This window comes from Priestia sp. TGN 0903 (assembly GCF_050846855.1).
GTDB classification, from domain to species: Bacteria; Bacillota; Bacilli; order Bacillales; family Bacillaceae_H; genus Priestia; species Priestia zanthoxyli.
The window spans coordinates 685,639-741,251 of record NZ_JBOZGL010000002.1; the positions used below are offsets into that span (position 1 = coordinate 685,639).

Consider the following 55,613-nt stretch of genomic DNA (forward strand, 5'->3'; position numbering starts at 1 on the left):
TGCTACTGTAATGTTAGCTTGTACTCATATGATGTATCTAATTGATTTAGGAAAGCGGGGTGCTAACAATGGAGAATAACTCGAAGTTACAGCAAGCGATAAAAATATATAAAGCACTCGGTGAACCAACACGATTAAAAATTGCTCGTTTGCTTGCTAATGAAGCAATTTTATGTTGTTCGGATATTGGGACAAAACTTGAATCAATTGCTGGATCAACTTTATCCCATCACTTAAAACAATTAACTGATTGCGGACTTCTGAGTACTTATAAAGAAGGCACATATATATACTACAGCCTAGACCGTGAGTTAATTGAAAAGTATGCTCCATATGTGATGGAGTAATTTCTCTTATTTCTATACTTAAGGAAATATAGAAATAAGAGGTATGATCTTTCTTGTCTGGATTATGGCTAAATTGCTTAATAGGTATCCTCATCTAAATTATGAGTATATCCATTACTGGTACTTTAGATAAAAAGGCTAAAGCAAATCACTTATCGTTATCATAAGCGCGTTAAATTCATGGTGTGTCACCTTTATAAAACATTTTTTAAGAAACTGTAAAGGTCACTTTGCTATATGCAAAAATCAGCTCTTTACAGTGAACTTTTCAAATACTCGGTTAATTTATGAACTTAAATCTGTATTTCTAGAAATACCGAAATATAAAAACAAAAGGTGTGATTTATTTTGTCAAATATATGGAAAATTTATTTATTAGCTGCCATTAGTTTTCTTAATGGTACATCAGAATATGTTATTGCCGGAATCTTAGATAGAATTGCTGAGGCCAATAACATTTCAGTTTCATCTGCAGGACAGCTAATTACTGTGTTCTCAATAGCTTTTGGAGCAGGGACACCTTTTCTAATTGCTATGACTGCTCGACTGGAACGAAAAAAACTTCTTGTCTATGCTTTAACCGTTTTCTCTGTCATCAATATTCTTATTGCGATTATAACAGGTTATGAAATGCTAATGGCAGCTAGAATCATCTCTGCCCTTAGTGCCGGCGTTATTCAAGTTACGCTTTTAACCCTTGCTGCAGTTTTAGCAGCTCCAGGAAAGCAGGGAGGTGCGATTGCTACAGTTGTTACGGGGCAAAGTACTGCTTTGGTTGTAGGTGTACCTATAGGAAGAGTTGTGGCTTCGCATTATGATTGGAATGTAATATTCATTGGACTTGGTTTAGTAGGATTACTTTTCACCGCCTTAGCGTCGTTTACTATACCAAAAACAGTTGCTGAAGAACCTGTACCTTTGCGTGAGCAGTTTAAATTTCTTATGAAACCACGTATCTCAGCATACTTGCTCATTACGTTTCTATGGTTAGGTTCATATTCCATTGTATTTACGTACATTTCACCGTATTTCTTAAATACATTCGGAATGAGCAATCAAGGGGTAACTACAGCTCTCTTTATATTTGGTATTGCTAGCGCTATTGGATCCAAATTAGGAGGTTTTAGTACAGATAAGTGGGGATCATTTCGTACATTAACTGGAGGAATATTACTCCATGCTATTGCACTACTGCTATTTCCGTTTATCGGTCAATTTGCTTTTCTTTTCTATGTATTGCTTATTTTCTGGGCTCTTTCAGCTTGGTCTTCCGGCGCGCCAATACAATTTCAGCTTATAAGCCTTGCTCCTGCTGCAGCAAGCATTGTGCTTAGTTTACACAGTGCTTTTGGACAACTTGGAATGGCAGCTGGAGCTGGTATCGGCGGTGTTGCTGTCAAAAATGGCTTGTTGAATTATATTCCTTGGATTGGTGCTTTTGCTCTTGCCGTTTCTGTCGTAGTAATTGTTGCCGACAACGTTCTATCTAAACGAAAACAGACCAAACAAACTCAGAGTAATCTTTGTATAGAAAAATAAAAGTCTCATATCTAACGTAGCAAAAGGCCACTTGTTTTATACAAGTGGCTTTTTACGTTGGCTATTTTTTTGTTTTGAATCACTATACAAAGCGAACATCGATTAAACCGCTTAACCTCATTTTGTTCCTTCATAAACCATCCATTGAAATGGATAAGAAGGAAATTAGTAAACTCGCTTCAACAGTAGAGGCTACGTATATGAAAGACGAAGAAGACATTGATTTTGTTCCCAAAGATGTTGAATTTTTAGGTGGAGAAGATTTAAGTACAGTATTAGTCCACGGATATGCTAATGGTAAAGAGAAGAAAAAAGGAGTGTCTGTCACAGTAGATTACGGTGATGATTACTGAGTAACAGGGTACGGTTACAATTAAAGAAAGCCTATGTAGAAAACTCTGTACACCTTAATGGAAGCCTTACATACAAATAAACAAGTATACCTTAGATATTATGTATAACAAAAACGAGATGCAAACGATTATGCATCCCGTCATGTGAAGAAGGAAAAATCAGCTTTTAATGCAGCATATGATCTTTAAGGAACACCTCATTTACGTAATTCCATTGCCTAATGAAACAGTAACTTGAAAAAGTATATTCTCTTTAACAAACACCTCATTTAAGCATTGAACTAAAAAAATATACAATGTGAACGAAATCGTTCTTGGTCTGGGACAAACACCTCATTTGTACAGTGATAAATGAATATTATTGTCTACCCATTATATATATTCTTACTACGTTCATGACTACCATCCCCTTATGAATCAAACATACATCGATTTACAATAAGGTTTTCTGAAATAGGCCTGCTGTAGACACCTCATCCCAAATGTAAGAAGCTTTGTAATGATTAGTTGTAATCAATAACTTGTTTTCCTTCTTCCCTAATTAGAATATCCCAATAGCCTCTTTATAATTCAGTAAAGTTAACAGGTGTTTTTTGGATTACATATATCCTTTATTTATAAGAAAGGTTAAATAGTGAATTATCATGAATAGCTATAATAAATGGAGATATATACATATTCAATATGCTCGAGCATTTATAAGCTATGCTACATATGCCTACCATAAGTCTTGGTAGGGGAAAGATGAATAGGTAGAACTTGTTGAAGGGGATATTTTTCTTGTTTGCTATCAATCCTACTATATGTTATACTATAGATAACTTATTTTTGTTCGGTATATTGAGAAAAGAAAAAACCCTAAGTAGAAGTTTTTATCTTGAAATAGTATGTTTGGGCAAGATTAGTAATACATTTGTGGAGTATTCCACAGCAGGAGGCAACATTATGACACAAGGTACAGTAAAATGGTTTAATGCAGACAAAGGTTTCGGTTTCATTGAAATCGAAGGCGGAGAAGATGTATTCGTTCATTTCAGTGCTATTCAAGGTGAAGGTTTCAAATCATTAGAAGAAGGTCAAAAAGTTACTTTTGATATCGAGCAAGGTCAACGCGGAGCACAAGCTGCTAACGTTCACAAAGCATAATCAAAAGTGATAAAAAAAAGACTCCTATGAAGGGGTCTTTTTTTTATGGTCTCATAATTAGCATACTATTGGTTCAATAGAAAACCCAGGCTTTGAAAAAGCCTGGGTTTTAGACAAGACGATTGATACAAGGTTAACTAGTTATAACATACAATAGAAATAGAAAGCAAAGATGAACCAAGCCTTTTTTATGGATAAATAGTGTTTAATCTTTTAGAAAGCATAGGTTTATATTATCTTCTATGCGGATTACGGGGGATTTTATCAATAAGCCGTTTTTTAGCTTCCATCTGACTTTTACACAAAGGACATTTCTGATGACTATCGTAAGAGAAGTCTTTCCTCATCCAGCCTTTACACTCTTCTACTGTACATTCCCAAATTTCTGTTTCCTCTTGAATCGGAGGTTCTTGATTTCTTTTACTATAATGCATATTAATCACTGCTCCTCTCTTTAGAAGTATACCTTATAAAGAGAGCATAAATACTTTATATCTTTTATTTCGTTCATATTTCATTAGCATCGATCTCATATTTGAAAATAAGAGTGAAGTGAGAAGAAGCAGGGAAAGTTCCCTGCTTCTTTTTTTATATTATGAGTTAAAAATATTCCAATCGTAATATGATGTTGTTAAGAGGGGGAATGAATGTGAGTAATTTAGCACAGGAAGACAGAGAAAAAGAAAAAAAGAAAAGAAAACTGAGGCTTATTGTTTTGACATTTGTGCTCATTATTGCAGCATTTGCTTCGCTTGGTGCTTATCATAATCACCAAGAACGCGTAGCAGCAGAGCAAAAGAAAAAGGCCGAGCAAAAATATAAAGAGAATTTGTCGTCAGTCTATGACCAAATGGTAGCTGCTGGCTCAATGATGGAAGACATCATTAATGGTTATACAGAAGTTTGGCATGCGGCTATATGGAATGATGGAGCTACTGTCGATGGTCAACACTATACAGATTTTAACATGGCCTTAGCTGCTCAAATGGCATCTTATGATACGAATGGAGACTTAGCCACGGTAGAAGCTACCATGACTTCGTTAGGCCAGACAATGGATAAATTAAAGAATCCTCCGGCTAAGTTTAAAGGTGAATACGCTGTCGCTCTTGATGCTTATACGGCTGTCAAAAATATGAATACTTACCTAAATCCTTCTGGTTCTTATCAGACTTATTCCCAGACCACAAATGAAAAAGATAATGAACTGGCAAGCAAGTTAAATAGTTTAGAAGTGCGTATTGATTAAATCAAATAATGGGGGAAAGAGAATGTCGAGACAAGAGGAGTAAAAAGGGTTCTTTAAAACGTTATTTAGTAAGTGGTGGGCATGGGCACTAGTCCCTGTGGCATGTATTGCTCTTATCTTTACTGCTCTAATTATCAGCTTTGGGCTTACGCCAGAATCAGTAAAAGAAGTGACATCACAAAAAGTAGAAGTTCAAGAAAAACTCGATAAAAGCGAAGCAAGACTAGAGAAGGTAGAGTCTTCCCTTGAACACACAAAGTCTATTCTTAAAGACGCTCAAGCTAAGCTAGCGGATAGCAAAACAAAGCTGAAGAAAGCAGAGTCTACATCAAAAGATAAAAAAGAAGCTAGTAAAAAGGATTCGGAAGCACTTGAAAGTAAGTTAACTAAAAGTGAACGCAGCTTAAAAGAAACGAAAGATGACTTAAAAAAAACGGGGGATAAATTAAATAGTGCGAATGCTAAGGTAACTGAGTTAACAAAACAATTGAAGGAAGCTAACAATCAAGTCGCGAAAGCCAAAGATGAAGTGAAAACGGCCAATGCGAAAGCGGAAGAGGCAAAAGCAGAAACTGAAAAGGCACTGGCTAAAGCGAAAGAAACACCTGCACCTGCTAAAGAAGAGCCGGTAAAAGAAGAACCTAAAAAAGAAACTGCATCATCAGGTAGTTTTCATAACCCTGTTCTTGATCTTAATCCAAGCAATGTAGCTAGTACAATTAAATCAAATGCAGAACAAAGGTGGAAAGATGACTATCAAATGCAAGACTATGAGGTGCAGCAGCAAACGTCAGCTTACAATCAGTTGAAGAACGTAGCGGTTGATAGTGAAGTGAAACAAACGCAAATGGAAAACGCATTAAGCAGATGGAGCTATGACTTTGAAATGGTTCAGTATGAGTACAATGAGCAGATGGATGCTTATAATAATTAGAGGGGGAATACAGGGGGGGAATAGCCGAGGCTGCAGTTTCGGTTATGCTATTTTTCTATAAAAATATTAACAATCTATAAAAAAACCTGACTTTATTCCTTTAATATTTGAAATCAGATTGAAAATCAGCATCCGTAAATGTATATTTTTACGGACTTTTCTGTTTTATAAGAAACCTGCTATTTCTATCGTTCGTTTAAGTTTTAAAATAAATTATGAACGTCTCCTTTCATACTTACACCTTTACGAACGTTTTCGGTAGCATGAATAGAGAAAAACTCGTTAAATCAGATGAGAAAAGAGAGCTGTTTTAAAAAGTCAGCTCTCTTTTTTTGTTACTATAAATGACTTATATGGAGAGTATTCCAAATAAAACAGCTACAATCGTCATAACTAATGCTGTTCCAATGGCATACTTGGCAGCAAAACGAATGTGATCACCTATATCGATACCAAGAAGTCCTACTAAGACATAGATAGAACCTTGAAGTGGACTTAGTAGATGCAAGGGTTGTCCTAGTAGAGAAGCTTGACCAATTTCTATTGAAGGGATGCCAAAGTGAGCAGCTGTTTCAGACATAATAGGAATAATCCCGAAATAGAAAGGGGCATTTGCCATAAAAAATGTGAATGGCATACTTATAAGCGCAACTATTACTGTTAATTTGGGGCCAAGAGCGTCAGGAATAACTGCTATTAAAGTATCCGCCATAGCCTTAACAATACCTGTTCCATCTATAATTCCAGTAAATATACCTGCAGCAAATATCATGGAAACCACCGTTAATATATTCCCTGCATGAGCATGCAAGCGTTCCTTTTGATCTTGTAAATTTGGGTAATTAACAATCATCACGATAGCAAATCCGATCATAAACAAAGCTGGTAATGGTAAGAACCCTAGAACTAAAGCAGTAAGAAGTAAAAGTGTTAAAACTAAGTTAAACCAAAATAATTTTGGACGCTTTATTGATGCATCCATTCCTACATCAAGAGCTGCAGCAATTTCATTATTAAATTCTGTATCTATATTGATAACTCCAAGTCTTTTACGCTCGCGTTGTCCAAGGAAATAAGAAACCCCTAAAATCCAGATAGTTCCTGCAATCATAGAAGGAATAAGTGGTAATAGCAAGTCTGTTACATCTGCTTTTACAGCCGCCGTAGCTTGTACAGCAGGACCACCCCAGGGAGTCAAATTCATAACACCCATTGCTAATGCAGGAATACAGGCTAGGATAAGTTTATTCATACCTAATCGATTGTATAGTGGGAGAAATGCAGTTACTACAATTAGATATGTAATGGTACCGTCACCATCTAAAGCAACTATTAAAGAAAGTACTGCAGTACCCATTACAATTTTTAGAGGATCACCGCCAACCATCTTTATAATCTTCGCTACTAATGGGTCAAATAATCCTGTATCAATTAACACCCCAAAATAGAGAATGGCAAATATGATCATAATTGCTGTTGGAGCAATGGTTTCAAGCCCTTTCATCATCATTGGACCTAAATCAGTAAATCCGCCCAATAAAGCAAAAATAATAGGAACCACTGTTAATGCACTAAAAGCAGATAAGCGCTTACTCATGATTAAATACATGAATACTACAATCATAGAAAAACCTAAAAATGTTAACATATTATACCCCCTCTAGAACTTTCTTTCATTTTCCCTCTTGTTTATCTTTAATGTCATACTTTTTTTAATTATCATGAAACTATCTAACTATCATTCTTTATTATAAAGCTTCTTTTCACAATTATTTGTGATTAAAAATAAGTAGGTACCTTTTAGAATTTATTGTAAAACCTGTTCCTACAATAAATGTAAGGGTTTACAAAAAAGCTAACGTGAATTCCCCCTTAAGCCCACTGTATATATAGAATCAGTAATAAATTATCTTCTATTCCCATGTTCCTTTAACCAATCACTCCTTTACTAAAATCGTTTGTTGATGGTTGCTCAGAATCAAGGGTAGTGCTCCCATCATTTGCGTTTTAACAAGCAAAATACAAGTGTTAGAATTAACAAACTTATAGTCACTTTGTAGTATCTAAGTAATGGAGCAGTCAGATATCTCCGGATGATATCTAAAAATGATTTTACGGAACTAACTATATTCATTATTACAACCTATCGTTTGAAGTAATAATTATTACTTTTTATTTAATTGTTGTAATAATTGTGACTATTTAAAAGTATACTATCATGGCTTCTAATGAAAAGTAAATGTTTTTTTATAGAAATGAAAAGTGAAAGGAAAGTATGAGACTTAATTAAAAAAATAAAAAAGTGATAAAAACATAAAATATCGAATTATTTTATACATTCGATATTTTATGCTTTTACCACATTCGTAAATTTAATCAGTGTAATGATAATTAATTTTTGTAAGGACTGAATTGATTTTATCGAGACGATCCTTTGTCTTGTCAGGATAATTTATAGCTATCGCACTTACAAGATAATCGGCCACAAGTAGCGATGCTATAGGTGAATTATGAAAAGCGATACTACTCGAGCTACAAGTGAGTACTAAATCTGAGTACTTAACTAAAGGAGAAGAATAACTGTCGGTAATTGAAATGACCTTGGCATCGTTACTTTTGGCAGCTGTTACAAACTCAACAGTTCTTCTAGCGTACCTTGGAAAGGAGGTTGCAATAACTAAATCTTTAGAAGTTAAAGTAATTCCTTTATCCACCCAATCACTTAAGTCAGAGACAATTAGCTCACAGTTTCCGAGTAGTCGATTAAGCCCAAAAGATAGATGCTGTGCCACGGGTAAACCACTTCTAACGCTTGTACAAAATATTCGATCTGCAGAGACAATCATTTCTAACGCTTTATTTAGGCTCTCTGTAGAAATCATTTCTACTGTTGATTGAATGTTATTGAATTGACTTTCTGCACAGCGCATCCACAAATCACTCTCATCTAAGCCCTTCAAATTTGTTTCTAATCTGATTTGAGGAGCAGCATTGTTACGTAAAAGCTCCTGAAGTCCTTTTTGAAACTCTGCATATCCAGAATAGCCTAGACTAAAAGCTAATCTCATTATCGTGGTCGTACTAGTTTTTACTGTCAAAGCCAATTGATCAACAGTTAAAAAAGCTACATCGACAGGATTTTTAAGGATATAGTCTGCTACTCTACGTTGAGTTTCTGTTAGTTGTGATATGTTATCTTTTAATTTTAATATTGGATTTTCCATATATTCGCTCCAATTAAACAGATTATATTGTAAATTTTATTTTTTTAAGTATACAAAAAGTATTTATCACAATACTTACTTGAATTTTAGCATGTTTGATTTTTTATGTAAAAATGTTTCTTCTAAGTAATAAATCTTAGGATATGGATATGATTTTCTAACGGTTTGTTTTAAAAAATAGATTTACTTTATTAGGCATCGGTGATAATATAACACTTAAATAAAGAGTAATAAATATTACATTTAAATAAAATGTAGTAATATTTATTACAATCACTTTTTTTACGATTTTCTCTATCTTTTTCGAAGTAGGAATACGTCACTAATTCTATTAAACCATTTTAAAATTTGTAAGCGTTATCTTCGTTTGTTAAGTAGAACATTTTGAAAGAGGTACGTTTAGTGCAATTTCTGTATTACAAAAAAAGAATAGGAGTGTATATTAATGAGTCATTTAGCACCAGTATTATCTGAAGATATTATTAAGAGAACCAAGCGTCTTAATACAACCCTTATCTCTGATGCAATGGGATGTACAGGTTCAATGGATTATAAAATTAAGCCTGTATCTCCAGGAATGAAGGTAGTTGGAACTGCCTTAACTGTAAGTTTAAGACCTGGAGATAACTTATTTCTTCACCAGGCGATCTATGATGGGACAGAAGGTTATGTATTAGTTGCTGATGGGAAGGGGCATACCGCAAATGCTTATCTCGGAGAATTAATGGCAGCTGCAGCTAAAGCTATGGGAGTAGAGGGCATTATTATAGACGGGGCAGTTCGTGATAAGGAGACGCTTAGCCAATCAGAGTTCCCTATTTTTTCAAAAGGGTTTATTCCAAATGGCCCTCTAAAAGACGGTCCAGGTGAATTACATAAACCTATTTCTTGTGGAGGTGTAGCCGTTATTCCAGGAGATCTAATTATAGGTGATGATGACGGGGTTGTTGTAGTTCCAAAAGAAAAGGTTGAAGAGGTTCTTTCTAAAGCTGAAAAAAAATTAGAGTATGAGAAAACACGTTTAGAAACGATTGAGGTATTTGAAAAAGCGCGTCTGCAAGGTGAAGTTGGAGGCAACATTCAGCCTTCATGGTTAAGAGAACAAATGAAAGTATATGGATTATAAACAGAAGGGAGAGCTTTAAAATGAGATTGGGTTTTATTGGATTTGGAGAGGCAGCCTTTGAGTTGTCAGTTGGCCTAAAAGGCGAAGGGCTAGAAACCATTTTTGCTCATGATGTTATGATAGACCATCCTACATTTGGTCCACAAATTAAAGAACGGGCTACTCAAGCTCAAGTAGAAATTCTTTCTAAACCTGAAGAGATGTTAAGTCAAGTAGATGTAGTAATGGTGGCAGTACCAGCAGATAAAGCTCTCGAAGTTAGTGAAATGCTGAAACCATTCATAAAGAAAGATTGTATCTATGTAGATGTATCAGCTTCTACTCCAGTAGTGAAACAAAAAATTAATACAAATATACAAGAAAAAAATGCATTTTTTGTGGATGTCGCAATGCTAGGTCCCTTGCCAGTTTACAAACACAAGGTCCCCATTTCAGCAAGTGGAAATGGTGTAGATCGATTAATATCCTTAATGAATCCTTACGGTATGAACATAACTAAAGTAAGTGAAAAACCTGGTGATGCTTCTGCTGTAAAACTAATCCGCAGCATTTATATGAAAGGTGTAGTTGCTCTTTATCTAGAGTTATTAGAAGCTTCTCATGAATTTAATGTAGAACAATTAGTCTTAGATTCTATTAGTGAAACTCTTGATAGCAAGAGCTTTAGAGAAACAATGAACCGATTAGTAACCGGAACGTCTATACATGCATTGAGAAGATCAATTGAGTTAGACGGTTCTATTCAAATGTTAGAGGCTTCTAATTTAGATTCTGTTATGTCGAAAGCAGCAAAAAGTAAGCTAGAAACATTGGCTTCATTTAATTTAAAAGAAAAGTTTAAAGGACAAAAGCCAGACCATTGGTTGGATGTTATCAAGGCATATAAAGAAGATGTTACTGTAAACAATTAAATAAACTCATCTATTATATCAATATTAAGTTAAGGGGTGTATTTACATGGGAGTATGGAATTTTCAAGGCGGTTCTATTTGGTCAGAAAAAGGGTTCATTCCAAATAAGTCTACAAGTATAACAGTTACTCATGAGGATGATAGGGATATTCATTTATCTGAATCTAGTGTAATTATACCGGGACTAGTAGATTTTCATTGTCATTTATGGGCGCCTGGAGCAGAGATTGGTGTTACAGATAAACAATATCTCTCCTCAGGAGTAACTACAGTTGGGGACGCAGGTACTTTTGGTTATGACGGATGGGAAGAAGCAAATCGTTACTGGGAAAACAGCCCGTTAACAGTACGTTCTTGGTTATCAGCCTTACCAGAAGGGCTAACCAATCACCCCAACCCTAACCCGACCAAGCCAGAAAACATTTCGTTGGATCGAATTGTTGAAGTTGCATCTTCAGTTGAAGAGAGTTTATTAGGAATTAAAATTCGCTTAGGCCAGGTGGACGAAACTACTGACCGGTCTTTATTACGCTTAGCAAGAAAAGCAGCCGATCAAACTAATTTACGAATAATGGTTCATTTAACTGGAACGAAACTAGATATTGAAGAGGTAACACAATTTTTTAATAAAGGGGACATTCTAACTCATCCATTTCAAGGAAGGAATGGAAACGTGTTAAATACTGCTGGAAAGGTAAAAAAAGAATTTCTAGCTGCAGTGGAAAGAGGAATATTATTAGATATCGGCCACGGTAGAAAACACTTTAATTGGGATGTTTTTTATAAATGCTTAGCTGAGGGAATTAAACCAGATACTATCAGTACAGATTTAACAAGCGCGTCATGGAGAGAATACCCTGTTTATAACATGAGCTACATAATTTCTAAAATGATTGTAGGTGGACTGTCTCTAGATGAAGCTTTTAGAGCAGTTCTGGTAACAGCTCCTAAATTGTTAGGAATTGATGATTTTACTTCTACTCAAAAAAACCTTGTGGTTCTAGATTCTGCTTCCACTGAGACTGCTTTTCCCGATGTAGATGGAGAAACTGTGTTAGGTAACATTAATTATCAACCAAAACATTTGATATTTAACGGTATACCAAGCATTGAGAGCATTTTTAATTAAAAATAAACGTTTTTGACACCATTAAAAAAAGTTTTATCATCAGATTTGATTTAGTTAATTTTGCTCGTTGTTTTGAGGAGAAAACAGAAGGGTAATTGGAGATACTCTTACACATCTTATAGAACCACAAGAGTATCTCTTTATTTTTCAAAACAAATGTAAGCGCTTTTAAAATTTCTTTTATTATTTTAAAAGGAGGAATTTGAATGGAAAATTCTCAATTGAATTTCGAAAAGAAGACAATTCGAAAGGTAACACGAAGAATTATCCCGTTTCTATTTTTACTCTATATTATTTCTTATCTAGACAGGGCAAATGTAGGATATGCAGCATTGGAAATGAATGAAGCACTAGGACTAACAAGTAAAATGTTTGGTCTCGTTACAGGTATTTTTTTTATTGGTTATTTTATCTTTGAAGTACCAAGTAATATTTTAATGCAAAAATTTGGGGCAAGAGTTTGGATTACTAGAATTCTCATTACTTGGGGAATTATCTCTATGGCAACCGGGTTTGCTCAGAGTGCTAATCAGCTTTATATTATTAGATTCTTTCTTGGAATAGCAGAAGCAGGTTTATTTCCTGGTGTTATTCTATATCTTACTTATTGGTTTCGAGCTAAAGAAAGAGCAAGTACAATTGCGATGTTTATGACAGCAATCGCAGTTTCTTATATTGTTGGAGCTCCCGTTTCTACTCTAATTATGGATCATATTCATTGGATGAATGTACCTGGATGGCGTTGGATGTTTATTATAGAAGGTGCCCCTGCTGTTGTTTTAGGATTTGTAACATATTTCTACTTAACAGACCGACCAGAACAAGCAAAGTGGTTAACAGATGAAGAAAAAAATTGGTTGATTTCAGAATTAAGAAAAGACGAGGAGCTAAGAGAAAAGAAAGGCCAACAAACCTCTAGTCATAAGACAGCTTTGACTGATCCTAAACTGTGGCACCTCTCCTTAATTTACTTTGTATATACTGCAGGCACACTAGGCGTTGGTTATTGGATGCCCCAAATTATTAAAGGATTGTCGAGCTACTTAACAAACACACAGATTGGATTCATTGCTACAATTCCTTACATTATTGCTTCAATAGTAATGAACTACTGGTCAAGGCGTTCAGACCGCACTGGCGAAAGACGTGTACACACAGCTTTACCGTTACTCGTATCTGGTTTAACGCTATTTAGTGTAGGGATGGTGTCTAATCCATTTATTGCGATGATTTTGATAACAACTTCATTGGCAGCAATGTATTGTTTTAAAGGTCCTTTTTGGTCATTGCCAACTATGATATTAAGTCCAGCCACAGCAGCTGTTGGGATTGCAATAATTAATTCAATCGGAAATCTAGGGGGTTTTGTTGGCCCTTATGCAGTTGGATGGTTAAAAGATTCTACAGGAAACATGCAATCTGGTTTAATCTTCTTAAGTATTATTTTAATTATAGCTTTTATATTAGTATTAGCTATGAAGTTTGATAAAAAGATAATTGCTTTAAAAAGTCAGAAGGAAATAGGGAAAATCTAACTTAAAAATTCAAGGAACATGTTTGGAGTATCTACACGTATAAAAGTGGAAATAATCTTTGAACTGGAGTGTTTTTTCATGTGGATAGTTACTATAATAAATGCTTATTCAAGAGAAGATAATATTACCATATTCGAATTCAAAACAGAAAAAGAGGCCGAAGAAACATATAATAACTTGCAAAAAGGGAAAATTTTTTCCGACATCTTCTACTGTCAAAACCATTTTTAATACTTTCAAAAGCCTTACTAGTTAATATCTTGATAATGGAACTAACTTATGCCACTTTACCTAAAGCAATGGGTTACAATAAATTAGTTGTAGTCGGGAAAATATGCTATTGGTCGCTAATTAATAGTTACAAACGCTAAAACTACAACCCATAAAAATTGATCTATTAAATCTTCTTAATATAATCCTTTTTATTTTATATTAATTTGTATTTAATGATAGAGCTTAAAGTCAGTGTGAACCTTAAAATTTAACATTTAAAAAGTTTATTGGCTACCGATAATCAAACTTATGTTAACTCAAAAAGAAAAAGCCTATGTGCTTGCCAGAAGTACATAGGTTTTTAATAATTAAGACCATTAATATATAACTACTATTACCTCAGTAACTGTTCCATCTTCTCTTCTGTATCATTCTCACCACGAGGCTGATAAACAGTTACCTTTAATTCAGGTGCATCATACACCTGGAGCGTAACATGATCCATAATCATTTTTCCTGCCACAGGGTGGATAATGGTCTTTTTTCCACAAGGTGTACCTAAAACTTCATGATTAGACCACCACTCGTAAAACTGAGGGCTTTTCTCGCTAAGTTCATTAATCATGGTTTTAAACCACTCATCTCCGACAAAACGTGTGTAAGCTAGGCGAAATTGGGCAATTAGTCGTTGGGCATGATCTTCCCAATTCTGAAAAAGGTTTTGATATTCTTGGGAAGTGAAGCAGCGCCACACTGCATTGCGGTTTAGCTCGTCCATTTCATGAAAGTTCCCAAATACCTTCACAGCAGCTTTATTCCAGTCTACGATATTAAGTTTTTCATCTGTTACGTAGGCAGGGCAATGACCTAATTGGCTTAATAGTTTTTTTACGACACGATCTATATTTTCTCTTTCATTCTGCACGGTTGCAGATGGAAGTGATTGATTGCCTAGTAAAAATAAATGCTCCATTTCTTCTTTATTTAATTTAAAAATACGGGATATGGCTTCTAATACTTCAGAAGATACTTGTATATCTCGTCCTTGTTCCAGCCACGTATACCAAGTTATTCCGACTCCTGCTAGTTGAGAAACTTCTTCTCTGCGTAATCCTTTGGCTCTTCTCCTTGGTCCAATAGGCAAATTAAAATCTTTTGGAGACAATCGCTCTCGTCTTATCTTTAGAAAATCCCCTAGTTCTTTTCTTCTTTCTTTATCGCTGACCATGATTTTACTCCTTCGTATAGGTAGTACTTTTACTACTAGTATAACTAGACTCCTATTACCATTATAATCCTTATTTTATGATCTAGGTAAGGGAGGTGAAACAGATGATAGTAAAAGGTAGCGAAAAAACGTCTCATATATCAAAAGGCTTAGTACTTTTAATGGCTACAGTTTGCGGGCTTACAGTGGCTAACGTCTACTTGAACCAAACTCTTTTAGTAAGCATGTCCGCCAGTTTTCATGTTTCAGTAGCCAGCATAGGCATTATAGCTACTTTAGCTCAAATTGGATATGCACTAGGAAATCTTTTGATAGTACCGTTGGGAGACATCTTTGAACGAAAAAAAATGATTTTGTTTTTATTATTCGCTATATGTATCGTTCTCGCTTTAAACGCTTTATCTATCAACAAAACGTGGATGATGGTTACAAGTTTAGCTTTAGGAATCGTAACGGTTGTTCCTCAAATTATTGTTCCGCTGGCTGCGAATATAGCTTCAGATCATAATAGAGGAAAAGTTTTAGGAAATGTCGCCATTGGATTAGTTTGTGGTATTTTAGGGGCTCGTCTTGCTAGTGGTTTCATTGATGTTCATTTTGGATGGCGAATGGTGTATTGGACGTCTGCTGTGGCTACACTTTTTATGATTTTGTTAGTTTACGTCTATTTTCCAAGGAGTAAAGGAGAGAATGCAACCAGTTATAAACACTTACTCATGTCGTTAGGTCCGTTATTTATAAAAGAAAGAGCTCTGCAACAAGCATGTGTAAGTCAGGGAATGATGTTTGCTTCTTTTAGCGCATTTTGGACCACGCTTGTCTTTTTATTCCATACAACTCCCTATTCGTATGGAAGTGACATGGTAGGGGTAATAGGGTTAGTCGGGATAGCCGGAGCATTTGCTACGCCCGTTATCGGACGTTTAATCGATACAAAAGGGGCGAGGGTTGCAAGTCTTTTGTGTATGTCCGTATCTTTACTTGCCTTTATAGGTCTTATAAGGGGAGGGTACTGGTTACCTGGATTAATTTTAGGAGCTCTTTTTATAACGGTAGGGACTCAAGCGAACCAAGTTGCCTGTCAGTTTACTATTTTCCAATTAGGAGAAGAGAAAAGAAGTCGATTAAATGGATTATATATGGTTTCCACATTTTTAGGAGGGTCCCTAGGATCTTATGTGGGTTTACTTGCATGGAGTAAATGGCAGTGGTATGGAGTGTGTGCCATATCCATAATGATGATAGCCATTAGCTTTTGTTCTTTAATTCCAATGAACATCCCTAAAAAAACGATAGGGAATTTCATAAATAAGAAAGGAAGTAATATGTAATGGGAACACATACAGATAACTTTCAACGAGGATTAGATATATTAGCTAAGATTGATCCAGAGAACTACAAGGGTATAATGGCAGGCTTTGAACAGTCAGTTCTGCCTGATTTAGGAACGTTAGCTGTAGAGTTTAATTACGGGGGAATTTTCTCGAGACCAGGTTTAGACTTAAAGTCACGCCTTCTTGCTACGGTGGCTGGCCTAACTGCATTAGGTAATACGGAACAGCTGAAATTTTATATAAACGGGGCGTTGAATGTTGGGTGGACACAGGAAGAAATTTTAGAAGCAATGTTACAGATGGTTATTTATGCTGGATTTCCTGTAGCTTTAAATACAATTTTGACAGTTGCCAATGAAGTCTTTTACGAAAGAAATGAAAAGGAGAAACAAAATGATTATTGATAGTCATGCACATGTGGTTTTGCCTATAGAGAAACATATTAAAATGATGGATGAAAGTGGAATAGATAAAACCGTATTGTTTTCTACTCTTGTTCATCCAGAAAAAAGCAGCAATGTTAAAGAATTTACCACGGAAATGAACAGGTTAAATCAAATTCTAAACAACGAGGTGAATCCTCTACAAGCACGCTTAAATGCGCTAGAAGAAGTAAGCGTTGCGATTAAGCAGCACCCGAATCGGTTTGTTGGATTTGGTTCGGTTCCACTCTCTTTTTCTTCTGGTGATTTCACTCTAAACGACTGGGTAGAGAAACTTGTCAAAGAGCAAAAGATGAAAGGTCTCGGAGAATTTACTCTTGGCCCAGGTCAAATTCCATTGTTAGAACCTATATTTAAAGCAGCAAGTGACTATACGTCTTTGCCGATTTGGGTACATACTTTTCATCCTTTGAACTTAAAGGATATTCAAGAGTTATTTGTTCTCACTCAAAAATATGAAAATGTGCCGGTGATATACGGGCATATGGGCGGAATTCATTGGCTACAAACGATAGAGATGATAAAAGACACTAAAAATGCTTACTTAGATATATCTGCATTTTATACAACATACGCCTTGTCGTTGGCTATAAAAGAAATACCTGAAAGAACGTTATTTAGTTCAGATTTTCCATATGGAGATCCATATTTAAATCTACAGGCCGTTAAGCGTCATACATCTAGCGGAGAAGTTGCAGACAGAGTGTTAGGTGGAAATATCTCGAATTTGCTTCATATATAAATTCAGCGTTTTTGTGTGATGTTATGTTGTATGGGATAACTAGCACTGAATTTTAAAATTATTTTCTGCGTTGAAATAAAAAAAGGCAGCCCTCTGTTTGGCTGCCTTTTAAACAAGATTGAACAACTAGAATTACGTTTTATCACTACATATGATGAATTCTATTTGAAATATATCATATTCTGTAGTCCTTCAGTTTCTTAATTCCTCTCTCATAGATAACTTTAAAGACTCACATTATAAAATCTACTTACTTAATTTTGTTTATTGCTAACGAGAGTGACATGCGGAGTTTTACCTTTTGATTTCCTAGATGAAAGATAAACGCCAGCAAAGATAATAAGTAGTCCAACAATGACATTTGGAGTAATTGTCTCTCCCAGTAGTAAATAACCCCAGACCATGGCCGAGGCAGGGATCAGGTAAGTAACCGTCGCTGCTAATTCAGGGCCACCATTTTTATTGATATAAAAATAGATTAACTGACCCAATCCTGAGCCAAAACAGCCAAGACCCACAATTGCCAGAAGCGGAAGTGGATGAATCAACAGATCTGATTTGAATGGTTCAGTAAACAACATTCCAATTAAACCGATGATAGCACCTGTTAGTAAGGTGAAGGTTGTTATAGTTAATACGCTCACCCCAGACAAAAACCGCTTTGTTAATTGCCCAGCAAGTCCATAGCAGATACAAGCAACAAGCATTGTTCCAATTCCGACAAACCCTTTCCCGAAAATCTGACCAAATTGAAAATCCATAAGGACGAGTATCCCGAAAAAACCGATAAGAATACCGATCCACTGACGTCCGGTAAGTCGATAAGAAAAAAGAATAAATCCGATAAGACCTGTCCAGATTGGAGTGGTCGCATTTAGAATGGAGGCAGTTGTACTGTTTATCTCAGTTTCGCTTAAGGAAATTAATCCCCACGCCAAACCACAGTTAAATATACCAACAACAATCAACGCCTTCCAGGGTAGTTTCTCTTTAACTTTTCTACGCTTCCACCATAGAAACGGGAGCAAGATGATAGCACCTGCTAGACAACGAAAAAATACAATTCCCCATATGCCAGCTGAGGGGAGCAGCCACTTCATAAATACAAAAGATAAACCCCAAATGAAACTAAGTCCAATTAAGGCTCCATACAATCGAAACATAATACACCTCCTTACTTCACTTATTATGGCAAATTTTGTTGATTATTTCACTCCGAAATTTTGCTTTGTAGAACATTTTCTCATGTTTTTTTCGCTATCTCGATATCTTTCTCTAGGTATATAAAATATTTCTTTTTTTATAAAATAATAAATTTGACGTTATTCATAGGAATAATTCGGAAAACTTTAGAGTATTTGTTGAAAAGAGAACGTTTGTTCTTGTATAATGTAGAGAACGAATGTTCTTTTTTCATAGTTTCTTTGGATCGATTAAGAATAGCTGCCAAATAGAGTCGTCATATGCACCGACATGAAGGTATTCCATGCTTTATTTTTTTCTGTTAAACGCAAACCTTGAAGAAGAGGAGAAGATGAGCTTGTTGGAGGATATTATAATCAGCGCGAAAGAAGCCTACGCGCTTGCCAAAACGATTAATTAAATTTGGCTTTCTCTTTAAGAACATCCAATTATACTATCATCTTAAAGGGAAAAGATAACCAAGATAAAAATTATATAAAATTAGTTTCTAAGGAGAAATAACATTGAACTCTACACTCAATAATTCAGAAGATATAAAAAGGGAAGAAGGACAAAAGCAGCTGCTTGAAAAAAGTCTTCAAGCTCATAGAAATAAAAAATGGATAATCAACTTTACTTGTACTATATCTTTTCTTTTAGCAGTATTATGTTTTTGCTTTCAAGTGCCAGACGCTATAATTATTACTGTTATCTTACTGTTCATATGTGTAACTTTCCAAATCGCACATAAAATGTTAAATAGAAAAATAGAGCTGCGCTTGAAACGTATAAAGCAGGATCATAGAAAGACCATATTCAAGATAAAATAAATCCTAACTTCCTGCTTATAATTCGCCTTACATTTGATTGGTACATTGCATACTCTGTTAGAAACGAAAGTTTTACTGTAATAGATAAGTATGAAATGTATAAAGGAAGCGCTTTTGCAGTTTATTCAAAATCCAGATATCTAGATTTTATTGAAGTTGGTACCATAGCTGACGATATACATCTTGGCCCGTTTAAACACTATGGAATACATGCTTTAAATCATATAATTGATGTGGTTTCAACTGAACCTCCAAGTATTTCAGTAATACAAAGAGATCGCGAACCAAAGTGAAAAAATGAGGTTAATATGTAGCACATTAACTATATTAAGAGGGGAGTAACGCTTAAGGGATCAAGAGGTGTTACGAGACGAGGATAGCTTTGCTATATCATTTGGAATATTTAAGACGCGATTCGAGGAAAGAAATACAAACCACGTATTATTAATTGAAGAGGGCTATAAACATAAGGGGTAAAAACAATGGAATTTTATGAGGCGTTAACCTATGTAAATGAGAATTTTTATAAACCCAATCACTTCGCTATAAAAGCTATTCGAGAAGAAGCTCAAAATTCAGATTATGGCGCTGGTATCTTTCAGTTAAATTCAAAATCTGTACGATTTAGGGTGGCGAAAACTATCCCTAACAAGGTAGGGCAGTTTGTATCCTTTTGGGAAAAAGATGCGACTCATAAAAACCAAGCCTTTTCGTATGAAAAAGCTACCGATCTATTAGTTATTAATACCTTCACTAGTACAAATAGATTTGGACAATTCATTTTTCCAAAAGAAGTTCTTTTAAAACAAAAAATTCTTAAAACGGCTACCACAAAAGGCAAGATGGCAATTAGAGTGTACCCGATATGGGATACACCAACTAGCAAACAAGCTATGGAAACACAGAAATGGCAATTAGAATATTTTGTTGAGACGAACTATACGAATAATTTGCTCCATCAAAAATTATTAAAGCTATACTTCGAGAGTCGCAATGATTAAAGCCTTACATACAAATAAACAAGTGTACTTTACGTACTATAAGAGAAGTCAATGTATAACAGAGACAGGATTCATTCAGTTTGTTGATGCTCTTAGTAATTTATTTATTTTCATGGATCACATGCAGTTAAGTGAACTAATCGATGTTCGCTTTGTATAATGAGCAAACATACTTAAAATGTTTATAATTTTGATAACTATCAAGTCAATTGAAGAAGGGCATTTCTTGCATTTGAAGAATAGTAACACCATTAAATGAATTGAAGGTTGACTATATCATTGCGAGAGCGACAGATTAAAAAATTGAATAGGAGTGTTCCTTGATGACAAATAGCAAAATGAATCCTAAGGTTGATGAATTTTTAACTAAAGCTAAAAAGTGGAAAGAAGAATATGAGACGTTGAGAAAGATTGTTCTTGATTGTGAGTTGACCGAAGATTTTAAGTGGATGAATCCTTGTTATACGTTTGAGAAAAAAAACATTGTTTTAATACATGGATTTAAAGAATACTGTGCGTTGCTGTTTCCTAAAGGTTCTCTGTTACAAGATTCTCATGGTATTCTAATTCAACAAACGGAGAATGTACAAGGGGCACGACAAATTCGGTTTACCAATGTGCAAGAAATAGCTGAAAAGGAAGCCATCTTAAAAGCTTATATTTATGAGGCCATCGAGGTGGAAAAAGCCGGATTAAAAGTCAAAGCTAAAAAGCCTGAAGAACTCATTATTCCTGAAGAGCTACAGCATAAATTTGATGAAATACCTGCTCTAAAAGATGCTTTTACTACATTGACTCCAGGACGGCAAAGAGCATATATTCTTCATTTTTCTGCGGCCAAACAATCTAAGACTCGAGCATCAAGGGTTGAAAAATGCATTCCGAACATTCTTAATGGAAAAGGATTAAATGATTAGTACATTTTATAAATCGTTAATGTATTTGAGGTAAAAATGAAATAAGGTTAAATGAACGATTGATGTTTGATTTGTATAAAAGTAGAGTAGATTAAAAAAATTTATTTGAGGAGAAGATGCTATGGAAGTTTTTGCAGAATATTTAGCGCGTATAGATAGCCCTGACCACCGTCACCGAACAGAGGAGGTTTTGGCTTGGATTGCTAATACTTTCCCGAATTTGGAACCACAAATTAAATGGAATACTCCAATGTTTACTGATCATGGAACATTTATCATCGGCTTTGCCTCAGCGAAACATCATTTGAGCGTTTCACCTGAAGAAACAGGCATGGCGCACTTTAATCATGACATCACCCAGGCTGGATACAGCGCTACCAAAGGTCTGTTTCGAATTTTATGGACTGAGCCAGTAAACTATGAATTACTTAAGAAAATAATCGAGTTTAATATGTTAGATAAGAAAGACTGTTCAACTTTTTGGCGGAAATAAAGAGTAGATTATGAACGGAGAAGAAGGAGGGTATAGAAAGATGGATTTTGAAATGGTTATGAAAGAACTTGAAGCGCTTGGTACGGAACGAATTAAAAAGACTTACATAAACAATGGTGCACACGATCCACTTTTTGGAGTAGCAACAGGAAAAATGAAGCCGATTGCAAAGAAAATCAAGAAAAATCAGGCTTTGGCCGAGCAGCTTTATGCGTCTGGCAATTATGATGCTATGTATTTTGCTGGTATCATTGCAGACCCAACAGAGATGACTGCGGAGGATTTTGAGCGTTGGATTGATAAAGCGTATTTCTACATGCTATCCGATTATGTAGTTGCAGTAACTTTGTCAGAAACCGATTTTGCGCAAGCTGTTGCTGATAGATGGGTGGCAAGCGGTGAAGAACTTAAAATGTCGGCAGGTTGGAGTTGCTACTGCTGGCTTTTGGGTAATCGTCCTGACGATGAATTTAGCACAAGCAAGATTGCTGATATGCTTAATCAAGTGAAAAATACGATTCACGATTCTCCAGATCGAACGAAATCGGCTATGAATAATTTTATCTATACAGTCGGTGTTTCATATTTGCCACTTCATGAAAAGGCCCTTGAAACTGCAAAGACAGTAGGTCCAGTCGAAGTTAAGAAGGATAAGAAAAAAAGTAGTATTCTTCTTGCTTCCGAAAACATTCAAAAGGATATAGATAGAGGACGGATTGGTTTCAAACGCAAACATGTGAGGTGTTAGCATAATTTGTAATGGAACTGCACTATCTAAAACGAGACTGATAAGTATTTAATGATAATGAGTTTACTATACGTATGATGTTTTGTTCCTTCATAAACCATCCATTGAAGAAGTGGCAGGGGATAAAAGCTAAAAAAATTCTTGAGAAAAGGAGAGGTTAAAAATGAAAACCCAAAAAGGAAACCTAAGAATCTGTCATAAAGGACACAAATATTATAAAAGCAGTAACTGTCCGACCTGCCCAACCTGTGAGCAAGAACGCAAACCTGAAGATGGATTTCTTTCCATGCTATCAGCACCAGCAAGACGAGCACTGGAAAACAACGGGATAACTTCTTTGCAGCAGCTATCAACATTTAGTGAAAAAGAGATATTACAATTTCACGGTATAGGGCCGGCTTCTTTACCTAAACTTAGAGAAGCTTTGCAGAACAATGGGTTAGTCTTTAAAAATTAAACATTAAGGATAGTTAAAGCAAGAAATAGATCTAGATAAAGTGTACAAATACGCTGGATTTCTGGATATGGAAGGATGTTAAGAGATAAATAGTGGGAAAAAGAAGGGCTGGAGATTTAGATAATGAATAACAAACTAGATAAAGCATTAGCGTTACGAAAGAATGGAAATCACAAAGAATCTAACGAATTGCTAAGTGAATTAGTTAAGGAATTTCCAGACAATGCTTTATATAACTATCAATGTGCTTGGAGCTTTGACGTATTAGGAGAAGAAGAAAAGGCAGTGCCCTTTTACGAAAATGCCATAAAGATAGGATTACCTTCTAAGGATATGGAAGGGGCAATAGTGGGATTGGGCAGCACGTATAGAGCCTTGGGGGAGTATGAAAAATCAAAAAAGACATTTTTAAAAGGAATGGAATTATTCCCAGATAATCACGTAATTAAAGTGTTTTATTCCATGACCTTATACAATTTAAAAGAGCATAGCAAAGCGATGGAACTGCTACTGAAATGCTTACTAAATACAACAAATGACAATGAAATACTAAGTTATAAAAAAGCCTTACATTTCTATTCAGATAAACTTGATCAGACTTGGAAGTAGCTTGTAAAATTCACTGCATATAAGTTCTTTTCCTGAAACGAGGAGAGGACTTTTTTGTAACAATATTGGCAGGCTTCCTTTGATAAAATGACTTTTAAAATGATAGACTGTGAAGAAATACATTTAAACTATAGGAGGCTTTGTTGAACAAGAAAGCCCTTACATATTATATATGTCTAATATGTAAGGAGCCCTATACGAATTACGTTTGAAATAGGAGATTCCTGCTTTGGATCTTGCGCTTCTTTTTTTGTTGAAGCACTTATGTTTGTACAACCCTATCCTTACTAAACTCTTCTTCAATTAGCTTATCCATGAGAAAATGATAAAAAACGTGATAATTTGTTTTAGTTAGTTTGTCCAGTTCCTGGTGAGTGATGATATTATGTTGGATTAGTAAACCTATAGCAGCTGATATACAATTTACTTTTAAATCTTCTTCCCCTAACATATAAATCACCTTCCCTTATTTACTAAGTAACCCATTCTATATAATAGGCATACTTAAGACACGGACTAATATAAGCTCTTTTCTCGAATTATGGATCTCGTGCTGATAGAAAATGATCATAACATTTTCTCAACACTTTTTGATGTATACTGTTATCTTTATATACTGAGCTTTCTTTTCCTGCAAAAAAAACAAAATGATTTCGTTTTTCCCTTATTTTGGAATAATTCATTTATTTTTGACAGTTAGGGGAGCTTCTGAACGTTCAGTATGTATTTAAATGCCAACACTAAAAACTTATGAACGCCATCCAAGGAAAGCGAATAATGGAATTTATTTTAATTGGTTGCTATTATTTCTCTTATGTAAATGCGGTTTTCCTGTAGGTGAAAAAGGGGATTTTAACCATGTTATAGACCTCCCTGTAGGTAATTATTAAATTATATAGGGAAATTTACATTTCAATAAAATACTGTTATTACAAGTTAGTGAGGTAGAAGTATGGAAGAAAACAATAGTGAAAATTTAAAATCGGAAATTATAAAAAAGCACGAGGTATTATTTGCAAAGAGATTGAAGCTTGAGAGTGAAGCAAGCCGTTTGATGTTAGAAATCAATTTATTGGATGCACGGAATACTCTTAATAAAGTAAGTCAGTTAAACCAACAGATAGATGATATAACCTCTGAAATGGATTATTTGAAACAAGCTCTTGAAACCATCAATTAAGCTATATATGAGAGTGTAACTAATTCTATAAGTATAAGCACGAGCAAATTTAAAAAAAGTGATCAACATGGCAGAGAAAGAAGGTATTTCGATGAAATCTATATTATTAATTGGACAATCAAATATGGCAGGCAGAGGATTTATTGGGGACGTACCGCCGATTTATAATGAGCATATACATATGTTACGAAACGGCAGGTGGCAAACGATGGCAGAACCACTTAATTTTGATCGTCACATATCTGGTGTTGGGCCGGCAGCCTCTTTTGCTCAAGCTTGGACAGAGGATTATCCGGGCGAGTCCATTGGGTTAATACCATGTGCCGAGGGAGGAAGCTCAATTGATGAGTGGACAATTGACGGACTATTAACCAGACACGCGATTTCTGAAGCGAAATTCGCAATGGAAACAAGTGAGTTAGTGGGAATTCTGTGGCATCAAGGAGAAAGCGACAGTTACGGAGAACGTTATAAGACGTATGAAGATAAACTGCTTTCATTATTTAAACACTTGAGAGAAGAATTGAATGCACCAGATATCCCGATTATTATTGGTGAGTTGGGACATTACCTTGGAGACGTCGGATTTGGAAAAAGCGCCGTAGAATATAAACAAATAAATCAGATATTATCTAAAGTTGCCCATGCTGAAAAAAAATGTTATTTTGTAACATCAAAAGGCTTAACAGCAAATCCAGATGGCATTCATATTGATGCCGTCTCTCAAAGAAAGTTTGGATTAAGATACTATGAGGCTTTTTCAAAACAAAAGCATGTTTTAGATGTTTTGGACGTTGAGCATGAATGGATTGAAAAGGAAGCAAAGCGTGAACTAACTAAAAATGAACGTATATTTGTTGAAAGTATGAAGTTAGCCTTGGGACAGTTAAGCTTTGAGGAGTTTTCTATTAATATCTCTACTATTAATGAAAGTAAGTAAAGCAAAATCAATCCCATTTTATGAGGAGTGGAGTTCGTATAGATTTGTTAATTATTAAAGCTAAAAAAGGAGAATCCTTTAAACAGGAACTCCAAAAAGCCGGTATTCAAGACACGCAAATTTTTCAAGTGCAACTAGTGAAGAAGTTGCAGACAGAGTGTTAGGTGGGAATATTTCAAATCTGCTACATATATAAATTCAGCGTTTTTTGTTTAATGTTATATTAGGTACTATGAGAAAGACCTTGAAAGGTTTGTTTCAAGGTCTTCTTTATAGTTATTAAGATTGTTGGTTTTCCACTGTCTCTAATTTTTTATAGTGCGTAATTTTTTCTTCAATTCTCTGCGAATTGAACTCTAGTTCCTCTATCTTACCTAAGACATCTTTATAATGTTCTTCTAACAATTCCTTTCTTGCCGTAATAGTAGAATCTCCTTTCTGTCGCAAATCAGAAAACTGCTTCATTTTAAGCATAGGCATTCCTGTAACACGTAAACGAATTAAAAACTGAATCCAAGCTAGATCAACGTCTGTATATTGTCGATATCCGGTTTGGTCTCTTTGCACATTTTCTATTAATCCAATTTTTTCGTAATAACGCAAAGTATGTGTAGAAAGACCGGTCATACTTGCTACTTGTTGAATACTGAATAAATTTTCCATATTAATTATTATAACATGAGAAATAAAATGCTTGCTTTAGAGCGCGCTCTAAAGCGTAATATCTAACTTGTAAATAAAATAACTCAGTTGTAAGGAGAGATTCAGTTGATGAATGAACGTTACGAAAATGGTTGGAAAACGTTAATGGAGGTAGATGGAGAGGGAGGAAAACGAGTAATTGAATCATTAAAAGACATTGCTCCTGACATTGGGAAATATGTCATTGAATTTGCCTTTGGAGATATTTATACAAGAGAAGGGCTTAACCTACAGCAAAAACAACTAGTTACAATAAGCTCGCTCACGACACAAGGAGGGTGTGAACCACAATTAAATGTTCATATTAATGCTGCGCTTAATGTAGGTCTCACACCACATGAAATAGTAGAAGCCATTACTCACTGTATTCCATACACTGGCTTTCCTAGAGTGTTAACTGCTATTTTTATTGCTAAACAAGTGTTTACAGAAAGAGAATTAACCTTAACTTTGAAATAAAGGCATATGTATATATGGCAAGGCGATTCAGAGGTACGTCTTGAGTGGGATGAAACACAATAAATCGTAGTGGTACTCTGGGAAACATGATTTGTGATATGAGGTTAAACTTAGAATAAATATATTTTTCAGCAAAAAAACAATCATCCAAAAGATTACGTTGAAAAGGCCTATCATGTGTTAGCAAACGATATATTTAAACATAAAAGTCAAACCCCAAACTTCCATGATGCCGTTTAATTTCATCAGCCATTGGATGCGATTCAGACATTTGCACAGACTGGTGACAAAATAGTGCTTGATAAGTAAGCTGTATCTATAACAATATATATAACATATACAATTAAAGATAAAAGAAAGAAGGACTTAAATGGCAGTTGTTAGTATTTGTTGTATGATTTTAGTAGGGTTCCTCTTTATTTATGGGGGATGGAAGCGTTCGTATGATGAAATTAGTTCCGCTCCGGATATTTGGATAGCAGAAATCTTCTTTGATATCATCGGAAAAATATTTAGGGTTTCAGCAGAGAAACTTTTGCGTATCTCGCTTATGGTTTTCGGAACTGTTTGGTCTTTATTTTTCATTTTTGTATTAGTTACACATGCATATTAAAAGGGTGAAAGAGGCGGAGAAAAGTATTTTTAGCCCAAGTGAAAAACGAACCGTTGATCAATATATTTGATTCGTGGTTCGTTTTTTTGTTATTCAATTATATTTTCATTTGCCCTGTATTTTCCGCCATACCTTCTATGTGCGAAGCACCATCACAAGCATACTTATAATCACATTAATGGCAGCATCAGCATATCTAAATCGCCTATATTTTTGCTGTTTTGATCTCTTATTTCTTTAAGTTTACTGATATTTTTAATATAGATATTTTGATTAGACAGCTCGATCCATTTTTCTTTACTCCATTTTTGAATGATTTTATTCACAGTAATACGGGAAGTCCCAACGTAGCGGGCAAAGGATGTTTGATTAAAGGGAAATTCCTCATTTTCTTTTACGAGCTTTAATAAATAATGAGCCATCTGTTGTTCAATGGGGAGGTTAAGAAACGTAATAATTTCTGCTAGCAGTCTAAACTTATAGAGAAGAGAATTTGTAAAGAGAATGACTGCTTTCGGTTCCTCCTCGTATATTTTTAACATTGCTTCATTAGTAAAATAATATAAAACGGATGGAGCTGTGGTTACAGCAGTTGTTAAATAAGGCTCTTTATTAATACCGTTTTCCCCTAATAACATGCCTTCAGGTACATAGTTAACCGTACGTTCTGCTCCTTTCTCAGTTAAGAGAGTAATCTTTACACTTCCTTTATCTAAATAATAAAATCCTTTACCGACTTCTCCTTGATAATAGATCGTGGTGTTTTCTTCTAATTTTATCATCTGTCCATACTTTAAAAAGGGACGCCATATGTATCGAAGGTTTACCATGTAATCACCTTTCTATAAAAGTGTATTTTAAACGTATAGAAACATTTAATAGATGAAGTTCTCTATTTTGATAACGTGGCCAAAGCGTTTATCACTGAAAGAGATAATTTTTTAACAGATCCGGGTTCTTAATTAGAAATCTTTTATTTTTGCTATCTATTAGTTTTTTTTCTTTCCATTTTTTTAATGTTTTATAAACCGTAATCCTTGTTAAACCGGTACACGTTGCTAAGTCCTTTTGTGTTAAAGGAATTTCATAGTTTTTAAAGTCATGATAGATGTTTAAAAGCACAGTGGCGATTTGCTGTTCGGTAGTTAAGGTATGTAAATTAATTTGTTCAGCTAAGATATGCATTTTTTGAATAATACTCTTTGTAATAAGGTTTAGTATAGGCGGGTGGAGAGTTATAAGTGTTTTGAAATCGTTGTAACTAAAATAATATAGTACGGAATCTTTTACCGTAGTAGCAGTAGTGAAATGAGCTTGTTGGTCCATTGCTTGAACTCCCAACAATTGACCTGGCAATACAATGTTTAATACGCGCTCTTTCCCTAATGGGGTAGAGGTGTGGACTTTAATTAATCCACTTTCCAGGTAATAAAATCCTTCTCCTATGTCTCCTTGTTCATATACCACATTTTTTTGTTTCATATATTGCCTTTTTCCGTACATTAAGTAGTTTTTGAAATTATTTTCATGATTGAAGAGAATAGCCATCATACTCACTCCTTAACCAAAATATAAGATACGCCTAAAAAGTTGAAAAGACAATTGTAAGATCAAGTAACACACTATAGGGTAGGAAATTTTATTTACGTTGCTATAAAAAACAAGATAAGTAAGCGCTTACAATAATGTGCGCTTTATTTGATCTCTTTTTTAATCAGCCAATATTTTTATAAAAGCGTTAAGCTCTCTACAATATCTTAAAGCGAAAAATACGTAAATGCAATCATATAAATTTCTTATTTTAGCTACTCCGTCTATTCAAAAAATAAAAAACTCCAAAAAAATGTTAACGAGACTACACCCCTGAAAAAAATCAAATACTATAATTCAATTAATTACTATTAAACCTTAAGGGGATGAACAAATATGGGGATTCGTACAGGTGCTCAATATATTGATGCATTAAAATCACGCCAGCCAGAAATTTGGTTAGGGGGCAGAAAAATTACAAATGTATTTGAAGAAAAGGTGTTTCAACAGCCTATTTTAGAAATTGCGAAGTTGTACGATATGCAGCATGACCCGGCTTATCGAGAGAAAATTACTCATATTTGCGAAGAAACAGGCGAGAGAATATCAAATGCCTTCTTAATTCCTAAAAGTTACGAAGATTTAGTAGCTCGCCGAGAAGTGTTTGAAGCATTTGCAAAAGCTACCTTCGGACTGATGGGAAGAACACCCGATTTCTTAAATGTTGTAGTCACTTCTTTATTTCATAATGCTAGTTTTCTAGATCATTACAATGAGCAGTGGGGCAAAAATATAAGAGATTATTACCGGTATATTCGTGATAATGACTTGTTTTTAACTCACGCTATTATCAACCCGCAGAATGACCGAAGCAAAGCCTCACATGAACAGCAAGATCTTTTTACTCATTTAGGTACTGTCAAAGAAACACCAGATGGACTTGTTGTAAAAGGAGCTAAAATGCTAGCTACACTGTCACCTATTACCGATGAAGTGATTGTTTATTCGTTCCCAGGATTTAAACCTGGCGATGAACGTTATGCACTTGCTTTTGCGCTGCCGATTGATACACCGGGACTTCGAATTCTTTGTCGAGAAGCTATGCAAGACGGAACAAGATCAATGTTTGATCATCCGCTAGCCTCTCGATTTGAAGAGATGGATGCAGTCTTGATTTTTAACGATGTGCTGATTCCTTGGAATCGAGTGTTTTTATATAACAATATTGAAGCTGCCAATCTTCTTTATCCTAAAACAGGAATCGCTCAGCAACCGGCACATCAATCTGGCGTAAGAGGATTAGTTAAACTTCAATTTGCAACGGAAGTAGCTTGTAAAGTAGCGGATGCAATCGGTGTAGATGGATATCTAAACGTTCAAGAGAGCTTAGGGGAATTGATACAGTCAGTAGAATCCATTAGAGCTTTGCTTCGGACATCAGAGTATGAATATACGATTAATGAAAAAGGAGAAGCTCTTCCAAATGAAACAGCTTTAGAAACAATTCGTGGATTGCTTCCTAAAATGTACCCTCGTGCTATTGAAGTCATGCAAACAATTGGTGCAGGCGGTTTGCTTATGTCTCCTACAGGAGCGGACTTTGAAAACCTTGAATTAAGAGAGGATCTAGATCGTTATTATGGAGGCCGAGAAGGAGTGTCTGCTGTAGACCGTGTTCACTTATTTAAATTAGCGTGGGATCTATGTGGAGAGGCATTTGGGCAAAGGCTGCTTCAATACGAGCGATACTATACAGGGGATCCAATCCGTAAAAGAGCTATTTTCTACAATAGCTATAAGCGCAGCCATTCATTTGCCATGGTAGATGCGGCATTAAATACAGGAGCTAAGAAGGAGGAAGTAACAAATAGCTGATACCGATACTTCTTTTATCTATAAATGTACTTTGTTAATAGATACAGAGTCTAGGTTCATGACGTTCTTAATAAGGGAGGTGTAAAGATGCAAAGGTATGAAGATGGAATATTGTCTTTACAAGCATCCGTAATAGCTATAGGTGCATTTGATGGCGTGCATCAAGGACATCAAGCAGTAATTAAGCAAGCTGTCAATCGAAGCAAAGCGTTAAAGGTACCTAGCGTTGTTTATACATTTGATCCTCCTCCTCGCTTTCATTTTCAACGTGATCAAGTGTTAACGCCTATCGATCAAAAGGTACATCTGATAGCTGAGTTAGGAGTAGACTATGCAGTTATTATCCATTTTGATGAGTTATACGCTAAGCGTCCATCAATTGATTTTATCAGTAACTTAAAAAAGCTTAATCCATCGGAGATTATAGTAGGCAACGATTTTCGTTTCGGCCGAAATAGAGAAGGAGATATCAAGCTTCTAGCAAAGCACTTTCTCGTAGATATCATCCCGCCTGTCTGTTGTGCAGAAGGAACAAGAATCTCTTCTACTAGAATTCGTCAGTTACTCCAACAAGGCGCAATTGACCAATCAAATGATTTATTAGGCTGGTCTTTACAAAAAGAATATGTATAAAAAACTAGTGTTTGAAGCTAAGTGTAAGGCTTCTTTAGGAGGAGGAAAGTGAAAATGAAACTATTAGGCATATCAGGGACGATTATAGGAACTAAAACAGGCGCTGTTGTTCAACAAGTACTGGAAGAAGCTAAATTGCAGCATCCAGACATTGAAATTGAATTTTTAGATTTACGAGATTATACTATCCAATTTTGTGATGGCCGCGATCCCTCTGCTTATTCAGAAGATACTAAAAAAGTCATCGAAATTATTTCTAGCGCTGATTTTTATGTAATTGGTTCACCTATCTTCCAAGGGTCAATTACGGGTGCTCTTAAGAATGTATTTGATTTAATACATCCCCAGGTTTTTCGAAATAAAGTAATGGGTTTCATCGCTACAGGCGGTACGTATCAGCATTATTTAGTGATTGAAAATCAGTTAAAGCCTATTGCGGGTTACTTTCGTGCTTTTGTGGCACCGAGTTATGTATACGCTCATACGACTCACTTTAATCAAAAGAATGAAGTAGGAGATCCGGAAGTGTTAGATCGCATTAAGCATTTAGCAAACGAAGTTGTCTACATGCAGAAAAAACTAAAAGTAAGCGAGCTGGAAATCCTTAATTAATACCATTTTAAGATTTTAGTATTTTTAAGTGCAATCAAACTAACTTTTATTTTTTGAAAATTAAAATTTATTAAAAGGAGCTTATCTCAATGACAAATACTATTCAATCATCTAAACCATTAAATCTTTGGAAGTTTATCGAAGAGCATAAAGACCAGTTAAAACCACCGGTAAACAATAAAGTGGTATGGAAAGACTCAGAATTGATGTTTATGGTTTTGGGAGGACCCAATAAACGCCGTGACTTCCACGTAGATCCTTCTGAAGAGATCTTTTATCAATTAAAAGGTGATTGCTATGTTGAAATCATTAATGAAGAAGGCAAGCGCGAAGTTGTAACGGTGAAAGAAGGAGAAGTGTATTTACTTCCTCCAAACGTTCCGCATTCTCCACATCGTGTAGCAGATACAATCGGCATTGTTATCGAGAGAAACAGAAGTGAAGGAGAGTTAGAAGACTTTGTATGGTTCTGTGATGAATGTGATGCGGAGATGCATCGTGTGAAAGTTCAGCTAACCAATATTGAAGTTCAAGTAAAAGAAGCCATTCAAGAGTTCAACAGCAGCTTAGAATTACGCACATGCAAAAAGTGTAATCATGTTATGGCACCGGAAGCGAGTGAATGGAAATGCGAATAGATTTTCATACACATATCATTCCGGAAAGTTTCCCTGACTTTGCTCAAAAATATGGCGGTGAACGCTGGCCTGTGCTAGAACGTACATGCACATGCGGCGCATCAATTATGGTTGGAGGGAAAAATTTCAGAGACGTAACGGACCAAGTATGGAGCCCTGAAAAACGTATAGCTGACATGGATAAAGAAGGAGTAGATATTCAAGTGTTATCTCCTATCCCTGTTACTTTCTCTTATTGGGCTCAGCCCGAACATGCATTAGAAATGGCTAAAATCCAAAATGATTTTATTGCAGAAACAGTTGCTAAGTACCCTGACCGCTTTGTTGGGTTAGGTACGGTTCCTATGCAAGACGGACCTACGGCTATTAAAGAAATGGAACGATGCATGAATGAATTAAAACTGCATGGAATTGAGATTGGAACAAACATCAATGGTCAAAATTTAGATCATCCGTCTTTCATTGAGTTTTTTCAAATGGCTGAAAAGTGGGAAGTGCCTATTTTTATTCACCCGTGGGAAACGTTGGGCCGCGATCGAATGCCAAATCATAACTTTATGTATACCGTAGGAATGCCAAGTGAAACGGCACTAGCGGCTGCAACTCTTCTATGGAGCGGCATTATGGAGAAATTCCCTAAATTAAAAGTCTGTTTTGCACATGGTGGAGGGTCTTTCCCTTATATTCTTCCTAGATTAGATAAAGGGTGGGAAGTATGGCCGCACCTCAGGCTGACGACACATCCTCCTAGTTACTATGCAAGGCAATTTTATTTTGATTCGTTAAACTACGATCCACTAAACATAAAGTACATGATTGAACGTTTTGGACATGAAAAAATCTTTATGGGATCGGATTATCCATTTTTACTGCGTGAAGTTGTTCCGGGAAAAGTTCTGGATGAAACGCTGGATTTAACGGAACAACAAAGGTTAGATATGCTAGGTGGAAATGCCGCGAAGTTTCTAAACATTGGGCAAGCGAAAAGGAGTGACATTTATGCCAACAGTACAAACACCAGAGAATAGATTACAAGAACTTGGCTTAACGCTGTCAAAGGTTCGTCCTTCAGTAGGAAACTACGTCAGCTGTGTACGAACAGGAAATTTATTGTTTACGGCTGGCCAAGGTGTAGATCAATATCACGGCAAGTTAGGCAAGGATTTAACAATTGAAGAGGGATATAAGGCCGCTCAGCAATCCATGCTGAATGTATTGAGTGCGGTAAGTTACGAATTAGACGGGTTAAGCAAAGTGAAGCGTGTCGTTAAAATTCTTGGTTTTGTAAATAGTACGGAGGACTTTACGGACCAGCCTAAAGTAATGGATGGCGCTTCAGACTTACTCGTAAAAGTATTTGGGGATAAAGGGAAACACGGCCGTTCAGCTGTAGGGATGGCCCAGCTCCCCAATAACACAGCTGTAGAAATTGAAATGATTTTAGAGATTGAGGATGAGGAGGATATCCGATGAGTAAAGAGGCAGTTATTGAAAAAATGACGGTAAAAGACGCAAAGCTTTTTATTAATGGAGAATACGTAGATGCCCTATCCGGTCAAACCTTTGATACCTTTAATCCAGCAACGAATGAGAAATTAGCTTCTGTAGCTAATGGCGGCACAGAAGATGCAAAGCGCGCTATCGACGCAGCTCAACGTGCATTTGAAAGCGGTATTTGGAGCAAGATGCCTGTTGAAGAACGCTCTGCCATCCTTTGTAAAATGGCTGACTTAATTATGGAGAAAGTAGATGAACTAGCTTATTTAGAAACGCTAGATGTAGGCAAACCTATTAAAGAAAGTCGAGAGTTTGATATTCCACGAGCAGCTCAAAATTTCCGCTTTTTTGCCGAGATGGCTAAATATATGGTGCATGAGCATTACGAAAAGCATAATGTCATGTCCTATGCCAAGTATTCACCAGCGGGAGTTACAAGTCTCATTATTCCTTGGAATCTACCTTTTATGCAAATGACATGGAAAGCTTCCGCTGCTTTGGCATCGGGCAATACAGTGGTTATTAAGCCCGCTTCTTATACACCGTTAAGTGCAGTAATGCTTGGAGAAATTGCTAATGAGGCTGGGTTGCCTCCTGGTGTATTAAATATTATTACGGGTCCAGGGAATACGGTAGGAACTACTATGTCTACTCATCCGTCGGTTCGTCGTATTTCATTTGTAGGGGAAAGTAATACAGGAAAAACGGTCATGCGAAATGCAGCAGAAAACCTCATTCCTGTTTCGCTAGAGCTTGGAGGTAAATCAGCCAATATCGTATTTGAAGATGCGGATTTAGATGAAGCAGTAAAAGGATCTATCGAAGCAATCTATCGAAATCAAGGAGAGATATGCTTAGCGGGTTCTCGTTTACTTGTACAAGAAAGCATTTATAAGCAGTTTCTTGAAAAGTTCACAGCGGAGGTAAGAAATATTAAAGTAGGCGATCCTCTGAGTGAAGAGACAAATATGGGAGCACTTGTATCAAAAAGTCACTTAGAAACGGTCGATGAATATGTCCGAATTGGTTTGGCGGAAGGAGCTAAGCTGGCATGCGGAGGAAAAAGAGTAGAAGGTTTGGAAACAGGAAATTTTTATGAGCCGACTGTTCTTTACGACGTAGATAACAAAATGCGTATAGCTCAAGAAGAAATTTTTGGTCCTGTACTTGTTGTTATTCCATTTAAAACAGAAGAGGAAGCGATTCAAATTGCCAATGATTCTATTTATGGATTAGCAGGAGTCGTTTGGACAAACGATTTACGAAGAGCACAACGCGTTGCTTCTGGAGTTACTGCTGGGTTACTTTGGATCAACTGCTGGTACATTCGTGATTTGAGAACGCCATTTGGCGGAGCAAAAGCAAGTGGAATTGGTCGTGAAGGCGGCCGGCACAGCTTTGAATTTTATACAGAAGCTAAAACAATTACGATGAAACTTTAACTCTATAAAAGAGGTGATTAACGGATGCGTACACTTATTAGTGAGCTTGCAGAAGAACTTTTAGAAGCGGAAAAGACGAATCAGCCAATTTCTCCTATTACAGAACGACATGCTGCTTTATCAGTAGCTGATTCTTACCATATTCAATTAGAGATTGTAAAAAGAAAGCTGGAAGAAGGAAAAAAGATTATTGGTAAAAAAGTTGGTCTAACCAGTAAAGCCATGCAAGATATGTTAGGAGTTAGTGAGCCTGATTATGGACACTTATTTGATGATATGAAAGTAACGGATAATGAAACAATCAACATTCATTCAATGGTGGCTCCAAAGATTGAAGCGGAAATTGGATTTATTTTAGAGGAAGATTTAAAAGGACCAAACGTTACCTATTTAGATGTCTTAATGGCAACGAAATACGTGGTGCCGACCATCGAAGTAATCGATAGTCGTATTGCCGATTGGAAAATCAAATTAGTCGATACGGTTGCAGACAATGGCTCTTCTGCCAAAGTAGTGGTAGGAAATAAACATTCCACAATTGAACAAGCGGATTTACGTACGACTAGTATGCTTCTCTATAAAAATAAAGAGCTTGTCGCAACAGGAGCTGGGGCAGCTGCCCTGGGACATCCGGCACATGCGGTTGCATGGCTGGCAAATAAGCTATCTGATTTTGATATTTGTTTAAAAGCCGGCGAATTAATCTTACCAGGCGCTCTATCTGCAGCCGTGCCAGTTACGAGCGGAGATGCAGTAAAAGCAGAATTCGGCTCTCTTGGTTCAGTATCCGTACGTTTTGAATAATACCGCAAAGAAGGTGAAGAGTAGTGGAAAAAGTAAAAGCCGCAATTATTGGCTCAGGAAATATTGGGACCGATTTGATGTATAAGCTTCAGCGCAGCGAATTTATCGAGTTAACAGCTGTTCTTGGAATTGATCCGGATTCAGATGGTCTAAAAAGAGCGAGAGAAGCGGGATATCAAACATACAGCAATGGAATAAAAGCCCTCGCTGAACATCCAGACCTGGCGGAAATTGTGTTTGATGCTACATCGGCTAAGGCTCACGTTAGACATGCAAAGATTTTAAAAGACTTAGGAAAAATGGTTATCGACTTAACTCCTGCTGCCAAAGGACCTTTTGTGTGTCCTCCAGTTAATCTTGGAGAAAATCTTGAATCAGAAAATGTAAACATGATTACGTGTGGCGGCCAAGCGACGATTCCTATCATCTATGCAATCAACCAAGTTGCAGATGTAACATATGGAGAAATTGTAGCTACTATTTCTAGCCTAAGCGCTGGACCAGGAACACGAGCAAATATTGATGAGTTTACTGTTACCACAAGAAAGGCTATTGAAAAAGTAGGCGGTGCAGACTGCGGAAAAGCTATTATTCTCTTAAATCCGGCTGATCCACCTATCTTAATGCGCGATACAATTTATTGTAAAGTGAAAAATATGAATAAAGAAGCTATTCAAAAGGCTATCAAGGATATGGTCAAAAAAGTCCAAGAATATGTACCAGGCTATAATTTAAAGCAAGAACCATTATTTGATAGTGATCAAGTAACAGTCTTTTTAGAGGTAACTGGAGCCGGAGATTATTTTCCTTCTTATGCTGGTAACTTAGATATTATGACGGCTGCTGCAGCGAAGGTTGCGGAAGATTATGCGCGCTATAAACTCGAAGAGAGCTTATATGGAGGAATAAAGAAAGAGAGGGCTATGACGAATGAAACGTAACAGTGATAAGCCTATTAAGATTACGGAGGTCAGCCTCAGAGATGGAAGTCACGTAGTCAAGCATCAATTCACAGAAGCACAAGTAAGAAGTGTAGCGAAAGCGCTTGATGATGCAGGGATGCACTATATCGAAGTTAGTCATGGAGACGGGTTAGGAGGCTCGACGCTGCAATACGGAAAGTCTCTCGTTGACGAAATGAAATTAATTGAGGCTGCGGTAGAAGAAGCGAAACAAGCCACCGTTGCTGTTCTTTTAATTCCGGGAATTGGAACGGTACGCGAGCTGAAGCAAGCAAATAGCCTTGGGGCAGGCTTAGTCCGAGTAGCTACACATGTGACGGAAGCAGATGTTTCTGCTCAGCACATTGAATATGCTCGGAAACTAGGGATGGAAACTTTCGGTTTTCTGATGATGGCCCATTCAGCACCCGTAGGAAAGCTTGTGGAGCAAGCAAAACTAATGGAAAGCTATGGGGCACAAGGAGTTTACATAACAGATTCAGCAGGAGCTCTTTTGCCTCATGAAGTTCGTGAACGTGTTAGAGCACTTCGTCAATCTCTTCAAGTTGAAGTAGGTTTTCACGCTCATAATAATCTTTCGTTAGCTGTTGCAAATACGCTTGCTGCTATTGAAGAAGGCGCGACGAGAATAGATGGAAGTGTTCGTTGTTTAGGAGCCGGAGCAGGTAACACTCAAACTGAAGCACTGATAGCCGTGTTAAATCGTTTAGGAATAGATGTAGGTATTGATTTGTATAAAATAATGGATCTGGCTGAAGAAGTAGTAGGACCTATTCTGCCAGGCTCTCAAGAAATTCGAAAAGGCAGCCTTGCAATGGGTTATGCAGGCGTGTATTCTAGTTTCTTGCTTCATGCAGAACGTGCTGCAAAGCGTTTTAATTTGGATTCACGTGATATTTTACTTGAACTTGGTAAAAGAAAAGCAGTCGGCGGTCAAGAAGATATGATTCTAGACGTGGCTGCTGAGTTAGCTCAAAGAAAGGTGGAAATGTGATCATGCCTTTAACGAAAAGTGGAAATTTAGAAATCGTTGACTATCTTTTATCTGCAGAAAGAGAAGGGTATGAAGTAACAAAAGTGACGGAACGCTACCCTGATTTGACAATTGATGAAGCTTACAGCTTGCAAAAACAATTGATCCAACGAAAAGTACAAGACGGTGTAAAACGAGTAGGTGTAAAGCTTGGTTTAACAAGTAAAGCCAAGCAGGAAATGATGGGGGTACATGAAGCGATTTATGGATACTTAACAAGCGACATGCTGGGACTTGAATGGGAGCCTATAGTATTTAATCAGCTGATCCATCCAAAAGCTGAGCCTGAAATTGCTTTTTTAATGGGAGAAGACCTCTGTGGAACCAACTTAACTGAAGAAGATGTTTTAAAAGCAGTAAAATATGTTGCACCAGCTCTTGAAATTATCGACAGCCGCTACTTGGATTTTAAATTTACTCTTCCTGATGTAGTAGCTGACAACTGTTCGTCTTCACGTTTTATTGTAGGGAGCAATTGGATAAAGCCTGACCAAGTGAATCTAGCTAATATCGGAATGGTAATGTCTAAAAACGGAGAGGTTGCTACGGTAGGCGCGGGTGCTGCCGTGCTAGGACATCCTGCTAAAGCTGTCGCCTGGGCGGTTAATAAACTAGGTGAACATAAAGAAGGGTTGAAAAAAGGGGATATCGTATTAACTGGAGCGGTATCTGAAGCCATTTCTTTTAGACCAGGTGATAGTATCCATGCAGAGTTTGCTGAATTAGGCAGCGTATCATTCAGCTGCAGCTAACTAGAATTTTTTAATAATCTTTCATTTGAATATAAAGGCCCTTTGTTGTATAGAAAACTTTAAGGGAAGGCGATAGTATGCCGATTGTACAAGTTCACCTTCTGGAAGGAAGAGAAGAAAAAGATATTAAAAACATGTTAGTAGAAGTAACCGAAGCCATTTCTAACAGCCTTCACGTTGAGAAGGATAGAGTAAGGATCATTGTTAACGAGGTTCCATCTTCGCACTGGGGAATTGCAGGGGTATCAAGAAAAGAAATAGATATGGATAAGAAAGAAGAAGTTGAAAAAATTTGATTAGCTATAATAAAAGAGCGGTATATAAATATACCGCTCTTTTTTGTATACAACGGAAACTATCTAAGGAAAAAGAATCGCTCTTTTAATAGTCGCTTTAAGTTAGTCGATTTTTTTCAGCAGCGCGCGCACAGGACTCCCGTCAGCTTCAACTAAAGGAAGAGGAGCTGCGATTAGTTCATAGTCTCCTGGAGAGATTTTATCTAGTACAACACCTTCTAAAATGTGAATTTTATGGTATGCAAGTTCATGGTGAGCCGCTAGTTCTTTACTATCGAGTGGATCTACTGAAGGCAGATCAATGCCTAGCAGGCGAATGCCAAGCTTAGCTAAGTAAGAAGCTAAGCTTGGTTGAATGTAAGGAATGTTTTCAGGGAAAACACTACGGTCTTGCCATGCGTCTGTTCGAATCAATAAGCGTGTAACACCTTTTAAATTAACATCTGAAAATTCATTTATTCCAATGCTTTTATTAGCTGGGATATGGACAACTTTTGTACGTCCAATATATAAATCTAAGTCTAAATCAATAACCTTTTTTCCATCACTATCAAAATGAAAAGGTGCATCGATATGAGTACCGGTATGGATACTCATTGTTATTTTTCCAACATTTACAGAACCGGTCTCTTCTTTACTCCAATTCACTTCATAAGAAAAGGGAGTATCACCAGGCCATCCTGCTGTTTTTTGGTCTAGAGGTTGTGAAATATCAATCCATTTGCTCATTCTTATTACCTCTCTATCTTTTTATACAAATATTTATAACTTAGTTCTCAGGCTCCATAGTTCTGGGAAGAAGTGCTGATCCAAAGCTCTCTTTAAGTAATTCACTCCAGAAGATCCGCCTGTACCTTGTTTGTTTCCAATAATTCTTTCTACTGTACTCATATGACTAAATCGCCACATTTGCTGTTGATTTCCGATATCAACTAATTTTTCTGCCAATTCGTATAAGTCCCAATACTGATCTACATTCCGGTATACGGTAAGCCACGCATCTTCTACGCTGGCATTCGGTTCGTAAGGCTGTGAACAATCTCTTTGCAAGACTTCTTGATCTACCTGCAATCCGCGTTTCATAAGAGCATGAATAGCAGCATCATAGATACTAGGCTCATGAAGAGCCGTTTGCATTTTTTGATATAAATCCGCGTCATGCTGGTAAACAGAGAGTGTATGGACATTTTTATTTCCTAAAGCAAATTCTATCAGGCGATTTTGATAAGATTGAAAGCCAGAAGATTGACCTAATTTATCTCTAAATTCCATGTACTCTGCTGGTGTTAGCGTAGAGAGAACACTCCAAGATTGAATTAGCTGCTGCTGAATTCTTGAAACGCGTGATAACATTTTAAATGAAGGTTCCAAGTTATTAGCACGAATGCACCGAATAGCAGCTGTTACCTCATGTAGAATTAGTTTCATCCATAGTTCACTAGCTTGATGGATGACGATAAAAAGCATTTCATCATGATGATTAGAAAGTCTATGCTGACTAGATAATATTTTATCAAGGTGCAGGTAATCTCCATACGACATAGCTTTCTGAAAGTCCGTTTGAAGTTCTTTCTCTAGTTCAACTGCATTTGGTGCCTTGTTATTTGTCGTTTTCATTTTGTATCCCCCTTGTTTTTATGTAAAATAACTTTTCAACGACGAGCGTTAACGTAATTCCTCTAATTCTTCTTTTAAGTTGCTATTGACCATATCTTCTACAAAGAGATGGTTAGCTTTTCTTTTCTTAGAGATAAAATAAGCAATCGATAAGAATGCTAACCAAGGAATTCCAAACTGAAGCATAATTTTAAAATCTGTAAACCAAGTGGTAATCATCAAACCGAGTAATAAGATGGCTCCTAAAATTGTAAAATAAGGAAAGCCAAGCATTCTTACCGGTAATTTTCTTCCACCAGATTTCTCCCATTTTTTTCGGAAGTAGAGGTGAGAAACAAATATCATAAGCCATGTGAACATAGCTCCGAACATTGAAATACCCATCATAAAGGCATATGAAGAGCTTGGGAGCAGTCCATTAACTGCTGCCGCAAGAAAAATGCCCAGGGTTGATACAGCAAGCGCCCATAGCGGTACACCTTTTTTACTTAGTCTCCCTAAAAAAGCTGGTGCATGTTTACTTTGAGAGAGGGAGAACATCATACGTGTGGAAGCATATAACTGACTATTCATAGCTGATAAAGCAGCCGTTAAAATAATAAAATTCATGATTCCAGAGGCAGCGGGGATATTCAGAATTTCCATTACTTTCACAAATGGACTTTTATCAACTTGAGCTGACTTCCATGGAACAATCATTAACATGATGCCTATAGTCAAAACGTAAAAAGTAGTTAAACGAAACACAGTTGCTTTTAAAGCCTTCGGAACGGCTATATCGGGCTCTTTTGCTTCTCCAGCTGTAACTGCAATCATTTCGGTTCCTAAGAAACTAAACAGGGAAATAAAGACAGCTACCCACATTCCCCACCACCCGAAAGGAAGGAATCCACCATCATTTACAAAATTACCTGTACCCATATTAGGGCGTGCATCTGTTCCAAACAGAACATAGGACCCTAAAAGAATAAAGCCCACAATTGCACTGATTTTTATCATAGAAAACCAATACTCAAAAGTAGCAAACGTATTAACACTAGTTGCATTTACATAGATTAGTATAGTAGCAAACACTAAAATCCAGACAATACCCGGAACGCTTGGAAACCAGTACTTCATATACACGGCTATTGCGCTTACTTCTACTCCAACAGCGAGAACGTTAGCTATCCAATATGAATAGCGAACCAAAAAGCCTGCCAAGGGGTGTACATATTTTTCGGAAATTGTTCCAAACGATCCAGAAGTAGGGTGGGCCACGGTCATTTCTGCCAAACACCCCATTAAAAGTAATACAACAAAAGCTCCTAAGGCATAACTAACCAATACACTAGGTCCAGCTGTTTGAATCGCAAGTCCACTGCCTAAGAACAGTCCAGTTCCAATTGCACAGCCCATCGAAATCATTGTCAATTGACTTGTTTTTAGATTTCGTTTTAATCCCTTTTCTGCGTCATCTTTGTTTGGCAATTGAGTATTGTGGGTTTTCATATTTCATCTCCTTCATAGTTTCAACATAATGGTTTGGCTGCATATCTACGTCAAATAGCTCCCTTAAGATTTAGAAAGCGCTTACTTTTCTAGTTAAAAAAACAAGTAGTTTGGGTTTTACGCCACTACTTCACGTTCATTTTTAAATTTTTCATATTCTTTATCGTTCATAATTTTCTTCAAAGTTTGTACTACTTCCCAGACTTCTGCATAAGAAGTGTAAAGAGCAACAGGAGCAAGACGAATAATATTCGGAGCACGAAAATCTGGAATAATCCCATTCTCTTTTAATGCTTTACAAATGCGCGCTGCTTCCTTATGTTCAAGACTTACGTGCCCTCCGCGCTTTTTATCTTCTCTAGGGCTTCCAAGGGTGAAATTGAAGTCACTCAGCTCTTTTTCTAATAAACCCATTAAATAATGATTGATTTTAAGAGATTTAGCTCGAATATTATCTATACCAGCCTCAGTGAAAATTTCTAGCGATCCAATTAAAGGGGCAAGACTTAAAACATGTGGAGTTCCAATTTGATAAGCACCGGCTGAATCAGCAGGTGTTAATGTGTGATCCATATCAAACTGCTTTTCTTTTTTTGAACTAAACCAGCCTGCTAAACCAGGTGCTGTTCCAAAATGTTTTTTATTTACATATAAACTGCCTACACAGCCAGGTCCACCGTTTAAGTGCTTATAATTACACCAATATGCAAAGTCGACATCCCATTTACTAAATGAGTGAGGGATCGCACCGATAGAGTGGCAGCCATCAAATCCAATTAAAATTCCGCGCTTGTGTGCTTCAGCCGTCAACCGTTCCATATCTAATATTTGGCCGCTGCGATAGAGTACAGTTGGTAAGATTATTAAAGCAATCTCATCCGTCATAGCCTCAATAATGTCATCTTCTTCTAAAAAACGGCCATCGCGGCTTTTTACACGTATAAGGTGAGTATCTGGACTGTATCCGTGGGTTCGCAGCTGACTTTGAAGCGCATAAATGTCAGATGGGAAGGTCAGTTCATCAGCTAAAATCTTTGTGCGCGTTCCTTTTGGATTGTAGAAAGTAGCTACAAGCTGATGAAGGTTAACTGTTGTCGAACCAGTTACAATAACTTCTTCGCTAGAAGCCCCAACTAACGGCGCACTCATTTCACCTAATTTTTCGGACAAAGAGAACCATGGGTGTTTCCCTTGAGTCCATCCATCAATTCCTTGTTCTTTCCAATCATTTAAAACTTCTATAAGTCTGCGTTCAGCTCTTTTAGAAAGGAGCCCCAATGAGTTTCCATCCATATATATGGAATCAGGCTTTAAATAAAATTCGTCACGAAAACTTGAAAGTGAGTCTTCTTGATCCAATTGTTTTGCATACTCTAATGTGGGTTTAAAGGTATTTAATTGCATAATTTTCCTCCTCTGCATTACTTAATATGTATCCTAGAAGAATCGTAACAAAGAATATGACACAGTGTCAATAATATAATTTTGAAAATTAAAAAAATAATTTTTGTAATAAATTCTCTTTATTTCTTTTCGTTTTGTGAAAACTTCTATATCCTAGAGAGTAAAACGGATAGGGAGGAAGAAGCCTTAATGAATGAAAATAACATTGAAGATAAACGGCATTTACGTTCAATAAAGACTCGACAAAAATTATTAGAAGCTGCAAGAGAAGTCTTTATACAAGAAGGTTTTCACAAAGCGACTATCACTCAAATAATAAAAAAGGCACGGGTCGGGTATGGTACTGCATATGTTCATTTCGAAGGAAAAGAAGACTTTTTAGTTGTATTAATGGAAAATGTAATGGAGAAATTTTATGAAATTGCCGAGGCTGCATTTTTACCTGCATCTATAAATGAAGCAGAAGAAATGATTCATAAACAAACGAACGAGTTTTTAAAAATGGCTGAGGACGAACAAAAAATGCTGCAAGTGTTTGAGCAGGCTATTGGTATTTCTCCTCTCGTTTCAGAGAAATGGAGAAACATTCGGGAAAAGTTTATTCAACGAATTTCAGAAGACATTGGCTATGCGCAGCGCAATGGATTAGCACGTAAAGATGTACATAACGAGCTAGTAGCAAGAGGGTGGTTTTTCACTAATGAAATGTATCTTTGGGAAATTGTTCGTAATGAATATGAGCACCCTGTCGAACAAATTGCTAAGAATATCGCGTCTATTTATATTAAAGGACTCTATTTATAATTTCGGTGTGCAAATTGCATCTATCTAAAGTAAGTATATAATATCCCCTTAATACTCAACATTCTCTGCAGAAAAAGGGGCCGTTTCCCAATATACTCTCTCAAGGATATAGGTAACATAATAAAGCTCACTAAATGTTGAACGTTTAGTGAGCTTTTACTGTATGGAAAAGTATTATTTAATTTGAACTTTACTTCCGTCAATTTCTAAATACCATTTACCTTTTGCATAGCTGTCTTTTGAAATCTCAAACACTTTAATGTCTGTTACTTTAATGTTAGGGTTCAAGTCACTTGCAATTTTAGAGTTATCAATATCTGTTTCGATTGCATAATTTGATGTTGCATCAATATCTGCCTCATATTTTGTACCTTTTTCGTCAACTAAATTAATTGATGGAATTGAGAAAGCATTTAAAGGTTTGTCAGATACGTTTTTAACTGTCCATTGCACAGCAACAAGTGTACCGCCTTCAGAAGCTTTTTTGTTTGCATATTGGTTTCCAACTTGTTCTCTTTCCTCTACTTTTGTTACAGAAACTTCCGCTTTATTATCTACTGTAAAAGTGTCTCCCACTTTATGAGCTTTTTGTTCTTCTGATTTTGAAGAGTTAGAACTAGATCCAGAACCACTATCGTCTCCACCTGATGCTACGACAGCAATTACTACAATAAGTGCAATAAGAATAATAAATCCTAAACAGCCAATCTTAAAAAATTTTTTCATTTTAGTGCATTTCCTCCTGTACCATTAAGCATGCATTTATTATGTATTTATAATGCATGTTTAATCTTTACATATAAATAGTTATATTACAATATCAAATTTCCTTATTTTAATAATAGGTTAGATCAAACTGCTTAATATACATTAATCGGGACTTATTATCCTGAAATTAAGCCTTGATATGTTTTTTGTGGTTAAATTTAGTATATATAAATTATTTTTCCAATATATAAATATTGAAAATAGTATGTGAGTATGTATGTCAAAATACTTGGCAGCAACTTATAGCCACAAGAGGGAGGAATTGTAAATGCGAGGCCCAGTAGACAGTTCATCAAAAGAGTTGCACTGTCTTTATCGTTTGGATATGGTTATTTAGGCATTCATTTTTATAGTGCTACAGAAGAGGAAAAGAGAGGATCTAGAAAAGGAATGAACAAGTATGACTACATTAAAAGACAAATTGCAAAAACAAATAAAAAAAACGATGAAAATTATATCATTACAAGAATCTGGCATTTGCTTGATAATTACGAGATAAAAATAAATACTCAACAGTATGTAGTACGATCAAATAAAAAACAAAAGGTCGAATACGGATTAATTGATTTGTATTTTCCACAGTTTAATTTGGCTATTGAAATTGATGAAGCCCATCATATGAATGATATAAATCAAACATTAGATGAAATTAGAAAAAACGATATTGTAAATACGTTAGATTGTGAATTTATAAGGATAGATGCTACTGAATCTCTTGAAAAGATTCACGAAAAGATTGACCAGATAGTAGAAAAAATTAATTTGCTAACAAAGGAGAAAGGGTTTATTCCGTGGGATGTGGAGAAGGAATACGATCCAAATACGTATATTGAACAAGGATATATAGATGCTGACGATAATATTTCTTTAAGATTAGTCGCAGACTGTTGCAATGTGTTTGGAGCTGGCTATGCTCACGGAATTCAAAAAAGCGGCGCACCACATAAGTTTGAAGAAGATACAGATATTAAAAGATTAAAATTTTTCCCTAACGAAACGTGGAACAATCAACTTCTTGAAAATGAAGAACTGTTTATTGAATATAATACAATTCCAGAAGAGAACGAAGCCTACTTTCAGAAAAGAATGTATCAGCTGAATCAGAAGATCGCGCTATTTGCATATGCGAAAACTTCTTCCGGACGCTTTGAAGCGATATTTAAAGGACTTTATGTACTAAATCGTGAAAAAAGCAAAGAGACAGGCGTTCTGACTTATAGTCGTATATCTACAATAATGCCAACTTACTATCCAAAAGATGTTAAACAACCTCTTAGAATCGCAGAAGCCTATAATAACGACGGATATAAAATAGCACACTTTTATACAGAAAATCAGGTTAGAAAATTTGAGGATAAATATAAAGAGAGATATAAGATAATATCGTATTCATAAAAAATGTTTTTATTATAATTTTCGCAAAGAGTAGGTATTTTAACTAAAATGTATATCAAAGTAAGTGCTTTCCTATAAAATAATCCCTTTTTATTGTAAAATAAGGAGCTGAAAATAAAACGTCATTCTGTAGCTATATAAAGAAGGGGAAAATAATGAAAAAAGCTCTCATTTTTTGTGCAGCTCTTATACTCCTAGTCGTAGGCGCAGGGATGTACATGAACCATTCTAAAGAAAAACAAATGGAGCAAAAACAAAATGATCAAATGTTCCATAAGGCGGAGCAGGCAGCCATTACATATTTTAAAGAAAAAAGACATAAAGACCTAGTGGTGGAAAAAGCAGATTTTGCGGACCATGGTTTTGATTATATAGAGGTAACGGGGAAGGTGAAAGAAGATAACTCTAAGCAATACTTAGTAAACGTCAGCTACAATGATAACTACCGCGTTACTTCTATTGTAGATATGGATTAAAAACAGATAGAAAATGCTAAAAAAGCACTCACCACAAGTGAGTGCTTTCTCATTAAATAAACAATCCAACCATAATACCTGTTAAAATCGATCCCATTGTCGCTACTAACAGCATCTTCAAGCCAAACTTCGCAACGCGTGAAGCTTGTTCGCCGTTGATTGCTTGGATCGTACCAAGAACGATACCAATTGAGCTGAAGTTTGCAAATGAGATTAAGTAAGCTGATACGATACCGACTGTTTTTTCAGAAAGGTGAGGCATCATTTTTTGGAAGTCAAGCATGGCAACGAATTCGTTTGCTACTACTTTTGTTCCCATTACGCCGCCGGCTCTCATTAGTTCATCTGCCGGGATACCCATGATAAAGGCAATTGGGTAGAAGATATAGCCTAAAATGTCTTGAACCGTTAATCCGATGACACCGTTTAATACGTAGTTCACTAATGCTAAAAGACCAACGTATGTCACAAGCATCGCTGCTACGATTAACGCAACGCGTCCGCCGTCTAGGGCACCATCACCGATTGCTTCAAACAGCGTGCCTTGCTTAGCAGGCGCTTTAATATCGACTTCGTTTTCATCTTCCACTTTTACAGGTGCAACGATAGAAGAAACAATTAAACCAGAGAATACGTTTAGCGGAAGAGCAATTAATACGTATTCAGCAGGAATCATCTGCATGTATGCGCCTAGAATTGAACAAGAAACGGATACTAAAGACGTTGTTGTAACGATAAATAAACGGTTTGGTGTTAAACCTCCGATGTGGTTTTTCACCGCAATTAGCGCCGTTGTATCACCAAAAATCATTGCGTTCACGGCTGTGAAGCTTTCAATTTGGGGAAGTCCGGTAATTTTTGAAACAAGTCCTCCGATATATTTGATCCCAAAGGGTAAAATACGAGAGTAGTTTAAAATACTTAATAATGCTGAAACGAATACAATCATAACTAACGTTTGGATAAAGAAAATGCCTTTTCCTGCAAGATCTCCAAACACGAACGAAATTCCGTCGTTACCAAATGATAAGATCTTTGTAAATACACTTGTGATAAAGTCAAGCACCTTGCGACCAATCGATGTATTCATCATAAAAGCAGAGATAGCAAGCTGGATGACAAGCATAACTGCGATGCCTTTATAGTTGATAAGTTTCTTGTCGTTTGACATGAGGAATGCAACTGCTAAGATAATTACAATCCCGATAATTCCCATTAAAATTGACATTTACTTTTCTCCTTACATGTATTCTATATTTATAAAAGAGGGACGTGCATAGAAATGACTATGTAAATCGGCCTCTATTTTATACAAAAACGGAACTTCTACGCCAATTTTGTTAAAAATGGGCAAAATTTTTTAGGCCATTATAAAAAATGACGTAATTGTAAAATAATATTTACTATGTGCTAATATGTAAAAAAACATGCAGAACTGACATAATAACTTATATTTCGACAGCCTCTACTATCTTAAATCATTTTGAACAAAAGAAAAAGGGGAAATGAAGATATTTTTAATATAATTGTGAAATATTTTTAAAAATTTATGATACTTCCGGTTCTTGGAATTACAGCATGAGAAGTAAAAAAGAGACAAAATCACTTATCATATGCTGTTTAAGAGAAATTTTTCCTTTTTAATGGTAGAATATTCATGAATAATGACAAAGTAAAAGTACAAAGGAGTTAACAATGAATAGTATTCAAACCTTTTTTTCAAAGCATCCAAAATGGTCGTACACTGGAAATTTTGTTGTAACACTAGCGTGCGTAGCGGTCTTTCCATCTTTATTTATGCCGACCGTTTCAGGAGTGCTGCTTGGATTTGTCGCAGCTACCGCTATTAATTATGCATTAGGACTTAAGTGGAAGCCGCTGAGAGAGCTAACAAGTAAATAAAATGCTCTATAAATGTGGTAAACTAGTAAAAATGATAAAAGAGGTGTAAACATAATGACAACACCCGAGAGAAAGCTGATTCATTTAGCAACCGGCATGCCTGAACAAATGGCATACGGCTCTGACAAAGAAATGCGGACAGGTATCTGCAAAAAGCAAGTAGACGAAACGTTTTTAGCAAAAGAAGGGTTTCAAGGCGACGGCGTAGCGGACTTAAGGTATCACGGCGGACCCGATCGTGCGGTGTGCGTGTATCCGTATGAGCACTACAAAAAATGGAATGAAGAGTTTGATACGGAGCTGCCAATGTCTGCGTTTGGAGAAAATCTTGTCTTAGCGGGCATGATTGAAAAAGACGTATGCATTGGAGACGTTTATCAAGTGGGAGACGCCGTTATTCAAGTGACGCAAGGGCGAAACCCATGTGATACGATTACAAAGAGAACGGGCGTTAAAGGGATTTTAAAACGAATGATTGAGACAAGCTATACCGGCTATCTTTGCCGCGTGCTGAAAGAAGGTAAGATTACGAAAGACGCGGAAGTGAAGTTAATTCAAGCTCATCCAGACCAAGTATCCGTGTGGTTTACGCTTGATTTATATTTCCATCATTCAAAAGATGTAGAAGGGATGCAGCGGGCTTTAGAAGTTTCTGAGCTTGCGGAAGACTGGAAAAATAAATTTCAAACGCGGATTGAAAAGGCGCTTTCTGTTGCTCAGCGATAAAAAGTAAATGCCCTCCAATCGTTAGAACGTATCTAACGATTGGAGGGCATTTTTTTCTTAGAAGCGTCCGTATCCTAAGAAATGATCTTGATAGTAAGAAACATCTAGGTCAGCTACAGCTACACCGTGTGAACCAGCATGAATCATTTGGCCGTTTCCGATGTAGATTCCCATGTGAGATGGGCCGCTTGTGTATGTGTTTTGGAAGAATACTAGATCGCCTGGTTGTGGAGACGAAATTTTTGTCGCCATGTTCCAGTAGTTAGCTACGCTTGTACGTGAAATGCTGTGACCGCTATGGTTGAACACGTATGCTATAAAGCCTGAGCAGTCAAATCCGCTTGGTGTGTTTCCTGCCCATTGGTAAGGTGATCCTACTAAACTACGTGCAACATTTACTGTGCTTCCAGAAGCCGTGCTTGTTGTTGGAGCAGGTGCTGGTGTGCTTGTTTCTTTTGCTGCAGATGTAGATGCAGATGCTGTAGAAGTAGAAGGAGTTGATGTGCTTACACCTTTTACTTGGCTTGTTGTACTTGGTTTACCTGATGCAATTGTTACGTAGCTTGAGCTTTTTGAAATCCATTTGTTTGGTGCAATTTCAACTAAGCCGTTTGCTTCTTTTAAAATAGCAAACTCTTGGCCTTGTGTTGCCGTTCCAACAACTGGAGATGAAAAGCTAGCTCCTTGACGAATATTTAACGCACTCACGTTTACGATGACTTTTTGATTAGTAGTAGTAGTTGCTTGTTGTTGAGGTACGCTTGGCGTTACCTTTTCTTGTACGGGTGCTGGTGCAGCGCCTCCGTCATTTGCACTTGCTGAAGTTGTGCTAAATGTTAGGGCAGCGGGAACAAGTAATGCTGCTAACCCCATATTCATAACTGTACGATTTGCTTTCTTTAGCATGTTCTTTCTCCCTTTCCATAACTTGTTTTATTCACAACTGTGAGTCTATCAATCCTGACAGGAAAAGTAAACATCTAATTCCAAATTACGACATTTTGTAACATAGTTTTAATATTAAAGGGCGATATAAGTAGAATTGTCACCTTCTCTGTAATAATTCTGACAATTTATCTAGGTAGAAATGTTTAGGAGATTCATAGATTTATTAGAAAATATGTAAGCTAAATGAAAAAGGGGAGCAGGAACCCAGCAGCTAAATGGCTTCAAGGCTTTTAGGATGTATAAAAGCTATAGGTAAAAAGTGATATCGCCATTAGCGATACACTTTATTTTTTTCTAAATGAGCACATAGAGAAGAAAGATACGCTGTCATAAAAGAAACTCAGTTACTATAACTGCTATACATAAATTACATCAAAAGCATCCAGTTGAAGCGAGTAAAAAAGAAGCGTAGTATACAAGGAGGAATGAACGCGTGAATCATTTACATTCATATATGTAGGAGTGGTTGTTGTATGAAACAGTCATCATCTTTTATTAATGGAATTTTTTTAGCTGCTCTTGTACTGATTTGGGGATTAACGTGGCCGATGTCGAAGCTGGCGCTTGGCTATTCATCGCCTATTTTGTTATCTGGACTGCGGTCATTAAGTGCGGGAATCATCTTATTAGCAGTCGCACTGCCAAGAGCTAAACAGCTTCACTGGAAGCAGAACTGGCGTAAATATATGGTGTCAGGTCTATTTAATTCAATCTTATTCTACGGTCTGCAAACGATTGGACTTATGTTTATGCCAGCAGGGGTCTTCAGCGTGATTGTCTACTTGCAGCCGGTGCTCATCGGCATCATTGCATGGATGTGGATTGGAGAAAGCATGAACGCTGTGAAGATAGGTGGCTTGCTTCTTGGTTTTGTAGGTGTAGCTACCATCAGCATGGGAGAACTATCTGCTAATGCTTCAGCCGTTGGAATTATTCTTGCTGTGCTTACGGCACTGAGCTGGGCGATTGGAACTGTCTATATCAAACGTATTAGTGACAGTGTAGATGGCATTTGGCTTATTACCATTCAAAGTCTTGTCGGCGGAGTGGTTATGACAGCGACCGGCAGCGGAGTGGAAGGGTGGTCTCATATGGTATGGAATTCATCATTTATGCTGCTGCTTTTATTTTTAGCACTGTTTTCTGTTGCCGTTGCGTGGCTCATTTATTTTTATTTGATCAGTAAAGGAGAGGCCAGCAAAGTGGCGTCCTTTAATTTTCTTGTTCCCATTATTTCAATTGTCATTGGCACGCTCTTTTTAGACGAACCGTTTACGTCGTCACTTCTTGTAGGGCTGGTGCTTATTATTATCAGTATTTATTTAGTGAATAAAAAAGCGAAGAATCAAAAGTTAAAGCCCTCTGATGGAGGAGACCAGGCAGCGTGAAGCTATCCATAAAAAAACCGTATTCGCAACTCGAATACGGTTTTTCTTCTATTCAGCAACTTCTGTTTCATTTGCTTTTAGCTTTTCATAAAATACGCCAAGCGAAGTCGTTACATACGGAACAAGCCATAATAACCCGATGCCAAGCGTAATCAAGCTTAAAATTCCCCAGCCGATAAAGCTTAAAACGAGTAAAAAGTAGGTCCACTTGTAGCCGTTCATTAACCGTCTGCTTTCAGTAATAGACTGGTTCACCGAATAATCTGGGTTATCGCGGAATACGTAGTAAGCCTGTGAATAGGCAAGACTTTTGATGATGCCAGGAATGATTAATAAAATACTCCATAGCACGGTATAAATAATCGTTAGCAAGTAAAGTCCGAGGGTTCTAAAGTATAATCCTGCAGATGAAAATGAATCAAACACGTTTCCTACACGTACACTTTCTCCTCGCACCAGACGCAATAGTACCCAGTAGTAAGAGAAAAAGAGCGGTACGAGCAGCAGGGATACAATATTAGCTAAGGTAGACTGTGAGTATTCGGTTTCAGACCCGCTTGGAAATCCGTTAACAAGAAAGTCAATAAGTCCTGGAATACCGGCAGCAATTAGATACGTAACGAACGTAAGCAGTACGGCAAATCCCCAGCGGTTTTTCAGCGCTGTGAGTGCACCTTGCTTCACTTCTTTTATTCTCATAACTTGATGTCCCCCTCTAGGTGAGTTTATACAGAGAATTTAACCTGTACATTAGTCAATATATTAGCGATTTTTAAATATATGAATGCTTGCACTAATAAGTTGGATAAAGTTTTTTAGATACTTGAAATTTATGGAAAGTCCTTTAAAATGGAAGTATAAGGATATTTTGAGTCGGAAGGAGGGACGAAAATGACGCTTGTGTATTTGCTGATTCTGGCAGTCGTTTATATCTTTCTGGATCTTGCCATGCGAAAGAAGCTGAATACAAAGATGAAAAAAAGCTATTGGAGAAGCTTTAAAGGAAGGCGTCCGCTGTTTATCACACTTGAAATGGTGATGCTTGCTGCGTTTTTAGTGCTGATCTTTGTTATACCTCCAGCCTATACCTCCGTTTTTATGTTTCTTTTCTTTTTTTTTCCTGTACGTAATTCGAGGATTTGAAGAATGGAAGTTTGAAAGAAAACAAAAAGAGCACTATCACTCGTGGTTTGGTGCAACTTTTTTCTTATTTGGGACGTTTATATTACTGATGACAGATATGTAAAACAAAATTGTGAAACGACGAAATGAACCGCGGTTGATTTTCGTGCAAGACTTCGCTTTCCGCGGGCGGCCGGTGAGCCTCCTCGTCGCGAACGCTCCTGCAGGGTCTCACTTGTTCGGCTTTTCCCGCAGGGGTCTTCGTCTTGTCCTCCAATCAACCATTAGAAGCACCTACATATATGAAACAAACCTACATGCACCATACTCATAAAAAAATCCGAACGAATTGGATTCTGCATCAAGAATCAAGTTCGTTCGAATCTTCTTTTAATCAAACTACCTATATATAAGCTTCTTTTTTTACGTAAAGTATTGAACGACCGTGCCTTTATCCTTCTCTACGTTAACGCTCGCATACGCGCCGTTAATAAGCGTAAGCTGAGGAGGGAGGTGGCCGCAGTCGATGTCATAGACAACAGGAATATGTAAGTCAGAAGCAAGGTCGTGATACACATCTTCAGCAGTGTAGGAATCAACGGGTTCATTAGCTATGCTTCTGCCAAATAAAATACCCGAGCAGTTATCAAACCAGCCCGCTAGCTTAAGCTGAAGAAGCGAACGGCGAAGGTCTACAGTCGTCAGTTCACAGTTGTCAAAATACCAAATGACCGGTTCTGAAGGAATATGTTTTTCTCGAAAAGCTTTGACGTCTCCAAAAGGAGTGCCCGCTAAGTGTCTGACTACGTCAATACATCCTCCGAGCAGGCGTCCTTGGATATGAACGTCGCTTGACGCTGTGTACTTCCAAGCCGTTTGCTCGGTTAAATGAAACACGCATGGTGACGGGTTATCGTGCTGCCATTCTGTTTGATAGGAATCAGAAGAAACTTGAACCACGCTTTCGCCTTCTTTGGTCGTTAATACCTGCTGCCACATCGCAGTCGTTGGATCCCAGTATTCTCCGCGTAAATCCACAAAGTTCGTTCCATGAGCCGTTGCGATTCCCGTATTAAGTGTAATAGCCAGCAGAAGAACGCTGGTGTCAGAGTAACCAAGCACCCATTTTGTTTTCCATTTTGTAAAGTCAAGATGTTCAAGAATTTCAATGAGTAGCTCGCCTCCCCAAGGCGGGATAAGGATATCAATGTTTTCATCAGTAATCATGGCTTGAAGCTCATTTGCACGTTTTTTAGGAGAAGCAGATTTTGCTTTGTGCTGCGTCCACACGGTTTCTCCGGGTATAACAGAAAAGCCTTTTTCTTTCATTCGTTCACACGATAAAGAAAACATGGAGTGAAGAGCTTGAGGTACACCAGAAGACGGTGCGGTTACGCCGATAGTTGGGTTGGATGTCAGAAAAGGATAGGTAATCATAGCGGCCTCCTTCAAAGGTTTTAGCTTATTTTACCAGCGAGAGAAATACTGAACAAGCTTATTTTTAATTTAATGTAGGAAGATTGATAGGTTTTGTAAAAAGAATCCGTATTAATAGATGTAAAAGCAAGGAGAAAGGAGCAATGTCATGGAAGATGACTGGATTGTTGTGTGTATAACACGGAAAAAAGAAAAAGGATTAGAGCTGTTAATCGATCAGTACGGAGGGTTAATTACGGCCATTGTACGTAAGCATCTAGGCACGCTGAAAGGTTATGAAGAAGAGTGTGTAAACGACGTATTGTTAGCCGTGTGGCATCATATTCACCGCTTTGATTCGGAAAAAAATACGTTTAAAAACTGGATTGCGGCTGTTGCTAAGTACAAAGCCATTGACTATCAGCGCAAATACATAAAAACGCAGCACGAAGCGCTTGGCGAAGCGGAGTCTGGTGAAACATCAGGAGTTCATAACGT

General features: G+C 36.7%; 64 protein-coding genes (1 of these 64 running past the window's edge). 45 read left to right on the forward strand and 19 right to left on the reverse strand.

Annotated elements, in window-relative coordinates:
* Nucleotides 1–68: 68 nt before the first annotated feature.
* The 4 genes from ACRPLY_RS10020 (at nt 69) to ACRPLY_RS10035 (ending at nt 3,385) form a co-directional block, all read left to right on the forward strand.
* The gene (locus ACRPLY_RS10020) at nt 69–347 is read left to right on the forward strand and encodes an ArsR/SmtB family transcription factor (protein ID WP_274862743.1); all 279 of its coding nucleotides are present in this window, start codon (nt 69–71) and stop codon (nt 345–347) included.
* 348 nt (nt 348–695) lie between these two features.
* Nucleotides 696–1,886, forward strand: coding sequence for an MFS transporter (locus ACRPLY_RS10025; RefSeq protein ID WP_432231806.1), 1,191 nt, complete (start codon nt 696–698; stop codon nt 1,884–1,886).
* A 74-nt stretch (nt 1,887–1,960) separates the two neighbouring features.
* Entirely contained in the window at nt 1,961–2,239 is a 279-nt protein-coding gene (locus ACRPLY_RS10030) for a hypothetical protein (protein WP_274862741.1), read from the forward strand.
* A gap of 945 nt (nt 2,240–3,184) precedes the next feature.
* A complete protein-coding gene (locus ACRPLY_RS10035; protein WP_028414801.1) occupies nt 3,185–3,385 on the forward strand; it encodes a cold-shock protein in 201 nt (66 codons plus the stop codon).
* 233 nt (nt 3,386–3,618) lie between these two features.
* On the opposite strand, the gene ACRPLY_RS10040 is transcribed toward ACRPLY_RS10035, so the two are convergent.
* Entirely contained in the window at nt 3,619–3,819 is a 201-nt protein-coding gene (locus ACRPLY_RS10040; protein ID WP_144634986.1) for a cold-inducible protein YdjO-related protein, read from the reverse strand.
* 215 nt (nt 3,820–4,034) lie between these two features.
* Here ACRPLY_RS10040 and ACRPLY_RS10045 point away from each other — a divergent pair, with 215 nt between their 5' ends.
* Entirely contained in the window at nt 4,035–4,634 is a 600-nt protein-coding gene (locus ACRPLY_RS10045; protein ID WP_432231807.1) for a hypothetical protein, read from the forward strand.
* A gap of 97 nt (nt 4,635–4,731) precedes the next feature.
* On the forward strand, nt 4,732–5,568 hold the full coding sequence (locus ACRPLY_RS10050) for a hypothetical protein (RefSeq protein ID WP_432231808.1): 837 nt from the start codon (nt 4,732–4,734) through the stop codon (nt 5,566–5,568).
* Between the two features lie 349 nt (nt 5,569–5,917).
* On the opposite strand, the gene ACRPLY_RS10055 is transcribed toward ACRPLY_RS10050, so the two are convergent.
* On the reverse strand, nt 5,918–7,216 hold the full coding sequence (locus ACRPLY_RS10055) for a CitMHS family transporter (protein ID WP_274862737.1): 1,299 nt from the start codon (nt 7,214–7,216) through the stop codon (nt 5,918–5,920).
* Between the two features lie 724 nt (nt 7,217–7,940).
* The gene (locus tag ACRPLY_RS10060) at nt 7,941–8,792 is read right to left on the reverse strand and encodes a MurR/RpiR family transcriptional regulator (protein ID WP_274862736.1); all 852 of its coding nucleotides are present in this window, start codon (nt 8,790–8,792) and stop codon (nt 7,941–7,943) included.
* A gap of 445 nt (nt 8,793–9,237) precedes the next feature.
* Here ACRPLY_RS10060 and ACRPLY_RS10065 point away from each other — a divergent pair, with 445 nt between their 5' ends.
* The 4 genes from ACRPLY_RS10065 to ACRPLY_RS10080 all read left to right on the forward strand — a co-directional run bounded on the left by ACRPLY_RS10065 (nt 9,238) and on the right by ACRPLY_RS10080 (nt 13,493).
* Nucleotides 9,238–9,918: an RraA family protein gene (locus ACRPLY_RS10065; RefSeq protein WP_274862735.1), complete on the forward strand. Its 681-nt coding sequence runs from the start codon at nt 9,238–9,240 to the stop codon at nt 9,916–9,918.
* 20 nt (nt 9,919–9,938) lie between these two features.
* On the forward strand, nt 9,939–10,829 hold the full coding sequence (locus tag ACRPLY_RS10070; protein WP_042992187.1) for a prephenate dehydrogenase/arogenate dehydrogenase family protein: 891 nt from the start codon (nt 9,939–9,941) through the stop codon (nt 10,827–10,829).
* Between the two features lie 46 nt (nt 10,830–10,875).
* The gene (locus ACRPLY_RS10075) at nt 10,876–11,958 is read left to right on the forward strand and encodes an amidohydrolase family protein (RefSeq protein WP_432231809.1); all 1,083 of its coding nucleotides are present in this window, start codon (nt 10,876–10,878) and stop codon (nt 11,956–11,958) included.
* Nucleotides 11,959–12,164: 206 nt separating this feature from the next.
* Nucleotides 12,165–13,493: an MFS transporter gene (locus ACRPLY_RS10080; RefSeq protein WP_274862733.1), complete on the forward strand. Its 1,329-nt coding sequence runs from the start codon at nt 12,165–12,167 to the stop codon at nt 13,491–13,493.
* Nucleotides 13,494–14,100: 607 nt separating this feature from the next.
* On the opposite strand, the gene ACRPLY_RS10085 is transcribed toward ACRPLY_RS10080, so the two are convergent.
* Complete coding sequence (locus tag ACRPLY_RS10085) at nt 14,101–14,934, reverse strand: helix-turn-helix transcriptional regulator (protein ID WP_432231810.1); 834 nt, start codon at nt 14,932–14,934, stop codon at nt 14,101–14,103.
* Between the two features lie 104 nt (nt 14,935–15,038).
* Between ACRPLY_RS10085 and ACRPLY_RS10090 the strand changes: the two genes are divergently transcribed.
* Genes ACRPLY_RS10090 through ACRPLY_RS10100 form a run of 3 tightly spaced genes read left to right on the forward strand, consistent with a single transcriptional unit; the run spans nt 15,039 to nt 17,453 of the window.
* Nucleotides 15,039–16,265 (forward strand): MFS transporter, encoded by a 1,227-nt coding sequence (locus ACRPLY_RS10090; protein ID WP_432231811.1) that lies wholly within the window; start codon nt 15,039–15,041, stop codon nt 16,263–16,265.
* On the forward strand, nt 16,265–16,672 hold the full coding sequence (locus ACRPLY_RS10095; protein WP_432231812.1) for a carboxymuconolactone decarboxylase family protein: 408 nt from the start codon (nt 16,265–16,267) through the stop codon (nt 16,670–16,672). Before ACRPLY_RS10090 ends, ACRPLY_RS10095 begins: the two co-directional genes overlap by 1 nt.
* A complete protein-coding gene (locus tag ACRPLY_RS10100) occupies nt 16,662–17,453 on the forward strand; it encodes an amidohydrolase family protein (RefSeq protein WP_432231813.1) in 792 nt (263 codons plus the stop codon). Before ACRPLY_RS10095 ends, ACRPLY_RS10100 begins: the two co-directional genes overlap by 11 nt.
* Nucleotides 17,454–17,707: 254 nt before the next feature.
* Here the strand turns inward: ACRPLY_RS10100 and ACRPLY_RS10105 are convergent, their stop codons facing one another.
* On the reverse strand, nt 17,708–18,616 hold the full coding sequence (locus tag ACRPLY_RS10105; RefSeq protein WP_048019380.1) for a DMT family transporter: 909 nt from the start codon (nt 18,614–18,616) through the stop codon (nt 17,708–17,710).
* Between the two features lie 1,331 nt (nt 18,617–19,947).
* Here ACRPLY_RS10105 and ACRPLY_RS10110 point away from each other — a divergent pair.
* The 7 genes from ACRPLY_RS10110 (at nt 19,948) to ACRPLY_RS10140 (ending at nt 23,690) form a co-directional block, all read left to right on the forward strand.
* Nucleotides 19,948–20,466: a MepB family protein gene (locus tag ACRPLY_RS10110; RefSeq protein WP_432231814.1), complete on the forward strand. Its 519-nt coding sequence runs from the start codon at nt 19,948–19,950 to the stop codon at nt 20,464–20,466.
* The gene (locus tag ACRPLY_RS10115) at nt 20,459–20,626 is read left to right on the forward strand and encodes a hypothetical protein (protein ID WP_226313303.1); all 168 of its coding nucleotides are present in this window, start codon (nt 20,459–20,461) and stop codon (nt 20,624–20,626) included. The genes ACRPLY_RS10110 and ACRPLY_RS10115 overlap by 8 nt, the downstream gene beginning before the upstream one ends.
* 163 nt (nt 20,627–20,789) lie before the next feature.
* Nucleotides 20,790–21,383, forward strand: coding sequence for a YdeI/OmpD-associated family protein (locus ACRPLY_RS10120; RefSeq protein ID WP_034267152.1), 594 nt, complete (start codon nt 20,790–20,792; stop codon nt 21,381–21,383).
* Between the two features lie 121 nt (nt 21,384–21,504).
* Nucleotides 21,505–21,876: an iron chaperone gene (locus ACRPLY_RS10125; RefSeq protein WP_098999706.1), complete on the forward strand. Its 372-nt coding sequence runs from the start codon at nt 21,505–21,507 to the stop codon at nt 21,874–21,876.
* 40 nt (nt 21,877–21,916) lie between these two features.
* Nucleotides 21,917–22,624, forward strand: a complete 708-nt coding sequence (locus ACRPLY_RS10130) for a DNA alkylation repair protein (protein ID WP_108674816.1) — start codon at nt 21,917–21,919, stop codon at nt 22,622–22,624.
* Nucleotides 22,625–22,787: 163 nt separating this feature from the next.
* On the forward strand, nt 22,788–23,081 hold the full coding sequence (locus ACRPLY_RS10135) for an RNA polymerase alpha subunit C-terminal domain-containing protein (RefSeq protein ID WP_432231815.1): 294 nt from the start codon (nt 22,788–22,790) through the stop codon (nt 23,079–23,081).
* A 123-nt stretch (nt 23,082–23,204) separates the two neighbouring features.
* On the forward strand, nt 23,205–23,690 hold the full coding sequence (locus ACRPLY_RS10140; RefSeq protein WP_108674815.1) for a tetratricopeptide repeat protein: 486 nt from the start codon (nt 23,205–23,207) through the stop codon (nt 23,688–23,690).
* 262 nt (nt 23,691–23,952) lie between these two features.
* Here ACRPLY_RS10140 and ACRPLY_RS10145 read toward each other — a convergent pair whose 3' ends face one another.
* Nucleotides 23,953–24,141, reverse strand: a complete 189-nt coding sequence (locus ACRPLY_RS10145) for a hypothetical protein (RefSeq protein WP_014458940.1) — start codon at nt 24,139–24,141, stop codon at nt 23,953–23,955.
* A gap of 501 nt (nt 24,142–24,642) precedes the next feature.
* Between ACRPLY_RS10145 and ACRPLY_RS10150 the strand changes: the two genes are divergently transcribed.
* Nucleotides 24,643–24,870, forward strand: coding sequence for a hypothetical protein (locus ACRPLY_RS10150; protein ID WP_251439580.1), 228 nt, complete (start codon nt 24,643–24,645; stop codon nt 24,868–24,870).
* Nucleotides 24,871–24,961: 91 nt separating this feature from the next.
* Nucleotides 24,962–25,810: a sialate O-acetylesterase gene (locus ACRPLY_RS10155; protein WP_432231816.1), complete on the forward strand. Its 849-nt coding sequence runs from the start codon at nt 24,962–24,964 to the stop codon at nt 25,808–25,810.
* Nucleotides 25,811–26,089: 279 nt separating this feature from the next.
* Here the strand turns inward: ACRPLY_RS10155 and ACRPLY_RS10160 are convergent, their stop codons facing one another.
* Nucleotides 26,090–26,473 (reverse strand): MerR family transcriptional regulator, encoded by a 384-nt coding sequence (locus tag ACRPLY_RS10160; protein WP_430048750.1) that lies wholly within the window; start codon nt 26,471–26,473, stop codon nt 26,090–26,092.
* Nucleotides 26,474–26,581: 108 nt separating this feature from the next.
* Here ACRPLY_RS10160 and ACRPLY_RS10165 point away from each other — a divergent pair, with 108 nt between their 5' ends.
* A complete protein-coding gene (locus tag ACRPLY_RS10165; RefSeq protein WP_432231841.1) occupies nt 26,582–26,971 on the forward strand; it encodes a carboxymuconolactone decarboxylase family protein in 390 nt (129 codons plus the stop codon).
* Between the two features lie 370 nt (nt 26,972–27,341).
* Nucleotides 27,342–27,584: a hypothetical protein gene (locus ACRPLY_RS10170; RefSeq protein ID WP_432231817.1), complete on the forward strand. Its 243-nt coding sequence runs from the start codon at nt 27,342–27,344 to the stop codon at nt 27,582–27,584.
* A 170-nt stretch (nt 27,585–27,754) separates the two neighbouring features.
* Here the strand turns inward: ACRPLY_RS10170 and ACRPLY_RS10175 are convergent, their stop codons facing one another.
* Nucleotides 27,755–28,414 carry a Crp/Fnr family transcriptional regulator gene (locus ACRPLY_RS10175; RefSeq protein WP_432231818.1) on the reverse strand — a complete coding sequence of 220 codons (660 nt, stop codon included), beginning with the start codon at nt 28,412–28,414 and terminating at the stop codon, nt 27,755–27,757.
* 91 nt (nt 28,415–28,505) lie between these two features.
* On the reverse strand, nt 28,506–29,135 hold the full coding sequence (locus ACRPLY_RS10180; RefSeq protein ID WP_430078004.1) for a Crp/Fnr family transcriptional regulator: 630 nt from the start codon (nt 29,133–29,135) through the stop codon (nt 28,506–28,508).
* 375 nt (nt 29,136–29,510) lie between these two features.
* Between ACRPLY_RS10180 and ACRPLY_RS10185 the strand changes: the two genes are divergently transcribed.
* From ACRPLY_RS10185 to ACRPLY_RS10240, 12 genes are all read left to right on the forward strand, one after another.
* On the forward strand, nt 29,511–30,989 hold the full coding sequence (locus ACRPLY_RS10185; protein WP_432231819.1) for a 4-hydroxyphenylacetate 3-hydroxylase family protein: 1,479 nt from the start codon (nt 29,511–29,513) through the stop codon (nt 30,987–30,989).
* Nucleotides 30,990–31,076: 87 nt separating this feature from the next.
* The gene (locus ACRPLY_RS10190) at nt 31,077–31,622 is read left to right on the forward strand and encodes an FAD synthetase family protein (RefSeq protein ID WP_338704900.1); all 546 of its coding nucleotides are present in this window, start codon (nt 31,077–31,079) and stop codon (nt 31,620–31,622) included.
* A 54-nt stretch (nt 31,623–31,676) separates the two neighbouring features.
* Nucleotides 31,677–32,234: an NADPH-dependent FMN reductase gene (locus ACRPLY_RS10195; RefSeq protein WP_430078249.1), complete on the forward strand. Its 558-nt coding sequence runs from the start codon at nt 31,677–31,679 to the stop codon at nt 32,232–32,234.
* An 89-nt stretch (nt 32,235–32,323) separates the two neighbouring features.
* Nucleotides 32,324–32,872 (forward strand): 3-hydroxyanthranilate 3,4-dioxygenase, encoded by a 549-nt coding sequence (locus ACRPLY_RS10200; RefSeq protein ID WP_013058280.1) that lies wholly within the window; start codon nt 32,324–32,326, stop codon nt 32,870–32,872.
* Nucleotides 32,857–33,900, forward strand: a complete 1,044-nt coding sequence (locus ACRPLY_RS10205; RefSeq protein ID WP_374733783.1) for an amidohydrolase family protein — start codon at nt 32,857–32,859, stop codon at nt 33,898–33,900. Before ACRPLY_RS10200 ends, ACRPLY_RS10205 begins: the two co-directional genes overlap by 16 nt.
* Entirely contained in the window at nt 33,872–34,345 is a 474-nt protein-coding gene (locus ACRPLY_RS10210; protein ID WP_028414762.1) for a RidA family protein, read from the forward strand. Before ACRPLY_RS10205 ends, ACRPLY_RS10210 begins: the two co-directional genes overlap by 29 nt.
* On the forward strand, nt 34,342–35,811 hold the full coding sequence (locus ACRPLY_RS10215) for an aldehyde dehydrogenase (protein WP_432231820.1): 1,470 nt from the start codon (nt 34,342–34,344) through the stop codon (nt 35,809–35,811). The genes ACRPLY_RS10210 and ACRPLY_RS10215 overlap by 4 nt, the downstream gene beginning before the upstream one ends.
* A 24-nt stretch (nt 35,812–35,835) precedes the next feature.
* Nucleotides 35,836–36,615: a 2-keto-4-pentenoate hydratase gene (locus ACRPLY_RS10220; protein ID WP_432231821.1), complete on the forward strand. Its 780-nt coding sequence runs from the start codon at nt 35,836–35,838 to the stop codon at nt 36,613–36,615.
* A gap of 23 nt (nt 36,616–36,638) precedes the next feature.
* Nucleotides 36,639–37,556 (forward strand): acetaldehyde dehydrogenase (acetylating), encoded by a 918-nt coding sequence (locus ACRPLY_RS10225; protein WP_432231822.1) that lies wholly within the window; start codon nt 36,639–36,641, stop codon nt 37,554–37,556.
* On the forward strand, nt 37,546–38,571 hold the full coding sequence (gene dmpG, locus ACRPLY_RS10230; RefSeq protein WP_432231823.1) for a 4-hydroxy-2-oxovalerate aldolase: 1,026 nt from the start codon (nt 37,546–37,548) through the stop codon (nt 38,569–38,571). Before ACRPLY_RS10225 ends, dmpG begins: the two co-directional genes overlap by 11 nt.
* 2 nt (nt 38,572–38,573) lie before the next feature.
* Nucleotides 38,574–39,362 (forward strand): 2-keto-4-pentenoate hydratase, encoded by a 789-nt coding sequence (locus tag ACRPLY_RS10235; protein ID WP_432231824.1) that lies wholly within the window; start codon nt 38,574–38,576, stop codon nt 39,360–39,362.
* 77 nt (nt 39,363–39,439) lie between these two features.
* The gene (locus tag ACRPLY_RS10240; protein ID WP_338704893.1) at nt 39,440–39,658 is read left to right on the forward strand and encodes a 4-oxalocrotonate tautomerase; all 219 of its coding nucleotides are present in this window, start codon (nt 39,440–39,442) and stop codon (nt 39,656–39,658) included.
* A gap of 102 nt (nt 39,659–39,760) precedes the next feature.
* Here the strand turns inward: ACRPLY_RS10240 and kynB are convergent, their stop codons facing one another.
* From kynB to kynU, 4 genes are all read right to left on the reverse strand, one after another.
* The gene (kynB, locus tag ACRPLY_RS10245; protein ID WP_432231825.1) at nt 39,761–40,387 is read right to left on the reverse strand and encodes an arylformamidase; all 627 of its coding nucleotides are present in this window, start codon (nt 40,385–40,387) and stop codon (nt 39,761–39,763) included.
* Between the two features lie 33 nt (nt 40,388–40,420).
* Complete coding sequence (kynA, locus tag ACRPLY_RS10250; protein WP_325078118.1) at nt 40,421–41,275, reverse strand: tryptophan 2,3-dioxygenase; 855 nt, start codon at nt 41,273–41,275, stop codon at nt 40,421–40,423.
* Nucleotides 41,276–41,323: 48 nt separating this feature from the next.
* Nucleotides 41,324–42,766, reverse strand: a complete 1,443-nt coding sequence (locus tag ACRPLY_RS10255) for an amino acid permease (protein WP_325078119.1) — start codon at nt 42,764–42,766, stop codon at nt 41,324–41,326.
* A 117-nt stretch (nt 42,767–42,883) separates the two neighbouring features.
* Entirely contained in the window at nt 42,884–44,170 is a 1,287-nt protein-coding gene (gene kynU, locus ACRPLY_RS10260; RefSeq protein ID WP_325078120.1) for a kynureninase, read from the reverse strand.
* 189 nt (nt 44,171–44,359) lie between these two features.
* Between kynU and ACRPLY_RS10265 the strand changes: the two genes are divergently transcribed.
* The gene (locus tag ACRPLY_RS10265) at nt 44,360–44,974 is read left to right on the forward strand and encodes a TetR/AcrR family transcriptional regulator (RefSeq protein WP_325078121.1); all 615 of its coding nucleotides are present in this window, start codon (nt 44,360–44,362) and stop codon (nt 44,972–44,974) included.
* Between the two features lie 174 nt (nt 44,975–45,148).
* Here ACRPLY_RS10265 and ACRPLY_RS10270 read toward each other — a convergent pair whose 3' ends face one another.
* On the reverse strand, nt 45,149–45,700 hold the full coding sequence (locus ACRPLY_RS10270) for a hypothetical protein (RefSeq protein ID WP_325078122.1): 552 nt from the start codon (nt 45,698–45,700) through the stop codon (nt 45,149–45,151).
* Between the two features lie 432 nt (nt 45,701–46,132).
* Here ACRPLY_RS10270 and ACRPLY_RS10275 point away from each other — a divergent pair, with 432 nt between their 5' ends.
* Together ACRPLY_RS10275 and ACRPLY_RS10280 are read left to right on the forward strand one after the other, a co-directional pair.
* On the forward strand, nt 46,133–47,137 hold the full coding sequence (locus ACRPLY_RS10275) for an AbaSI family restriction endonuclease (RefSeq protein ID WP_325078123.1): 1,005 nt from the start codon (nt 46,133–46,135) through the stop codon (nt 47,135–47,137).
* A 155-nt stretch (nt 47,138–47,292) separates the two neighbouring features.
* Entirely contained in the window at nt 47,293–47,613 is a 321-nt protein-coding gene (locus tag ACRPLY_RS10280) for a hypothetical protein (protein WP_325078124.1), read from the forward strand.
* A gap of 52 nt (nt 47,614–47,665) precedes the next feature.
* On the opposite strand, the gene ACRPLY_RS10285 is transcribed toward ACRPLY_RS10280, so the two are convergent.
* Complete coding sequence (locus tag ACRPLY_RS10285) at nt 47,666–48,841, reverse strand: NupC/NupG family nucleoside CNT transporter (protein ID WP_047750239.1); 1,176 nt, start codon at nt 48,839–48,841, stop codon at nt 47,666–47,668.
* Between the two features lie 467 nt (nt 48,842–49,308).
* Here ACRPLY_RS10285 and ACRPLY_RS10290 point away from each other — a divergent pair, with 467 nt between their 5' ends.
* Both ACRPLY_RS10290 and ACRPLY_RS10295 read left to right on the forward strand, forming a co-directional pair.
* Nucleotides 49,309–49,515, forward strand: a complete 207-nt coding sequence (locus ACRPLY_RS10290; RefSeq protein ID WP_165636325.1) for a hypothetical protein — start codon at nt 49,309–49,311, stop codon at nt 49,513–49,515.
* A gap of 54 nt (nt 49,516–49,569) precedes the next feature.
* Nucleotides 49,570–50,241, forward strand: a complete 672-nt coding sequence (locus tag ACRPLY_RS10295; protein ID WP_049165854.1) for an MOSC domain-containing protein — start codon at nt 49,570–49,572, stop codon at nt 50,239–50,241.
* Between the two features lie 57 nt (nt 50,242–50,298).
* On the opposite strand, the gene ACRPLY_RS10300 is transcribed toward ACRPLY_RS10295, so the two are convergent.
* A complete protein-coding gene (locus tag ACRPLY_RS10300; protein WP_048019390.1) occupies nt 50,299–51,147 on the reverse strand; it encodes a C40 family peptidase in 849 nt (282 codons plus the stop codon).
* Between the two features lie 515 nt (nt 51,148–51,662).
* Here ACRPLY_RS10300 and ACRPLY_RS10305 point away from each other — a divergent pair.
* Entirely contained in the window at nt 51,663–52,577 is a 915-nt protein-coding gene (locus ACRPLY_RS10305; RefSeq protein WP_325078125.1) for a DMT family transporter, read from the forward strand.
* Between the two features lie 48 nt (nt 52,578–52,625).
* Here ACRPLY_RS10305 and ACRPLY_RS10310 read toward each other — a convergent pair whose 3' ends face one another.
* Nucleotides 52,626–53,276, reverse strand: a complete 651-nt coding sequence (locus tag ACRPLY_RS10310; RefSeq protein WP_034267099.1) for a DUF975 family protein — start codon at nt 53,274–53,276, stop codon at nt 52,626–52,628.
* Nucleotides 53,277–53,468: 192 nt separating this feature from the next.
* On the opposite strand from ACRPLY_RS10310, the gene ACRPLY_RS10315 reads away from it, so the two are divergent.
* On the forward strand, nt 53,469–53,720 hold the full coding sequence (locus ACRPLY_RS10315; RefSeq protein ID WP_409405618.1) for a hypothetical protein: 252 nt from the start codon (nt 53,469–53,471) through the stop codon (nt 53,718–53,720).
* Nucleotides 53,644–53,823 (forward strand): DUF4181 domain-containing protein, encoded by a 180-nt coding sequence (locus ACRPLY_RS10320; protein ID WP_409405435.1) that lies wholly within the window; start codon nt 53,644–53,646, stop codon nt 53,821–53,823. The genes ACRPLY_RS10315 and ACRPLY_RS10320 overlap by 77 nt, the downstream gene beginning before the upstream one ends.
* Here the strand turns inward: ACRPLY_RS10320 and ACRPLY_RS10325 are convergent.
* A complete protein-coding gene (locus ACRPLY_RS10325) occupies nt 53,798–53,980 on the reverse strand; it encodes a hypothetical protein (protein WP_325078126.1) in 183 nt (60 codons plus the stop codon). The two genes, ACRPLY_RS10320 and ACRPLY_RS10325, sit on opposite strands and share 26 nt — an antisense overlap.
* Nucleotides 53,981–54,122: 142 nt before the next feature.
* Nucleotides 54,123–55,136 (reverse strand): S66 family peptidase, encoded by a 1,014-nt coding sequence (locus ACRPLY_RS10330; RefSeq protein WP_325078127.1) that lies wholly within the window; start codon nt 55,134–55,136, stop codon nt 54,123–54,125.
* A gap of 148 nt (nt 55,137–55,284) precedes the next feature.
* Between ACRPLY_RS10330 and ACRPLY_RS10335 the strand changes: the two genes are divergently transcribed.
* On the forward strand, nt 55,285–55,613 hold the 5' portion of the coding sequence (locus ACRPLY_RS10335) for a sigma-70 family RNA polymerase sigma factor (RefSeq protein WP_325078128.1). 184 nt of this gene lie beyond the right edge of the window; 329 of the gene's 513 nt are visible here — the first part of the coding sequence; the start codon lies at nt 55,285–55,287; its stop codon lies off the right edge, out of view.

Bases quoted from the DNA above. Each gene is read 5' to 3' on its own strand.
- ACRPLY_RS10240 (WP_338704893.1), top strand. From the start codon at position 39,440: ATGCCGATTGTACAAGTTCACCTTCTGGAAGGAAGAGAAGAAAAAGAT.
- ACRPLY_RS10170 (WP_432231817.1), top strand. From the start codon at position 27,342: ATGGCAGTTGTTAGTATTTGTTGTATGATTTTAGTAGGGTTCCTCTTT.
- ACRPLY_RS10160 (WP_430048750.1), bottom strand. From the start codon at position 26,473: ATGGAAAATTTATTCAGTATTCAACAAGTAGCAAGTATGACCGGTCTT.
- ACRPLY_RS10120 (WP_034267152.1), top strand. From the start codon at position 20,790: ATGACAAATAGCAAAATGAATCCTAAGGTTGATGAATTTTTAACTAAA.
- ACRPLY_RS10185 (WP_432231819.1), top strand. From the start codon at position 29,511: ATGGGGATTCGTACAGGTGCTCAATATATTGATGCATTAAAATCACGC.
- ACRPLY_RS10035 (WP_028414801.1), top strand. From the start codon at position 3,185: ATGACACAAGGTACAGTAAAATGGTTTAATGCAGACAAAGGTTTCGGT.
- ACRPLY_RS10110 (WP_432231814.1), top strand. From the start codon at position 19,948: ATGGAATTTTATGAGGCGTTAACCTATGTAAATGAGAATTTTTATAAA.
- ACRPLY_RS10075 (WP_432231809.1), top strand. From the start codon at position 10,876: ATGGGAGTATGGAATTTTCAAGGCGGTTCTATTTGGTCAGAAAAAGGG.
- ACRPLY_RS10330 (WP_325078127.1), bottom strand. From the start codon at position 55,136: ATGATTACCTATCCTTTTCTGACATCCAACCCAACTATCGGCGTAACC.
- ACRPLY_RS10145 (WP_014458940.1), bottom strand. From the start codon at position 24,141: ATGTTAGGGGAAGAAGATTTAAAAGTAAATTGTATATCAGCTGCTATA.
- ACRPLY_RS10140 (WP_108674815.1), top strand. From the start codon at position 23,205: ATGAATAACAAACTAGATAAAGCATTAGCGTTACGAAAGAATGGAAAT.
- ACRPLY_RS10285 (WP_047750239.1), bottom strand. From the start codon at position 48,841: ATGTCAATTTTAATGGGAATTATCGGGATTGTAATTATCTTAGCAGTT.
- ACRPLY_RS10310 (WP_034267099.1), bottom strand. From the start codon at position 53,276: ATGAGAATAAAAGAAGTGAAGCAAGGTGCACTCACAGCGCTGAAAAAC.
- ACRPLY_RS10195 (WP_430078249.1), top strand. From the start codon at position 31,677: ATGAAACTATTAGGCATATCAGGGACGATTATAGGAACTAAAACAGGC.
- ACRPLY_RS10100 (WP_432231813.1), top strand. From the start codon at position 16,662: ATGATTATTGATAGTCATGCACATGTGGTTTTGCCTATAGAGAAACAT.
- ACRPLY_RS10275 (WP_325078123.1), top strand. From the start codon at position 46,133: ATGAACAAGTATGACTACATTAAAAGACAAATTGCAAAAACAAATAAA.
- ACRPLY_RS10315 (WP_409405618.1), top strand. From the start codon at position 53,469: ATGACGCTTGTGTATTTGCTGATTCTGGCAGTCGTTTATATCTTTCTG.
- ACRPLY_RS10270 (WP_325078122.1), bottom strand. From the start codon at position 45,700: ATGAAAAAATTTTTTAAGATTGGCTGTTTAGGATTTATTATTCTTATT.
- ACRPLY_RS10080 (WP_274862733.1), top strand. From the start codon at position 12,165: ATGGAAAATTCTCAATTGAATTTCGAAAAGAAGACAATTCGAAAGGTA.
- ACRPLY_RS10130 (WP_108674816.1), top strand. From the start codon at position 21,917: ATGGATTTTGAAATGGTTATGAAAGAACTTGAAGCGCTTGGTACGGAA.
- ACRPLY_RS10210 (WP_028414762.1), top strand. From the start codon at position 33,872: ATGCCAACAGTACAAACACCAGAGAATAGATTACAAGAACTTGGCTTA.
- ACRPLY_RS10125 (WP_098999706.1), top strand. From the start codon at position 21,505: ATGGAAGTTTTTGCAGAATATTTAGCGCGTATAGATAGCCCTGACCAC.
- ACRPLY_RS10255 (WP_325078119.1), bottom strand. From the start codon at position 42,766: ATGAAAACCCACAATACTCAATTGCCAAACAAAGATGACGCAGAAAAG.
- ACRPLY_RS10295 (WP_049165854.1), top strand. From the start codon at position 49,570: ATGACAACACCCGAGAGAAAGCTGATTCATTTAGCAACCGGCATGCCT.
- kynA (WP_325078118.1), bottom strand. From the start codon at position 41,275: ATGAAAACGACAAATAACAAGGCACCAAATGCAGTTGAACTAGAGAAA.
- ACRPLY_RS10055 (WP_274862737.1), bottom strand. From the start codon at position 7,216: ATGTTAACATTTTTAGGTTTTTCTATGATTGTAGTATTCATGTATTTA.
- ACRPLY_RS10305 (WP_325078125.1), top strand. From the start codon at position 51,663: ATGAAACAGTCATCATCTTTTATTAATGGAATTTTTTTAGCTGCTCTT.
- ACRPLY_RS10265 (WP_325078121.1), top strand. From the start codon at position 44,360: ATGAATGAAAATAACATTGAAGATAAACGGCATTTACGTTCAATAAAG.
- ACRPLY_RS10200 (WP_013058280.1), top strand. From the start codon at position 32,324: ATGACAAATACTATTCAATCATCTAAACCATTAAATCTTTGGAAGTTT.
- ACRPLY_RS10235 (WP_432231824.1), top strand. From the start codon at position 38,574: ATGCCTTTAACGAAAAGTGGAAATTTAGAAATCGTTGACTATCTTTTA.
- ACRPLY_RS10095 (WP_432231812.1), top strand. From the start codon at position 16,265: ATGGGAACACATACAGATAACTTTCAACGAGGATTAGATATATTAGCT.
- ACRPLY_RS10220 (WP_432231821.1), top strand. From the start codon at position 35,836: ATGCGTACACTTATTAGTGAGCTTGCAGAAGAACTTTTAGAAGCGGAA.
- ACRPLY_RS10090 (WP_432231811.1), top strand. From the start codon at position 15,039: ATGATAGTAAAAGGTAGCGAAAAAACGTCTCATATATCAAAAGGCTTA.
- ACRPLY_RS10190 (WP_338704900.1), top strand. From the start codon at position 31,077: ATGCAAAGGTATGAAGATGGAATATTGTCTTTACAAGCATCCGTAATA.
- ACRPLY_RS10165 (WP_432231841.1), top strand. From the start codon at position 26,582: ATGAATGAACGTTACGAAAATGGTTGGAAAACGTTAATGGAGGTAGAT.
- ACRPLY_RS10215 (WP_432231820.1), top strand. From the start codon at position 34,342: ATGAGTAAAGAGGCAGTTATTGAAAAAATGACGGTAAAAGACGCAAAG.
- ACRPLY_RS10280 (WP_325078124.1), top strand. From the start codon at position 47,293: ATGAAAAAAGCTCTCATTTTTTGTGCAGCTCTTATACTCCTAGTCGTA.
- ACRPLY_RS10040 (WP_144634986.1), bottom strand. From the start codon at position 3,819: ATGCATTATAGTAAAAGAAATCAAGAACCTCCGATTCAAGAGGAAACA.
- ACRPLY_RS10070 (WP_042992187.1), top strand. From the start codon at position 9,939: ATGAGATTGGGTTTTATTGGATTTGGAGAGGCAGCCTTTGAGTTGTCA.
- dmpG (WP_432231823.1), top strand. From the start codon at position 37,546: ATGAAACGTAACAGTGATAAGCCTATTAAGATTACGGAGGTCAGCCTC.
- ACRPLY_RS10060 (WP_274862736.1), bottom strand. From the start codon at position 8,792: ATGGAAAATCCAATATTAAAATTAAAAGATAACATATCACAACTAACA.
- ACRPLY_RS10150 (WP_251439580.1), top strand. From the start codon at position 24,643: ATGGAAGAAAACAATAGTGAAAATTTAAAATCGGAAATTATAAAAAAG.
- ACRPLY_RS10020 (WP_274862743.1), top strand. From the start codon at position 69: ATGGAGAATAACTCGAAGTTACAGCAAGCGATAAAAATATATAAAGCA.
- ACRPLY_RS10065 (WP_274862735.1), top strand. From the start codon at position 9,238: ATGAGTCATTTAGCACCAGTATTATCTGAAGATATTATTAAGAGAACC.
- kynB (WP_432231825.1), bottom strand. From the start codon at position 40,387: ATGAGCAAATGGATTGATATTTCACAACCTCTAGACCAAAAAACAGCA.
- ACRPLY_RS10085 (WP_432231810.1), bottom strand. From the start codon at position 14,934: ATGGTCAGCGATAAAGAAAGAAGAAAAGAACTAGGGGATTTTCTAAAG.
- ACRPLY_RS10155 (WP_432231816.1), top strand. From the start codon at position 24,962: ATGAAATCTATATTATTAATTGGACAATCAAATATGGCAGGCAGAGGA.
- ACRPLY_RS10205 (WP_374733783.1), top strand. From the start codon at position 32,857: ATGGAAATGCGAATAGATTTTCATACACATATCATTCCGGAAAGTTTC.
- ACRPLY_RS10290 (WP_165636325.1), top strand. From the start codon at position 49,309: ATGAATAGTATTCAAACCTTTTTTTCAAAGCATCCAAAATGGTCGTAC.
- ACRPLY_RS10105 (WP_048019380.1), bottom strand. From the start codon at position 18,616: ATGTTTCGATTGTATGGAGCCTTAATTGGACTTAGTTTCATTTGGGGT.
- ACRPLY_RS10180 (WP_430078004.1), bottom strand. From the start codon at position 29,135: ATGATGGCTATTCTCTTCAATCATGAAAATAATTTCAAAAACTACTTA.
- ACRPLY_RS10115 (WP_226313303.1), top strand. From the start codon at position 20,459: ATGATTAAAGCCTTACATACAAATAAACAAGTGTACTTTACGTACTAT.
- ACRPLY_RS10300 (WP_048019390.1), bottom strand. From the start codon at position 51,147: ATGCTAAAGAAAGCAAATCGTACAGTTATGAATATGGGGTTAGCAGCA.
- ACRPLY_RS10135 (WP_432231815.1), top strand. From the start codon at position 22,788: ATGAAAACCCAAAAAGGAAACCTAAGAATCTGTCATAAAGGACACAAA.
- ACRPLY_RS10175 (WP_432231818.1), bottom strand. From the start codon at position 28,414: ATGGTAAACCTTCGATACATATGGCGTCCCTTTTTAAAGTATGGACAG.
- kynU (WP_325078120.1), bottom strand. From the start codon at position 44,170: ATGCAATTAAATACCTTTAAACCCACATTAGAGTATGCAAAACAATTG.